The 57671-nt window shown below is 38.4% G+C and carries 35 protein-coding genes (1 of these 35 only partly in view); 1 reads left to right on the top strand and 34 read right to left on the bottom strand.

The features are described from left to right. Positions 1 to 769 precede the first annotated feature (769 nt). The 23 genes from EGN73_RS01125 to EGN73_RS01015 form a co-directional block, all read right to left on the bottom strand. Entirely contained in the window at positions 770 to 2410 is a 1641-nt protein-coding gene (locus EGN73_RS01125) for a capsule assembly Wzi family protein (protein ID WP_343207064.1), read from the bottom strand. Positions 2411 to 2460: 50 nt separating this feature from the next. After that, positions 2461 to 3672: a glycosyltransferase family 4 protein gene (locus EGN73_RS01120; protein ID WP_219286268.1), complete on the bottom strand. Its 1212-nt coding sequence runs from the start codon at positions 3670 to 3672 to the stop codon at positions 2461 to 2463. Beyond that, the gene (locus EGN73_RS01115; RefSeq protein ID WP_219286266.1) at positions 3669 to 5246 is read right to left on the bottom strand and encodes an alginate lyase family protein; all 1578 of its coding nucleotides are present in this window, start codon (positions 5244 to 5246) and stop codon (positions 3669 to 3671) included. The genes EGN73_RS01120 and EGN73_RS01115 overlap by 4 nt, the downstream gene beginning before the upstream one ends. Positions 5247 to 5462: 216 nt before the next feature. After that, the gene (locus tag EGN73_RS01110; protein ID WP_219286262.1) at positions 5463 to 7586 is read right to left on the bottom strand and encodes a bi-domain-containing oxidoreductase; all 2124 of its coding nucleotides are present in this window, start codon (positions 7584 to 7586) and stop codon (positions 5463 to 5465) included. Further along, the gene (locus EGN73_RS01105) at positions 7561 to 8700 is read right to left on the bottom strand and encodes a glycosyltransferase (RefSeq protein WP_219286260.1); all 1140 of its coding nucleotides are present in this window, start codon (positions 8698 to 8700) and stop codon (positions 7561 to 7563) included. The genes EGN73_RS01110 and EGN73_RS01105 overlap by 26 nt, the downstream gene beginning before the upstream one ends. Then, positions 8700 to 9473: a polysaccharide deacetylase family protein gene (locus EGN73_RS01100; protein ID WP_219286258.1), complete on the bottom strand. Its 774-nt coding sequence runs from the start codon at positions 9471 to 9473 to the stop codon at positions 8700 to 8702. The genes EGN73_RS01105 and EGN73_RS01100 overlap by 1 nt, the downstream gene beginning before the upstream one ends. Then, entirely contained in the window at positions 9442 to 10749 is a 1308-nt protein-coding gene (locus tag EGN73_RS01095) for a hypothetical protein (protein ID WP_219286256.1), read from the bottom strand. Before EGN73_RS01095 ends, EGN73_RS01100 begins: the two co-directional genes overlap by 32 nt. A gap of 1 nt (position 10750) precedes the next feature. Next, entirely contained in the window at positions 10751 to 11686 is a 936-nt protein-coding gene (locus EGN73_RS01090) for a GNAT family N-acetyltransferase (RefSeq protein ID WP_219286254.1), read from the bottom strand. After that, a complete protein-coding gene (locus EGN73_RS01085; protein WP_219286252.1) occupies positions 11683 to 12825 on the bottom strand; it encodes a glycosyltransferase family 4 protein in 1143 nt (380 codons plus the stop codon). The genes EGN73_RS01090 and EGN73_RS01085 overlap by 4 nt, the downstream gene beginning before the upstream one ends. Continuing rightward, positions 12818 to 13963, bottom strand: a complete 1146-nt coding sequence (locus tag EGN73_RS01080; RefSeq protein WP_219286250.1) for a glycosyltransferase — start codon at positions 13961 to 13963, stop codon at positions 12818 to 12820. The genes EGN73_RS01085 and EGN73_RS01080 overlap by 8 nt, the downstream gene beginning before the upstream one ends. Positions 13964 to 13983: 20 nt before the next feature. Next, positions 13984 to 14949, bottom strand: coding sequence for a hypothetical protein (locus EGN73_RS01075; protein ID WP_219286248.1), 966 nt, complete (start codon positions 14947 to 14949; stop codon positions 13984 to 13986). Beyond that, positions 14942 to 16231, bottom strand: a complete 1290-nt coding sequence (locus EGN73_RS01070; RefSeq protein WP_219286246.1) for an oligosaccharide flippase family protein — start codon at positions 16229 to 16231, stop codon at positions 14942 to 14944. Before EGN73_RS01070 ends, EGN73_RS01075 begins: the two co-directional genes overlap by 8 nt. A gap of 71 nt (positions 16232 to 16302) precedes the next feature. Then, positions 16303 to 17619, bottom strand: a complete 1317-nt coding sequence (locus EGN73_RS01065; RefSeq protein WP_219286244.1) for a UDP-glucose dehydrogenase family protein — start codon at positions 17617 to 17619, stop codon at positions 16303 to 16305. A gap of 177 nt (positions 17620 to 17796) precedes the next feature. Further along, positions 17797 to 18198: an ATP-binding protein gene (locus EGN73_RS01060; protein WP_219286242.1), complete on the bottom strand. Its 402-nt coding sequence runs from the start codon at positions 18196 to 18198 to the stop codon at positions 17797 to 17799. Positions 18199 to 18648: 450 nt separating this feature from the next. Next, positions 18649 to 19263: a nucleotidyl transferase AbiEii/AbiGii toxin family protein gene (locus EGN73_RS01055; RefSeq protein ID WP_219286240.1), complete on the bottom strand. Its 615-nt coding sequence runs from the start codon at positions 19261 to 19263 to the stop codon at positions 18649 to 18651. Further along, positions 19218 to 19535, bottom strand: a complete 318-nt coding sequence (locus EGN73_RS01050) for a DUF6922 domain-containing protein (protein WP_219286238.1) — start codon at positions 19533 to 19535, stop codon at positions 19218 to 19220. Before EGN73_RS01050 ends, EGN73_RS01055 begins: the two co-directional genes overlap by 46 nt. Positions 19536 to 20345: 810 nt before the next feature. Continuing rightward, entirely contained in the window at positions 20346 to 21674 is a 1329-nt protein-coding gene (locus EGN73_RS01045) for a nucleotide sugar dehydrogenase (protein WP_219286236.1), read from the bottom strand. A gap of 757 nt (positions 21675 to 22431) precedes the next feature. Next, the gene (locus tag EGN73_RS01040) at positions 22432 to 23439 is read right to left on the bottom strand and encodes a mannose-1-phosphate guanylyltransferase (protein WP_219286234.1); all 1008 of its coding nucleotides are present in this window, start codon (positions 23437 to 23439) and stop codon (positions 22432 to 22434) included. Positions 23440 to 24158: 719 nt separating this feature from the next. Beyond that, positions 24159 to 24644 carry a hypothetical protein gene (locus EGN73_RS01035; RefSeq protein WP_219286232.1) on the bottom strand — a complete coding sequence of 162 codons (486 nt, stop codon included), beginning with the start codon at positions 24642 to 24644 and terminating at the stop codon, positions 24159 to 24161. 1822 nt (positions 24645 to 26466) lie between these two features. Further along, positions 26467 to 28899: a GumC family protein gene (locus EGN73_RS01030; RefSeq protein ID WP_219286230.1), complete on the bottom strand. Its 2433-nt coding sequence runs from the start codon at positions 28897 to 28899 to the stop codon at positions 26467 to 26469. A 5-nt stretch (positions 28900 to 28904) separates the two neighbouring features. Continuing rightward, positions 28905 to 29717, bottom strand: a complete 813-nt coding sequence (locus EGN73_RS01025) for a polysaccharide biosynthesis/export family protein (protein WP_219286228.1) — start codon at positions 29715 to 29717, stop codon at positions 28905 to 28907. A gap of 282 nt (positions 29718 to 29999) precedes the next feature. After that, positions 30000 to 30965, bottom strand: a complete 966-nt coding sequence (locus EGN73_RS01020; protein WP_219286224.1) for an MraY family glycosyltransferase — start codon at positions 30963 to 30965, stop codon at positions 30000 to 30002. A gap of 57 nt (positions 30966 to 31022) precedes the next feature. Next, positions 31023 to 39716, bottom strand: a complete 8694-nt coding sequence (locus EGN73_RS01015; protein WP_219286222.1) for a PKD domain-containing protein — start codon at positions 39714 to 39716, stop codon at positions 31023 to 31025. A gap of 241 nt (positions 39717 to 39957) precedes the next feature. Here EGN73_RS01015 and EGN73_RS01010 point away from each other — a divergent pair, with 241 nt between their 5' ends. Continuing rightward, the gene (locus EGN73_RS01010) at positions 39958 to 40971 is read left to right on the top strand and encodes a glycosyltransferase family 61 protein (RefSeq protein ID WP_219286220.1); all 1014 of its coding nucleotides are present in this window, start codon (positions 39958 to 39960) and stop codon (positions 40969 to 40971) included. 78 nt (positions 40972 to 41049) lie between these two features. Here EGN73_RS01010 and EGN73_RS22740 read toward each other — a convergent pair whose 3' ends face one another. From EGN73_RS22740 to asnB, 11 genes are all read right to left on the bottom strand, one after another. Next, positions 41050 to 48306, bottom strand: a complete 7257-nt coding sequence (locus EGN73_RS22740; RefSeq protein ID WP_219286218.1) for a PKD domain-containing protein — start codon at positions 48304 to 48306, stop codon at positions 41050 to 41052. Between the two features lie 234 nt (positions 48307 to 48540). Then, entirely contained in the window at positions 48541 to 48909 is a 369-nt protein-coding gene (locus EGN73_RS01000; RefSeq protein ID WP_219286216.1) for a hypothetical protein, read from the bottom strand. Position 48910: 1 nt separating this feature from the next. Next, complete coding sequence (locus EGN73_RS00995) at positions 48911 to 49060, bottom strand: DUF5989 family protein (RefSeq protein ID WP_009033406.1); 150 nt, start codon at positions 49058 to 49060, stop codon at positions 48911 to 48913. Between the two features lie 6 nt (positions 49061 to 49066). Continuing rightward, on the bottom strand, positions 49067 to 50149 hold the full coding sequence (locus EGN73_RS00990) for an SGNH/GDSL hydrolase family protein (RefSeq protein WP_219286214.1): 1083 nt from the start codon (positions 50147 to 50149) through the stop codon (positions 49067 to 49069). 2 nt (positions 50150 to 50151) lie between these two features. Next, the gene (locus tag EGN73_RS00985) at positions 50152 to 52017 is read right to left on the bottom strand and encodes a carbamoyltransferase family protein (protein ID WP_219286212.1); all 1866 of its coding nucleotides are present in this window, start codon (positions 52015 to 52017) and stop codon (positions 50152 to 50154) included. Positions 52018 to 52254: 237 nt separating this feature from the next. Further along, positions 52255 to 53094 carry a methyltransferase domain-containing protein gene (locus EGN73_RS00980; protein ID WP_219286210.1) on the bottom strand — a complete coding sequence of 280 codons (840 nt, stop codon included), beginning with the start codon at positions 53092 to 53094 and terminating at the stop codon, positions 52255 to 52257. A gap of 51 nt (positions 53095 to 53145) precedes the next feature. Further along, the gene (locus tag EGN73_RS00975) at positions 53146 to 54099 is read right to left on the bottom strand and encodes a polysaccharide deacetylase family protein (RefSeq protein ID WP_219286208.1); all 954 of its coding nucleotides are present in this window, start codon (positions 54097 to 54099) and stop codon (positions 53146 to 53148) included. Next, positions 54096 to 55217 carry a GNAT family protein gene (locus EGN73_RS00970; protein ID WP_219286206.1) on the bottom strand — a complete coding sequence of 374 codons (1122 nt, stop codon included), beginning with the start codon at positions 55215 to 55217 and terminating at the stop codon, positions 54096 to 54098. Before EGN73_RS00970 ends, EGN73_RS00975 begins: the two co-directional genes overlap by 4 nt. Positions 55218 to 55224: 7 nt before the next feature. Then, on the bottom strand, positions 55225 to 56325 hold the full coding sequence (locus EGN73_RS00965; RefSeq protein ID WP_219286204.1) for an exostosin domain-containing protein: 1101 nt from the start codon (positions 56323 to 56325) through the stop codon (positions 55225 to 55227). Next, positions 56322 to 57254 carry a glycosyltransferase family 8 protein gene (locus EGN73_RS00960; RefSeq protein WP_281422212.1) on the bottom strand — a complete coding sequence of 311 codons (933 nt, stop codon included), beginning with the start codon at positions 57252 to 57254 and terminating at the stop codon, positions 56322 to 56324. The genes EGN73_RS00965 and EGN73_RS00960 overlap by 4 nt, the downstream gene beginning before the upstream one ends. Then, on the bottom strand, positions 57254 to 57671 hold the 3' portion of the coding sequence (gene asnB, locus EGN73_RS00955; protein WP_219286198.1) for an asparagine synthase (glutamine-hydrolyzing). It continues 1451 nt past the right edge of the window; only the last 418 of its 1869 coding nucleotides appear in the window; its start codon lies off the right edge, out of view; the stop codon is at positions 57254 to 57256. Before asnB ends, EGN73_RS00960 begins: the two co-directional genes overlap by 1 nt.

Genomic DNA, 57671 nt, shown 5'->3' with positions numbered 1-57671 from the left:
AGCAAAAATAATTAGAATAAAATTATACACTTTTTTAATTGTATTTTTTGAATAATTTCAATTATGCATTTTGAGCTTATGCAATCCACCTTTCATTCCAACTTTTTTGCATTTGTTAACAAATGTTAATGCAAAATCAGTGCCTTGATGGTTTTGGATTACTAAAAATGTTTATATTTCTTAAATGCTGTTTAACTGAGGAATTGATTAAAGATTATGAGTATCCGCTTGATTACACGTAGCCAATTATCGTTTTGAACCAGTTCTTTCTGCTAAATTCTGATCAAAAGTTGATTATGAAGCTACTTTTTCTCCCGATTTTCGGGACAGGCTTTAATGAAAAAGTAGCCAAAAAATCAAGAATTTCGAATTCCCGAAAAAAATCGGGACAGGCTCTATCCACGCTCAAGGCCTGCGCCGGCCCGGTCGAAATTCGTCCCACCCTCCAAGGTCTCATTTTACAGTTAATGGTAAAGTTGAAGCTTTGGTTCTTAAGGTTCAACGTGCAAATATCCGGATACTCATATTAAAGATTAACTGAAATCCAAACCTTAATCTTAAATCTTAAATCTACAATCTACAATCTACAATCCACAACCTGCGATTGTCAAAGGTTAACGTCCAACCCTTAACGTTTAACACTTAACGTTTAACGCTTAACGCTTAACCTTTCCCTTAACTTACTATTCACTCCTCACCCTTCCTCCTTCATCCCTCATCCATCCTCCTTCATCCTTCCTCCCTCATCCTTCCTCCTTCCTCCTTTCTTTCAGTTCCACAAATACACCAAACTCACCTGACCATGAAGGGAGTTGAGATTTTGGCCACGGGGAAACTCAGGGGTGGACGCAGGGTCAAGCTGCCACTGATAATTGCGGCCATATATAAACTGCAGCTTGGAACTGAACAAGAGTCTGTCCCACTGATGGTCAAACAATAGACCAAGAGATAGGTCCACCCAGGGGCGGTGTTCAGGATCGTCTAAAAATGCACGGTAAAAGAAGTCCTGCTGGTTCTCAAGCCGCTCGAAAAGCAAGCCAATTTTGTTGTAGTTTTCCACCATAGCCAGTTCCAGGGTCTGTACATTAGAACTTAAACCTAAGCCTACTCCCATGGGCATACCATAATTCCCAAAGCCCCTGGCACGGGTATGGGTATGCCAAGTCAACCCTCTATTATTGGTATTCCTCACATAGGTATTCACAGATTCGGTCTGCTGTACCATTTCTCCCCTAACTTGGATATACTTACCTCCCTGATCCAGAGGAAACAATTTTTTGAAGCCCATCAAATAGGCCCTGGCATGTTCAGGACTAATGGTCAGGTCCCTCCAATTGAATGGATGGTCTCTTCTTCCATATTCGGTGTACAATTCAAAATTGGCTTTGGGAAAAACCAACCTCACATAAGCAGTAGCTTGTTGATCAACACCTTCCTGATCAAAGTCAACGGTAGATCCTGTTTCATCAAAAAACTGTTCCTTTTGGAGTCCTTCAAACACCCGAAAATAATCTATAAACTCGTTCCCCATATTTTCTCTGTACACCTGAGCGGTACGGGTTACCCCTATCGTCAAGCCTGGTATCCACTTGGGAGAATAGATCAGATTGATCGCGTTCAAATATCGCCAGTCCCCTGAAAATGGTCTGGCAAAACGATCATTCAGTTCACCGTTCATCGAAGGTAAAATTCCCGAGTCTTCTACCCTTCCCATAATCAATTGGCCCTCAAAATTTCCCAGAAAAGTCTTAGCAGGTTTATGGGTATTCAGTGTAAGGTGTGGGAAACCCTGTGCATTGTTGGTGAAAATGAGGGCATTCCATTGACCTGGGCCCCACCAAAGATTCCTGGTGGAAACACCAATTTCAAAAGCACCAAAAACTGCTGTAAGGCTGCTTTGTCCCCATGAGAATCCAGCCCTTCCCAAGGCTGATAAGTCTTCGGGATAGTCTCCATTGTTCCAGAAAAAGAACTTAGCCCTATTTACAGGATCAGGAAAATCCGAAGGAAACCCTGAATAAGGCCTAAATTGACTGGCACGGAACTCCGGCTGGATTTGAAATCTCAAAAATCCCAACTTGACAAATACCCCCGCTGAAGCATATTGCTGAAAGCCCCTATTGGTCGGAAGGCCATAAGCCCCCCATCCATAGGGTCTGGCTCCATTAAATCTGGTCATGGCCAGCACCGGTAGTGCTGCAAACTCAAACCCCAGTTTGTTTAAGAAAGAATCACCAACATCTAATTTCCATAAAAGGTCATCCCCAAAAGTAAGCGTCCGGTTCGCAAAAGATTGAGGGACTGAGTCCAGTCCAAAAAGCAACTGCGACCTTCTTGCGTTTTCCTCAAGGATGGGATAACCTACAGGTAAGAATTGTGCCTGTGCCTGAAAAACAAAAAAGATAAGCACCAGGCTTATCCATTTCCAATTCAATAATTTGCACCATTCAATCATCTCAATTATATTAACTTTAATTCTTCCAAGAGGCTAGCTGCTATTTTTTTCCGCTGAAAATCCCAGGCCAATTTCCGGCATCCTTCGATATAAGGTTCTAAATCACAAGTCACCCCACAAAGCCTTTCCAAAGCTTCCATAAAGGAATCCTGATTTTCAGGTTCAAAAACCTCTCCCGCATGATATGCTTCTATCATTCCTTTTGTCTCTCCCTCCAAACCAAGTAGAATGGGCTTTTCAACAGCTGCTGCTTCAAATATCTTGGAAGGAATTACCGTCTTGAAGGTATCGGATTTTTTCAGGTTTACCAAGGCTATATCCATCAAATTTAAGTAATCCAATACTTCCTCTTTGGGCACTGAATCTACGAAGATTACATTGGTAATAGATTCCTTTCCTGCCTTTTCCATCAACTCATTTTTCTGAGCACCATCACCCACAAACATGAAAACCAGGTCGGGACGCTTGAGCTGAAGCGTGTTGGCACAGTCCAGAATAAATGACAGACCATGAGCCATGCCATGCGTACCGATGTAGGATATCACCCTTTTCCCTTCCAAATTGTATTGCTTTACCAGATCAGGATTTTTTGCGGCTGGCCTGTATTTATCCAATATCACCCCGTTTTTGTAAACCTTGATCTTTTTTGCAGGTATGCCTTTTGCTTTGATTTTTTCTTTAAAAGTGTCCGTTACCACCACCAATTTATCAGCGGACCGGTACATGCGGAGCTCTAGCCATTCCAAAACAGCAATCACCGCCTTATTGCTCATTGCCCCTACCGCAATAATGGACTCCGGCCATAGATCTCTTACTTCCATTACCCATTTCTTTCTTTTAAAAACAGACAATTGCCAAGCTGCCACAGCAGTAAAAAACTGAGGGGAAGTACCAATAATTAAATCGGTCTTTTGAAGTAAACCAGCCCAAAAGGCTGAGAAACCAAAACTGAGGTAATCCAGTATCCTTCTGATCGTGCCTGAATTTGCAGAAATATAGGACCAAACCCGGATTACCTGAATCCCATCTATTTCCTCCTTTTGGTAAAGTTTGTTTTTGTATCCTTCAAATACAGCTCCTTTAGGGAAATTTGGCGCACAGGTGATGATGGTAACTTCTGCACCCTTTTTCACCCATTCCCTACAGTGCTCATAAGTCCTGTTGGCAGGTGCATTGATTTCCGGTGGGAAATTGTCTGTCAAAAATAAAATCTTCATGGATTTTTATATATCCTGGTTATTAAAACATTACTCTCTAATCTGATCACAAGCTTTTGGGCTTTTTTCAATAAATTATACCCCAAGGCTTGTTCGTAATTGTCCAGGGTAATACTGGATGCTCCTAGTATTTCAAGCAATACACTTTTATTTAATAAAAATCTATGTTCATCCACAGGTTCCAAATCCACTTCATAGTGAAAATGTAAATGTGCCTCGGATTTTTGAAAAGGTCCCTGAAGCTCATCCCTAATAACATAACCCGACTCATCACATTGAAAGCCCCTCTGATGAAGGCATTTGCCGTAGCCATCATGAATGCCAATGACTTCATCGGGCCTGTCTTTTTCAAATGTCACTTTGGCCCGCTTGCCTACCCTAAATCCTGCCCAAACCTCAGAGGAGTTTTGGTCCTCTATACAAACCGTATTATGGGCTGCTGTCGATCGCTCCCAATCTCTTCTTGGAGAAATATTATATGTGGAAATGCCGGGGTCCACGATCAGCGGAATTCCTCCATCCTGCAATACAAATGAAAAAGTATCCGCATGGGCATGACCTGGTTGATAGCTGGGTTGAATGCCTTCTACATCAGCGATCAATACCATATTTTCCATCTCCATTCTTCTGTACCCTGAAGCTCCTAGTGATATGCCCTTGGCAGTTTCAATTCCAAGTTCATTTGATATACCTTTTAAGTGCTTCGCTGGGAGAGCAATCTTTTCCGTGCTGTCATTGAAATAGGGAAAACTTCCATCCTCAAAAGTCATCTGCTGCATCCAGGCCAACATATTTCCGGCACAGGTTTTCAAAGTCTGATTCAACACAAAACTTACAGGAGTGTAGTGATAGGCTTCCAGTACCCTAAAAAGAATGATCTGATGATACATGGGGGCCAGTTCGTAATGGGCTCCGTCGGGTAGGATTTGCTCCTCCAACTCTTGGGACAAAAGCTTTTGGGCTTTGGCAATCCAGTTTTTGTTGTCAAAATAATGGGCTGCCATCCAAAGGGCAAAGGCATTCTCCAGAAGGTGATTGGCCAAGAGGTGATATTCCAGGTTTTGGGAGAGGTAGTTGGCTTCTGCCTGCAAGTACCGCTTAATCGCAGCTGCATCTTCCTTTTGAAGTTCATGGCTTTCCAAAAAGCGGATGATATTCATGATCCTCAAAGAAGCCGGATAAGGTTCCAAAGGAAGCCTCCCATCCCAAAGCCAGGAATACAGGTCCAAAATCAGCTTGACTTTTATGGAAGTATCCAGGGATTCCAACTTCAAGTAATCCAGGTACTGAAGATTATAATTCCAGAGTTTGCCGTGGCTTTGGTCGTTCCAATCTACCTTAAATCCAAATTTATTTTTCAGGTTCAGAAAGTGAAACAAGTATCCATCTGTCTCCACTTTCAGCTGATCCCCATGGGGCATTACTTTGAAAAAAGACAGTGCATTTGTCTGCTTTTCTTCCATCTCATAGGCCTTCAAAGGCTTCTTGGGTAGTAACCTGTTCTTTACCTGATAAACCGCCTGAATGGGTTTGAGGTAAGAAAGGGTATGGAGTAAGGTTTTAATTTTCGGCAATTTGAATCTGTATAAAAAAGTGCTTTTCTTAGACCTAGAGATTTTTATTTCACGCAATAGTTTCTCGCAACGGTTCTTTATTTCTCGCAGCGGGCGCAGCGATTATTCGCAACGAGCGCAGCGTGAGTAATTTCTATTTTCCGTTGCGTTCGCTGCGTATTATTCTCTGCGTTCGCCGCGAGAAATTGCGTTGCGTGCGCTGCGTGAAACAACAAATCAATCAATCGTCACCCAAGCACCGGTCTTCAAACTCTCAATAGCTGCAAAACTAGCTTTAGTAGTATTCACCAATTCATCCATTGGGATAATGGCTTCCCCTCCCTTTTGAACAGAATTGATCAATAAATCAAACTGATTTTGATGCCCCTTATCCTGCTTGGAAGAGGCAGAACTGAAATTCTTAAACCCATAGCCCTTCAGCTTTCTCCAATTGTCCATCACCAAAGTCCTGTCCTGATGGAAAACCTCCACCCGCTCCTTGGAATAGGCTTTGGAACCATTGGCAAAATAGTTGATTACCGCATTGGTTCCGTTTTCATATTTTAAAAGTATGCTGGCATTATCGGTATTTTCCTCCGGATCGGTACCCATGGCATTCATGCAAACGGCCTTGACCTTGGAACCACAAAGAGAAGTGATCAGATCAATAAAATGGCAGGCTTCCCCTATGATCCTTCCCCCTCCTACTTCCATGTCATGCACCCATACATTGGCAGGAATAAAGCCCGCATTCATGGTAGCTGTGATGTTCATAGGGGTATTTCCTGAACCCAAGGCCTTTTTCATCTGCAAAGCCAAGGGAGCAAAGCGCCTATTGAATCCCACAGAAACTGTCTTACCTGATTCCACATAGGCCTCCAATACTTTATCCAATTCTTCTTGAGTCAGCGCCAATGGCTTTTCCACAAAAACATGTTTCCCTGCATTCAGCGCTTCCACTACCATGCTTGCATGGGCATTGTGTCTGGTGGTCACCATCACCAAATCTACTGCCGGATCAGAAAAAATCAGTTTGTTATCCGTAGTAGACTGGGCCACATCGTACTTCTTGGCCAGGGTAGTTCCGGAAAGACCTCCTGAGCTGGAGATAAATTTCAGGTTAGCAGGTGTCTTTTTCAGGCAGGGCAATATCATAGCCGAAGTGAAATTCCCGGCTCCTATGATCCCTACTACCCCTTTGCTTCCTGCAAAGGAATGGCTCTTCAGGGCAACAGAACGCTGAGGATCTGTATTTTTCTCAGGGTACACCAAGATAGAGGCTATGGACTTGCTGTTCCCCATGTCCCCGTATATCTGCTTGTATTCAGACAAAGGTACCCGCTCAGTAATCAATGGACCCACCTTTACGGACTGAGTAGATATGGCCTGAAGGATGGCTTCGAAGTTTCTTTTTTCTGTCCAACGCACATAAGGAAGCGGATAATCCTGCCCTTTCTGCTCATAAGACTCATCATAGCGACCTGGGCCGTAGGAACAGGAAACCTGGAAAGTCAGCTCCTTTTCAAAAAAGTCAGCGCGGGAGATATCAAGTCCTATCACTCCCACCAAAACAATCCTTCCTTTCTTTCTGGACATCTTAGCAGACTGGGAGATAATTTCATTACTTTTATTGGAGGCAGTGATGATCACTGCATCAGCCCCAACACCCTGTGTGGCACTGGTGACATAAGCGACTTGGTCAGTTCCTTCACCTGGATTTACCGCATCTATACCCAAAGACTGGGCAAGGGCCACCTTGGAGGGATCAAAATCAAAGCCTATCACTTGACATCCATTGGCTTTCAAAAGCTGTGCGGTGATCAAGCCTATGAGGCCTAATCCAACCACCACCACAGACTCCCCAAACGTAGGATTGGCTAAGCGTATGCCTTGCAGCCCAATGGCTCCGATGACGGTAAAGGCAGCTTCTTCATCACTGACATTATCAGGGATTTTGGCCACGAGATTCTTGGGAACAGATACATATTCCGCATGATGTCCATTGGAAGCGACACGGTCCCCCACCGAAAACTCCGCCACTCCTTTTCCTACGGCTATGACCTTGCCTACATTACAGTAACCCAAGGGAAGAGGCTGTCCCAATTTATTAAATACCGCATTGATGGTAGGCTGTAAGCCATCCGTCTTGACCTTATTGATTACCTCCTTGACCTTATCCGGCTGCTGCCTGGCCTTTTCCAAAAAGTTAGCCTTTCCAAACTCCACCAACATGCGCTCCGTACCCAAGGACACAAGGCTTCGAGAAGTCTGTATCAACACCTGCCCCGGCTTCACCAAAGGTGCCGGTACTTCTTCTAAAATGGTATCTCCGTTCTTAAGGTCTTGTATGATTTGTTTCATTGTAATTTCTAATTGTGGCTTTTAATAAATTATCCCAAATCCAGATATTTGACTTTATATCAAATTTTTCTTTCACTAATTTTTCAGCATTAACCCTCATCCGTAAATAGTCATTAGATTCCATGTGAAGAATTTTTGATACAGTCTGCATAATGGAAGAAGGCTGATTATCTATCCAAAAACCAGCATCATATTCTTTCAATAACTCCCAAGGAGTCCCAAAAGATGCAACAACTGGTGTACCTTGAGCTAATGACTCAATAACAACATTTCCAAAATTTTCAGACTTAGATACTAAAAACAAAAATTTAGCATTTGCAAGAAGTTTATTTTTCTCATCTCCATTTACGGGACCTAAAAATTTAACCTTAGCTTGAAGCCCTCTGTCTACTGTAAGTTTCCTAATTCTGTCTAAATAACCATTTTCTGCCTCAAAACCAGCTATTCTAAACTCAAATTTTGAATTTTTAAAAGTTTCAAAATCCAAAGCTTCAATAATATTATCTATTGATTTGATTGAATGTATCCTCCCAAGAAAAAGAAAATAATCTCCAACATTTGAATCTACTTTTGGAGGTAAAATCATAAAATTAGGTATTTTAGATACCTTCACGTGTTGAAAAACATTCCTAATATCTTCTACTTCCTGATTACTTGTGGCATGAAAAGTTATATTATTAGGGTACAAAAGCTTTGAGAATTTAATCCTTAATACTTTTGAAAAACTCTTATATTCTAAAGCTGAATAAGAAAATTCGCCTCTTGGAGAAATTATGACAGGCTTCTTAAATAATTTAGCCAAAATCACACAGAACATAGAGGGTAAATAAAAAAAGCTTGAAAGAATTAAGATATCTGCTCTTGGAACTTCCCTAAAAAGACTACCCAAAAGTCTAAAAGGTAATTGCCAAAACCTGTAGGAATAATAAATAACTTGAACTCCTTCCAATTCTATTTTAGTATTGCAGGGTAAATCCGAAACACCTTTCATGGTTGTAACCACAGATGGCTCGTAACCTATCTTTTTCAATTCCTTAGCTAACCAAAACAGGGTACTACTGGGACCTCCAACTTGTGCTGGGAAAAACGACCCAATGGGAATTAATATTTTCATTATTTTTTCTTACTCGACAAGAAATAATTAAAATAAGAGATTGGCCAAAAAGGCTCTAAATGCCTTCTATTAATAATTTTACCTTGCTTTGAAAAATAATACTTATAATTCGTTCCACTAAAAATATATTTATGATATTTTTTTGATATTTCAAAAGCAGCATCTGGAAAGGAGTTGAAATTACCATATGGCCAGGCAAAATAATCAACTTCAGTAGCTAATTTATTTTTAATGATTTCATTATTTCTTGCAATTTGATATTCTAATTCATCAGTATTTAGCATACTTAAATCAAAATGATCTAAAGTATGAGAACCTATTAAAAAACCAGCGTCATTTAATTTCGTAACCTGATCCCACGACATAGGTCTCTTTTTTGAGTTATGGATTCTGCGGTTAAACTCATTTTGGTATTCTTGATTAGAATCAATGTAATTAGCGTTGATGAAAAAAGTTGCCTTTAGGTCTAATCTATCAAAAACAGGTGAAATCAAAGTATAACATTCCTCAAAACCATCATCAAATGTTAATGAAAAATACTTATCATTATTACCATTTTGGCCTTGATCGTTTATCAATTGGACAGCTTTAGGAAGGGAAATAATGTCTCCATAATTAAGCAAGTGTTTCAACTTTTTTTCAAGAGCTCTTGCATTTTCAACTTTGCTAGTATCTTTTGAAAGATAATGTGAGTTAATTATATGAACTCCATTAGCAGGAGTACAAAAACTTCCAAGAGAGTTAATGAACAAACTCTTTAGTAACTTTTTCATTTAAACTGGCATTTGAATGTGTTTTTAGAAGCGATATCTTCCTTCTAAGTAGCAGTGCTATTGCTATAAATGTAAAAAAAACAACAGAAAATCTATTTTTTGTAATAACAGGTGCTCCTAAAGATGCTATAACTGTATATATCATTAATTGACAAAAAAACACCCTTCCTTTCCAATCTTTAAATTTATAAAAATAAATAAGTAATTTTAATTTCATTCCAACGAATAAAAAAAACCATAAAAGTCCACCAATAAGTAGTATTTCTAAATAAGCATTGTCAACTACACCATAATTCCCAAACCCTTTTCCAAAGGGAAGACTTTCAACTACCAATTCATATCTTGTTTGGATGGTTCCCTCACCAGTTTCAGAAAATCGAGTTCCAGAATATGTCCTTAAAACATCATCACTCTGGTCTGGAACTAAAAGCCTATTTAATCTATCAAACCCACTCCAGTTTGGAGCTATTAACATTATTGAAAAATATGTGACTGTCACTAACACCATTACTCCAAAAAATGAACTAACTAATTTCTTTGGATTCGAAAAATCGAATACAAAAATTAAAAACAAAAGTATGCCTAAGATAAAAGCTTTTGAAACAGCTAAGATTCCCCCAGCAACTATTAAAATAGTAAAGGTATTATAATAAAAATTATGTTGATTAATTCTTCTTAAATATCCATAAGCAAAAAGAGCCAGAGAATACATTAGTCCAGACTCAAAAGGTGACCCAAAAATACCTGTATATCTTCCCATCTTAAGTGACCTTAGGGAAACATTCCCCCTTAATTCATCAGCTGCTGGTTGAAACTTGCTAAAAATACTTACATTTCCAGTAAGCATACTATAAATTGTAAGTACAGAAACTATCGCACAAAGAACAATTAAGAATTTAGAAATTCCAGACAATGATTGCTCTAAAAATGAAATAGATTGATTTCTAAAGAAATAATAAACTACAAAGAAAGCAGAAAAACCTAATGTGAACCTGTCAATTTGTCCAATTACATACTTACTTAAAATATTTGAACCATTTAGTGACCCTAGTAAATATGCATAAGCCATAAAAATAATGAATACAAAGCTAACTTTAATTAAAATGGAGGATTGTTTACTTTTTTTAAGAAAAACCAATTCTAATATGCAGTAAAGCAAAAATGTATAAACCAAAATATGTTCAAATCTCAATCCAAAAGAGGTCAGATAAATCCCAAAACTAGAAATAACAAATAAATTTGGGGTATTGTATCTTGAAAAAAAAGTGCTTTTCATTTTATATAGTATCTAACCACATGGGTTGGAATCTTAACTCCGCTGGATCAATTTCTTTGTTTAGACATATTCCCACAAATTTAATCTGATTAGGGACTTTAAAAAAACCATTATTCAATATAATGTTAGAATTTTGATAAATAACACTAATAAAATCAACCCTATATTCCTTAATTAATTCTTTTTTTAAAGTATTTATATCCTTTTTGGAAATCTGATTTTTTGCGTAAACGATTTCAGCTTCTTTTAATGATCCTCGAACTTTCAATTTAAGAACAAAAAAATTATTTATAACTTTATTTGAAACATAAGTCTTGGAAGAATTGGAATTAAATCTCCAATTAAAATACTTTTCATCTATCAACAACTCACACTTTTCTGAAAAAGCTAGTGTTCCATTATTTTCAAATTGGCATGAGTTTTTGTTAGATACTTTTCCCATATTTTTTCCATTTTTCCTTGATAATAAGAATGATTTTATAATATTAAAATAATTGACAGGAAATACATACCTATTTAACTTTGGGAAATCTATCCAACCCAGTTTTAAATACCCTGGATAACTATTATTATTTGGAAAATTTAATATTACATCTACATTTTGCTTTTTTGCTTCCTCAAGAGCTAACAATGTGAGTTTTTTAAAAAAGCCCTTACCTCTATAATCAGGATGCGTTGCAGTATCACATGGTTGATATCCAATAAATGTTTTACTAGAGATAACAAAATTCATTCTCCAAAATGCTCTAAAGGCTATTAAATTGTCACCTTCCTTCGCGTAAGAAATGATTGATGGACCATGAGGATTATCTAAATGTTTTCGCTTTAGCTTCTCTTTAGAGTGATCTGAATTTGGGAAAACTAAATTTAAAAGATTTTCTATTTGAGATAATTCTAAATCATCTGAAAAAAAATCAACGTGAAATGTAGCACTCATTCTAATATACTTTGATAAAGTTTTATATACTCTTTTGCAACTTTTTCTATATTAAATACAGAGTTTACTCTGTCAAAAAGATATTTACCATACTCCAACCTCAGGCTTGAATTTTTTACCAACTCAATCAAAATATTAACAAACTCATCTATATTATCAGGATTGAATAAAAACCTTTCACCAAACTCACCAACTTGCATAATATTTCCTGGAATTTTAGAAGCTGCTATAGGCAAACTAAAAGACATAGCCTCTAATAAAGCATTTGAATTACCTTCAAAATAAGATGGCAATACAAATAATTGAGCTCTAGACAAGCTAGGGCCAATTGGAGTTACATGTCCATGAAATGTAATATATTCGTTTAATTTATTTCTTTGAACTAATTCCAATAATTCATCTTTTAAAGGTCCATCACCGTAAATGTCTAGATGAACTGAAAAATCAGGAATTAACTTTATAACTTCTTTCCAAGCATTAATCAAGTTTTTAATTCCTTTTTGAGGCTTTAATCGTCCAACAAAACAAACATTAACTTGCCCATTTAGTACATTATTCTTTTCAAAAGAAACTGGATTTATTTCGATGCCATTTGGTATTAAATTTATTTTATTTGAAGGAATTCCGACCTTTAACAGTTCAGATTGGCTCTCTTTTGTAAGACAAACAATCCTTGTACTTAATGCTAAGATCTTAAGTCTAAGCATTCCTAAAACACTTTTCTTCATTCCCAAGACCCCTCTATCTCCTGAATTTGGAATTTTTGAAACGACTGGAATATTTTTCTTATAAAAATATAAATGAATTAACCCCGTTAAAAAACTATTTGAATGAAAATGAACAACATCAAAATCTCCTAAAGCTTTTAAGGTTGGAAGTAAGTTAAAAAAAGAAAAAAAGATTGAACTTGCATTTATCTTTCCACCTTGGATTGAATTGTACTTAAGCCAATTGGGTCGAACTATTTTAACACCTTGATAAAATTCCAATTCTTTTTGTTTTGAATCAAAATTTGATGACAAAACAGTGACATTTAATCCTTGCCTTGTAAGCTCCTTTGATAAAATAAGAGATTGCTTTTCTAGCCCACCTTTAATGGGGAAAGGAAATTTGGGGACAACAAATAGAATTTTAAGCATCAGTAATTATTGTTCTAAATTTTTCTTCAAATTGAATAACATTAACTTTTGAAGAATAATTTTCCCTAAAATATTCTAAAGCCTTACTTGATACAATCTTAAGTTGGTCAGAATGAAGAAAAACATATTCTAACTTCTTTGCCCATAGGTCAAGCTCATTTTTAACCAAAAAGCCATTTTCTTCATCCTTTATCAAAGAGTTTAATGGTGTTACATCTGACGCTAAAACAGGAACTCCTATTGACATTGCCTCAATTATTACTTTTCCTAACCCTTCGTAATCACAACAGTGTACTAGTAAGTCTTGACTACTTAAAAATTCCCAAAGTTTATTTTGTTCAAGAAAAGGAATAAAATTTATCTTATCTTGAATTTTTAGTTTTTGGGTTAATTCTATTAATTTATCTTTATTCGAACCTTCACCAACTAAGGTTAAATGTATAGGATTATCCTTAATAATTTTAGCTACACTATAAATCAATAAATCTTGTCTTTTTTGATATTTTGAGAATCTTGAAACCATTGTAATATTAAAATCCTTACCAGTTGGAGAATATTTATATGGATTCTCTTCAACTCCAATATCTCCAAATAAAATATCATTCAAAGCTACTTTAGTTTCTAGAGAATTAAGACTTTCATTAAATAATTTAAACAATTCTTCATGAATAAAATTTACGCAATCAACAGAGTTAAAAATCTTTAAATATAATTTTTTCTTTTTTGAGGATTTTAAAGATTCTTCATACCATTTTAATCCAGCCATCCTTAAAACTATTTTAAAATTTAGAAATTTGGAAAGCATTAAAAAACTTAAATTTGACTGAATATCGTATGAATTATAAACAATATTCACTTTGTACTTGGTTATTATAATTCCCGCAAAAAAAGAAAATATAAAGTCCGAAATCCACCTAAATAGGAAATTACGTTCTCTTCCTTTAATATATGGGATTTTACAGTAATTAAAATATTCATTGTGATCAAAATTATTATTACTTAACTTTTCATTTGTCACATATAAAACATTGATCCTCCTTTTAGATAACTCTTGGGCAAGAAGATAAATTGAAGATTCAGCTCCACCAAATGTTTTTCTTGAGAAAATAGATTTTCTTGAGAAGAATAATACTGTCATTTTATAAGCAAGATTAAAAATTAGTTTGAAATTAACTGCATTCTTGAAAATTGATCTTTTATAAAATTATCTGAGCCTTCTAAAACCAAATTAAAAATTGGGTCAGATTTTATTTGATAATTAAAAGCTTCAAAATAAAATTGGTATGCAGGTGAATTTAAAATTACGGAAAATTTTTCCTTATTAAAGTTATTTTCTCTAAAAATAGCTAAATGTATTCCATGATGTGGCCTAAAGTCTAAAGATTTGTAGTTTTCAAAATCCAAAGAATTAGGTTCAGAATATTGACCAAAAAGATCTACATTATAACCAGATTCTTTAATTATCCAATATAACATTGGCTCATCTGAAAATCCTTGAAATTCATTCAAATAAGAATTATCTAACAACATTTCTTTAAGGAGATCTTGAGCCTTTTTTACCCTTAAAAAGTATTCATTTGGAACAACAAAATGTAAACCTGTAAATCTATTTTCAACTACTCTTCCATTGAAATATTGTCTTAAAGTATTAATTAAACCAAAACTATCAAATCTTTTTTTAATAGTTTTTAGCTCTCTGTTATCTGTAATTTTTTCCCTTTTTACATTGCTGAAAGGTAATTCAAACTTTTCTATATGATTCTTATGCTGAGAGTGTAGCGGTATTGGTTCTCTAAGGTAAAAAATGTCGATATCTACGTAATACAAAAAATCAAAATCTAAAAAATAATCTTCATAAATTACCCACCTTAAAGCAGAGCCTTGCTTTCTCTCTAAATTATCAAATTCACTAAAGTAGTTTTCAACTAATTTAAATTCTCCTAAATCTTTAATTATTTTTAAAAGACTTTGAACTTTATTGCTCAATTCTCCATGTATGAAAATTATTGGAACATAGTCAGGATAGGCTTTTTTTAAAGAATATAACAATAAAGGAATATAACTTTTGTACTTATCTCCAAATACGAAAGTAGTTACGCAAACTTTTTCTTTTGTTTTAATCATGATATTTTGTTTTTATTTCTCCAAACTTTCTCACTATTAAAAATAATATGACATAAAAAAATATATGAGAAAGACTAAATGCCGCAATAGCTATTAGATCATCTTTAGTTAAAACAAATGCAACAACAAAAATTGTAACTCTTAATAAGGATGTCATAATTTCATAATACAAGAAAACTTTTTGCATCCTATAAACTGGAATAGCAGTCATAGTTGGTTTCATACAAAATCCCGAATAGAGCCAAAGACTAATCCATCTTGAATATTCTCCAGCTCTCAACCATTCATCCCCATATACAAAAGAGAAAAGTTCAACCCCAAAAAAAAACAAAAAACCATATGGTACTGAACCAACTAAAAATAAATAAAGTGTTGCTTTGGTAAGACCATCTTTAAGGTTCCCTCCTTTATGTTTAATTTCCGCGAACTTTGGATATAAAACATCTCCTATTGACTTACTTATTAAAATAGCTGGGAGCTTTATTATTTTTTTTGATAATGAATAATATCCTGCCGATATAGGTCCAAAAAAATAACCTAAAAGGAGAATCGGTATATTTTGCGACAAATTAAAAAAAAGTGTTTGTGGAGCACGATATTTAGGAAAGTCAATATAATCCTTTATAGAATTATATAAGTTAGATCTAGATCTAAATTTTAAGATACTATTAAAATTAATTGAATATCCAATATTTTTCAAAGAATTAAAAAACTGGAGTGATTCAACTATTTTTGCGGAAATAGTAATAGCTATTAAAACAATACCAGATGGAGAAATTAATCCAGAAAAAGATTTTACTGAATTTTGAAAAATAGATTGAACTATTGTTATTCTTGCATTTGCTTTGAACATTTTCTCAGAAATCTGAATTTGATTGAAAACCAATACAAGTCCGCTAAAGAAAAAAAAGAACGGAATTAAAACTAGAAATTTTTTTATATCTGAAAGATTAAATTTATCTGCGATTTGATTTGAAAAAATCCCAAAGATCACTAATAGAATAAAACTTGTAAATGAAATTATAAATAATAAACTATGTAGAAGTCTTACCTTAATTATTTTATTTTGAATTAATACTAATGCTTGTTCCAAAGTAAAAGTTGAAAATACACTAACTAAACCATAAACAGATAAAAAAATTCCAAGTTTACCAAGAGCATCAGGACCATATAATCTCGCAATTATAGGTGAAAATATTAGACCTAAAATTTGGGCAGAAGCAGCTCCAGAAGCAACTATTAAAACGTTTTTAAAAGTTTTACTTTTAAAAATTTTAAACATTTACTAAATTTATCTAGGATTTAAGCTAAAAAAACAGGATTATTCACACCATCAAGTATCACTATTTATAGCTAATACCCAATCCCATAATGGTCGAAACCTTGAGACTTCAGGTATTTTTTATCATAGATATTTCTTCCGTCAAATACCACCTTGCTCTTTAATAGTTTCCCAATAGCTTCCCAGCTTGGGATTCTGAACTCTGACCATTCGGTCACCAATAACAATGCATCTGCATCTACGCAGGCATCATAAGCATCACTGCTGTAGGTCACTTTATCAAAAATATAATGTTCTTTGGCCTCTTCCATTGCCTTGGGATCATAGGCTTTGACTTTTGCTCCAGCGGCTCTTAATTCATCTATAATTACCGCAGCAGGAGATTCTCTCATATCGTCTGTATTGGGTTTAAAACTCAAGCCCCACATAGCAAAAGTCTTACCCGAAAGGTCTTCTCCAAAATGGGATTTCACCTTGGCAGCCAAGACATATTTTTGATCCTCATTTACTTCTTCGACTGCCTTTAGCACCCTCAGCTCATGTCCATATTCCGCAGCTGTTTTTACTATGGCCTTGACATCCTTAGGAAAACAGGAACCTCCGTATCCTACACCCGGAAATATAAATTTGTTGCCAATTCTAGGGTCTGTGCCTATGCCCTTTCTTACCATATTGGCATTGGCCCCTACCCTTTCACATAGGTTGGCAATATCATTCATAAAGGAAATCTTCGTAGCCAACATGGCATTGGCGGCATATTTGGTCATCTCTGCTGAAGGAATATCCATATAAATAATCCTTTCTCCGCTTAATTGAAATGGCTTATACAACCTCTGCATGATTTTTTCTGCCCTTTCATCATCCACACCTATTACAATCCGGTCTGGCTTCAAGAAATCCTCAACTGCTGCTCCTTCTTTTAAAAATTCAGGATTTGAGGCTACGGCAAAAGGTAAATCAGAACCTCTCTTTTTTAGGGCATTGCTGATTGCATCCCTTACTTTCTCCCCTGTGGTTACCGGTACCGTACTCTTTGTAGCAACCACAATATAATCACTCATATGAGTACCTATCTCATCTGCCACAGCCAATACATATTGCAAATCCGCCGATCCATCTTCACCTGGAGGTGTACCGACCGCAATAAATGCTACTTCTGAACCTTGGATGGCCTCTCCCAAGTTAGTGCTGAAATGAAGTCTGCCACTCTTGAAGTTTCGGACCACAATCTCTTCTAAGCCTGGTTCGTAGATGGGCATTATCCCATTTTTCAGCTTATCAATTTTCTTTTGGTCAATATCCACACAGGTAACATCAATCCCCACATCAGCAAAACATGCTCCTGATACCAAACCTACATAACCAGTTCCTACTACTGTAATTTTCATTGTTAAAAATTTATGATTTAATGTTTAAAATGGATTTTAATTTTTAGACACAAGACATAAGACGCTAGGCATAAGATTAGAAGGGATAGTTTAACGCTTAACGCTTAACATTTAACTCTTAACTCCTCACTATTCACTCCTTCATCCTTCATCCCTCATCCTTCCCTACTCCCCTCCTCAATACATCAATCCAAAATGCCAGAGCGGAATGGTATTCAAGTAGCCGCTTTCTATATCGTCTTTGACCAGGTATCCCTTTTGGGCTGATTTGATCTGTTTGATGCCTTTGTCTTTTCCTCCAAGCTCAAATTCCATGTCATTCACCTTAAAATCACCAAGAGATGAAGTCCAGACTTGGTGGCTTACTTTCAGTTGATTGAGAAAAAAGGTCTCCCGGATATTCCCCTTATTTTGGTTTTCTCCCGCCAGACTGTACACCAGATTGGTATTGTCCAGGTACACTTTATCAACTTTGCCCAATGCACGAATACCTGCTGTTTGACCTCTCAATTGTGCCACCATTCCTGCTTCTTCCATATAAAGCAGGTAGTCGGCTAACTTGAAAACACTATTTTGCACTATGACAGTGCATTTTTTGATGGATTTTGCACTATGGGAGTGCGTTTTTTTTAAGATGTGAGATATGAGACACAAGACGCTAGACATAAGATTAGAAGAGAGAGACGAGAAGCGAGAAAGGAGAGAAAATATTTTTCGAGGAAGCAGCATCAGCTTAACTCTGCCCCTCGTAAATCGTAAGTCGTATTTCGTAAATGAGATGTGAGACATAAGACGCTAGACATAGGATTAGAAGGGATAGTTTAACGCTTAACATTTAACTCTTAACTCCTCACTATTCACTCCTTCATCCTTCATCCTTCCCCACTCCCTTCCTGAATACATCAATCCAAAATACCAGAGCGGAATAGTATTCAGGTAACCCATCTTTATATTGTATTTGATTAGGTATCATTTTGTTATAATAAACGAGCCTCGATAATAATTGAAACCCCCTAACTATCATATAGCTTAGTTTAAATACTGTTTGACTTCACTAACAATTGTTGACTTAACCTCTTCCCATGAAGTATTTATTATCATTCTAGGCGACTCTTCCAAATCTGCATCTTCAAAATAAGTGAGGCTCTTGAGAACCAGAAAAGTCGATCCATCACCATATTTTTTATTATAAAATTCCATGAGATCCGAAAACTGAAACTCCTTCAATAAAAAAAACAAGTCTATGAAATCTTTTTTACTCCCACGACCGGATATTGCATTAAGTTTCATCGCTCCTATATCACTCATATGAGCCAATCGCAAATTTTCGTAAATTTTTGGAGCTCTTAACCAGGGGTATCTGTAATTGACAAAATCAACTTTTATTCCATCTACACTATATACAAGGATATTTTTGCTTTTTTTTAAAATCTGTACCTTCCCCAAACTCGATAAAACTTCAGAAATTTCCGTTTCCTCCAATTCCTTTTTCCCAAAAAGATCAATATCAATTGATTCTCTATGGCCAATTTGCAGGGCTAGACTTGTACCTTCTACCAAATTAAACTCTTTGAAATATGAGTAAGACATCAACTCTTTCAGGAGTTCCAGAAGTCTGGAGTTGACTGTTTTTTTGAATAACATCTAAAATCCTCTTTTTCCAATGAAAAATAAACAGAAAGAAAAGACAATGTAACAGCATCCAAGGATCGAATATTTACTACTTCCTTTTTAATTTCTTCTCTCCCGAAAAGCACAAGTAACTTCTTCCAATCATTCAAGTTCCCATATTCCAAAACCCTTCCTATCAACCATTTTTTACTTCTCTGAAAATCCAGCTTATCGACATCTATATCCCAAAATAAATACTCCGAAAAGTCTTGAATTTTTAAATTTTGTTGAGTGCTTTTTTCCATTTACTAAAAATAAGGAATTTTTTGTTTTTCGGGAATACGCTCTTTGGGATTATATTTCTACTCTTAGTAAATCATCTCCGCCCGGATGACTTGGTCGGACAAGAATCGTAAATTGAAATGAGGTGTGAGCCCCAATAACTATCTAAGGAGAAGCAATAAATTAACTCTGCCCCTCGTAAATCGTAAGTCGTATTTCGTAAATGAGATGTGCGACATAAGATGCTAGACATAAGATTAGAAGCGAGAGACGAGAAGCTAGAAACGAGATAGTTTAACATTTAACTCTTAACTATTCACTAATTCCGCTTCCCTGTTTTTGGCGAAAACCTGAATTCACCATTGATCTTCCCTCTGCCAAAAACAATTCCACCTTCCCGCTTTTGATCCTCGGGTTGAAACCCGAGGCTATTATATCTGCGTCCTTACAGGGCTAAAGGCCACTCCTCTATTTTAAATTTTTCAATTTAATTTCCTTAATGCCCAATATTAACCCTTAACAATTAACTTCTCCCTTTTCTTTCATTTCCGCCCGGATGACTAGGTCGGACAAGAATCGTAAATTGAAATGAGGTGTGAGCCCCAATAACTATCTAAGGAGAAGCATTAAATTAACTCTGCCCCTCGTAAATCGTAAGTCGTATTTCGTAAATGAGATGTGAGACATAAGACACAAGACATAAGATCAGAAGCGAGAGACGAGAAACGAGATAGCTTAACATTTAACTCTTAACTAATCACTATTCACTCCTCACTATTCACTCTCCCTCATCCTTCCTCCCTCATCCCTCATCCTTCATCCTTCCTCCTTCATCAAAGTCTCCCATCCACCTTGTTCTTCTCCAACACCGACTTCACATCAAATACGACCTGATTGTCGGAGGCGGCTACAGGCCAGTCTTTGAATTCTTTGTGGGCCACGGCAAGGATAATCGCAGAATACTGATCCAGGTTTTCTTTGGTATTTCCATTGATCACCTCAATTCCGTATTCATGCATGACTTCCTGAGGATCTGCCCAAGGATCATATACATCCACATCCATATCAAAGGTCTTCAGCTCCTGAAAAATGTCAATCACCCGGGTATTCCTTACATCGGGACAGTCTTCTTTGAAAGTGAAACCCAAAATCAGGACTTTGGCATCTATCACCTTAAGGTCCTTGCGCATCATCAGCTTGATCACTTCTGTGGCCACATGCTTGCCCATGGAATCGTTTAGCCTTCTACCGGAAAGGATGATTTCGGGATGGTAACCTACTTCCTGTGCTTTCTGTGCCAGGTAATAAGGATCCACACCAATGCAGTGCCCACCGACCAATCCCGGACGGAAAGGAAGGAAGTTCCACTTGGTTCCCGCTGCTTCCAATACTTCCTGGGTATCAATGCCCAAAAGGTTGAAAATCTTGCTCAACTCATTCACAAAGGCAATGTTGATGTCCCTTTGGGAGTTTTCTATCACTTTGGCCGCTTCAGCCACCTTGATGCAGGAAGCTTTGTGGGTACCTGCAGTGATTACAGACCTGTACATTTCATCTACATAGTCTGCTACCTCAGGGGTGGAACCGGAAGTCACTTTCAGGATTTTGGTTACCGTATGTTCCTTATCTCCCGGGTTGATACGCTCTGGAGAATAACCGGCAAAAAAGTCTTCGTTGAAAGTCATGCCAGAAACGGATTCCAGTACAGGCACGCACTCTTCTTCTGTTACTCCAGGGTAAACGGTGGATTCATAGATCACCACATCACCTTTTTTCAAAAGTCTGCCTATCATCTCCGATGCCTTGAGCATAGGGGTAAGCACAGGTCTATGGTGCTTGTCTGTTGGGGTAGGAACGGTGACGATAAAGATATTGCAGGAGGAAATGGCGGAGACGTCGTCGGAAACGAGTAGTCCTTTTCCTTCCTCTTCCAAAGCTACAGGATTTTGAATCAACACTTGCTGCAGTTCAGCATCAGCTACTTCCAGGGTCCTGTCCTTTCCTTTTTGGAGTTCATCCACCCGCTTGCCATCTATGTCATAGCCTACGGTTTTATATTTTTCTGCAAAAGCCACTGCCAATGGCAATCCTACGTAACCTAGGCCTATGATGGCGATTTTTGATTCTTCAAGAGGCAGGAGATTTAAAGACTGATTTTTCAAAGCTTAAATAGTTTAATAATGTTTAACTAAGTAATTGTTTAATGAAATGTTTAACTGAGTAATTGTTTAATTGATTAACTGAGTAGTGGTTGAATTGTGGAATTGTTTGTTGAAAGTTTAATTGGTTAATTGCTTTAATTGATTAACTGAATGCCTCAATTCGTCGATTCCTCAGGTCATCAGTTCATCAATTATTTAATTTCAAGTTTTGTTTTTAGATTATCAGATTTTAAAATATGTGTATCCTACATATTTCATGCAGCCATTGATTGTTTTGAACAAGTTCTTTCTGCCAAATTCTAATCAAAATTTGATTATAAAGCTACTTTTTCTCCCGATTTTCGGGACAGGCTTTGATAAAAAAGTAGCCAAAAAATCAAGAATTTCGAATTCCCGAAAAAATCGGGACAGGCACTATCCACCCTCAAGGCCTGCGCTGGCCTCCCGTACGTACGGGAAAATTCATCCCACCCTCCAAAATCCCAATTTACTGCTAAAAGTGAATTTGACGGTTTGACCCTTACGGTTTAATGTGCGAGGGTCCGGGATACTAATGCTTTAGAATTTTATATTTTTTTAAGGCATTTTGTTTATTTATAATTTCAACAGCCTTATTTCTTAGCTCAATATATTGACGTCTTCAATATATTTCATATCAATCGCATATTGATGAAAATTTTTAGTCATACAATCAAATTAAAGGCCTACTACTCATAACAATTAAACAATTAATCGATTACACAATTAAACATTTAACTCAATCCACCAAGCCCGGCTTTTCCTTCTCCAATCGCTCATAAACCTTCTTTACATCTTGGGCCTTTTCTTTATTCAGGACCAGAATAGCATCTGAAGTTTGGATGAGTATCGTTTGACTCAAACCAATAAATTCGCTGTGAATATCTGTTCCTATCACCATGTTACCCTGTGTATCTACCTTATGTCCAGTTTCTTTCAGGTAATCGTAAATGGATTCAAAGGAGCCCATATCAGACCATTGGAAATCTGAAGGGACCACCTTGATCTTATCCGTCTTTTCCATTACCGCGTAATCTACGGAAATTGAAGGAATCTGCAAACTTAAACCTTCATTCAAAAACCCATTTTCGGCATTTTCAAATGCAGTTTTGGAGGTATCAAAAACTTCAGGCTCTGATTTTTTCAACTCTTCAAGAAATACTCCTGCCTGATAGCAGAACATACCTGAATTCCAAAAGAAATTACCTTTTGCTATAAAAGATTCGGCAGTTTGTTGATCGGGCTTTTCTCTGAAGCTTATCACTTCCTCCCCATCAGATTCTATATATCCAAAGCCTGTTTCAGGCCTGGTGGGCTTCAGACCAAAAGTAACGATAAAGCCATCCCTTGCCAGTTCAATGGCCCTATTGACTTTCGATGCGTAGGCTTCTCCTGATTGAATCAGGTGATCTGATGGTGTCACAAAAAGCACATCCGAAGGAGAAACAGCAAAGGCCGCAAAGGCAATGGCAGCGGCTGTATTTCTAGGGCAGGCTTCGATGATTTCTGTAAAGTCATTTTCACCTAGGGCTTCTAAATCTTTTCTTGACAAATGATAATTGTCTTTACTTCCTACTACCAAAATATGCTCACTTATACCAAGGTTACGGGATACCGTTTTTTGAAAGAGGGTTTGCCCTTCAAAAATAGGCAAGTATTGCTTAGGTCTGCTTTTTCTGGACAAAGGCCAAAGCCTGGATCCCACACCACCTGATAAAATTACGTTGATGACTTTGCTGTGTGACATAAGAAAATCTAAAATTTACTGGAAAAGGCGAATTAATTTTTAATGCTTTTGCATCACTAAACTCTCTTTAATCCCTAAATGTACTTGTTGCCGAACAAAAATTAAAATCAAAGGGGGAAATATGATGTACAATGGACAAAGGAAGATGTACCAAGTACAAAGAACCGTGATGCCAGGGTATGGGTCAGTTTTGGTGGTGTATGGACACATGACATTGTCAATTACCCTATCACTGATCACTTTTCACTGCGCACTATTCACTAATTACTTGTTTTAGAAATCCAACCCTTAAAAGCCTCCCCTTCATCAGTTAATCAATTCAACAATTAAACTCTTCATCCTTCCCACAGCTTCGCCCTTTCAGTCCCATTAAGGACTTAGCCAAGCGAATTTTAAAATGGATACAGGTGACTTAAGCAAATAAAGATGGCGGACCAGCGAGCGCCAAAAAGATCACTTGTATAATGATAAGGTCAAATTACATGCACAGTGCAAACACAATGCAGGCTAAATGCAGGCACAAATATAGGGCTTCCCCTTCTATTACTGCCCGTGATTTTTACAATTTATTAGCGGAAAAAGCATAATTAAATCTTTATTGATATGAAATGCTTTTTCATTATTTCGACAAGTCTGGATTGTCTTATAAAATGCATTTTTTTTACTGGGATTTTTTTATGCTTGTTTCTCACTCTTTTTTTAAATGACGGATGATTTTTTCAAGGAAGAATTTTCAAATCTTTAATTTGGCGAATGAGTTGGTTAAACTTCTCCTGATCTCTAATATAAAACAGGTGGGTATGCACAAATTTTTCAACATAAAGTATTTGATTTTCAGGACCTTTAACTAGAATTGGCTCTTCTTCATTTTTAAGTATAGGTTCTATAAACATACCTGCAGGGAAAATGTCTTCTTCAATAACCGAAAGTCGATCTCTCCCATAATCATACTTTTTGTGCCAGAAAGCAAAGACCTCTTTATCCAACATAAAAAGGTAAAAAGAGGTAGTTCGATGCTGCTCCTTTACTACGTGTCTTTCTACTTCAAACAAGCCTAAAGGAAAGAACATTTTGCAATAGACTTTAGCCTTTTTTTCAGCTACCCAAGAAAAGTACTTTTCTGTATCAAATTTCCAGTTTTCTATCTCCAGTACATAGGGTTTTTGAGTATGAGAAATTTTATAATAATGGTCAGCCAAGATCATAAAAGGATCAAACAGTTCCGCATCATGACGGTACTTGTAGTGTAATTTGTATCCGGAAATTCTTTTTGTTCTGCGAAGATTTCCGGAAAAAATAAATCTAAAATAATTTAAAAGACTGGGCATAGATTGTGGTTTTTTTAGTTGTAAAACTAATCAGCAGGTTGCTTAGACCGGCTATATGTTCACCATGCCGAAGTTAACAATAACTATACCCAAAAACATTTATTTCTATTATTAAATAATTAATTAAACTATTTAAATATTTCATATTATTTAAAAATGATAGGTCTTTATTGAATTAAGCCTATATGAATTGGATTTCGAATACCTTATTTTGAAACTCAGAAAATGATTTTTTTTGTAAAATTTCATTCTATATTTTTCAGATTTCATTCAAAATCAGATAAGCCAAAGCAATTTTCAAAGTGATTTAGTAGGGGACCTTGGCTATGGAGATCATTCCTTCTTCGACTTGAGTCGAAAATCTGCGGGGGAAAAAGGTTTAATTGAGTAATTGTTTAATTGATGAGGGGTAGGTTGTTAAAAGTTAATTGTTAAAGGTTAAGCCAATTTGATAGGCAAGAGAGAGCTGTTAGTGGAGACACTAACAGGGGCCGGAAATATTTTGAAATATGGGTTTGATTAAGTTGAAGGCTTGGATTTCTAAATTAAGTGATTGGGATACTAGGTGATATTAATGGATATTGGTAGATATTTTTGGATATTATTTCTAAATCATATCGTCTTCCAAAAGCGAAGCTTTATCTGTGTAGATCTGTATTATCTGTGGTTGTTTTTTAATGGATATTAAATGTATCCGCTAGAGCGGACTAGTTATTGATGGATACTTATGGATATTGGACCAATTCAATCCTTTTTATCAGAGGGAAGATGGGCCGTCCCTACAGGACGGAATAGATCCTCAACCGTTAATTTTTTCTACCAATGGGTTGTGCCTCTGGCATAAGAGGATTTTAGATTGTTGATTTAAGATTCTAGATTGAAAAACACATAGCAACCAATTCCCCATCATGAACAAATTGGTGCGGTATCAACTGATCCAATTCATCAAACCCATTCCTTGCTTCTACGTGCCTCCGTGGCAAAAATTGGCCTCCTTTTTAAGATTACTAATCCACATCCCTCCTGCGGGAAGAGGTTTAACTGTGTAATTGATTAACTGTTTAACTGAGGAATGTTAAAAGTTAATTGTTAAAGGTTTAAAGGACTAATTTTCAAACTTGCTTATTCATTTCTTACGAACAGAAAACTATGATTGGAGCTTCTGATCACGGAGTGATCGAACTATGAATAGCCCTGGGTGAAACCCAGGGTTTGATGTGTGATGGCGATTTTGTTTTTGGCCGAGGGATGGTCAATGGTGGATTTAGGTTTTCGCCAAAAACAGGGATGGGAGAAGGGTTTAATTGTGTAATTGTTTAACTGATGAGTTGATGAATTGTGTAAATATTGAATTGATGAGATTAAAATAGTTAAGGGTTGAATGATATTGAAAATATTGTTGAAATAAATAGATATATGATTGAATTAAAACTCAATCCTAAGCTTTATCTGTGTAGATCTGTATTATCTGTGGTTATTTTTAATTGATAATGATGGGTACCAATTTCCGCCGCGCTTTAGCCGGCCGTCTGGTCCATAGGGATCAATCCCCCTTCGACTTTAGTCGAAATCTGCGTCATCTGCGATATCTGCGGGAGAAAAAATAAAACCCTCGAGGTTTCAAAAACCTCAAGGGTTAACAAAGCTTCAACCTAGGGAAAAGTCAATCAATTCACCAGTTCATCAATTAAACAATTGATCAGCTTCTCCTCAAAGCCCGCTTCCACCAAGGCAGGGAAACCTCCTCGTGATAGCCATAGCTGTTGCCACCATAACCATAGCCGTAACCATAGCCATAGCCGTAACCGGTATCGATATGAACATCATTTAGAACCGCGTACATTTTCTTCACTCCGGCCTTTTCTACCAAATTATTTATAATCTGTACATTTCCCTTTTGTGAATAATCCTGTCTGAAAACATAAAAATTAACATCTGCAAACTGAAACAATTCTTTGGTCTCAGACACCAATCCTACAGGCGGACAATCCAAAATCACCACATCATAAGATTCTTTGATTTCTTCCATAATCCTCGAAAACTTATCCTGAAGCATCAATTCCGCAGGATTAGGCGGTATAGGGCCGGAAAGTATTACATCCAAATTGTCATAGCCTGAAGATTTCACAACCGATTGCCAAGGCATATCTGTGCTTAGACAGGTACTCATCCCTTTATCATTGATCATTCCAAAATCCTCAGCAATTTTCGGCTTCCTCAAATCCAAACCTACTAATATGGTCTTTTTCCCCATCAGAGAAAACACAGAAGCCATGTTGATGGAAATAAAGGTTTTCCCCTCACCTGATATACTGGAGGTGAACAAAATACAGGTCTTTTGCTTGTTGACAGCCAAATAGGAAAGATCTGCCCTCAAACCCCTAAATGCTTCTGTTACAGTTGACCTCGGATTATTCAATACCGGCATAGCATCATCCGTATTGTTTCTCCCTATCATTCCAATCAAAGGGACTTTCAGTTGGTTTTCCAGCCATTTCGGGTCTTCTACTTTGGTATTTAGGAAATCTTTCACCGTAATCACACCTATCGGCATTATCAGTCCCAAAATAAGTCCTATCAATAAATTGAGGGTTTTCTTTGGCGCTATGGGGTTCTGTAGGGCTCTGGCATTATCCAAAATGCTGTTTTTAGGCATATTGGATGCCCTGGTGATTTCAGCCTCTGCCCTTTTCTGCAAAAGGTAGATATATATATTCTCATTGATGGTAAACTGCCTCTGTATGCCCAAAAGCCTTCTTTCGGTCTCGGGCAATGTATTGATTTCCCTTTCTATTGTCCTGATCCTATTGTTCAGCTCAGTCAAAACCGTATTGGTATTCCGGATTGCGGAATTCACATTTTCCTGAAGTGCCTTTTTAGTATTCTGAATCTTACTCCTCACCTCTCTGACAGCAGGAGTCTGCTCTGAAAAATTGGCTGTGAGGCGAATCCTTTCTGCCTGCAATTCTGCAAGGTTCATTACCAAAGCATTGAGAAGCGGGTCTGTCACACCAATGATGGAAGGGGCCACCAAATCATCCAGCTGATCATTGGTCAGGTAGGTCTGAAGGGTTTGGTAATACTTCAGGTTGATTTCACTTTGGGACTTCTCTTTTTCCAGTTCCTGCAAACGCTGAAATATCTGCGAACCTTCCTGTGAGAGGTTAAAAATCCTGTTTTCAGACCTATAATTTTCCAGTCTGTTTTCAAAATAGGTCAGGGAGTCTGTAATCCCGCTCAATTGCTCTTCTATAAACAATATGGTATTTTCAGCAGCCCTATTTTTCTCCTTCAGTTCCCTGGCCAAATACATCTCCATCATCTTGTTGAGGTAATCCTCTCCCAATCGTCTGACAGGTGTTTCCAAACCCAAAGTCAAAATAGAGGCCTGTTTATTAATAGGGTTTATAGTGATGTTATTTTTAAATTGAAGGGCCAGACTTGGGGAATCCTTTAATTGAAAAAGTAATTTTTCCCCTGTCAAAGCAGAGATATTCTGCACCTTAAAGTTGAAGTAATCCCCTTTGATCACTTCCCCAAAATAATGAATGGTTTTCACAAAAGGATCTTGGGTCAGCTTAGTCTTATAAAATGGATCTGCTGGATTATAAACCTGAAAACCGTCATTTTCAATGGTCAAAGAAAATTTTTCACTGTCCAACACCTCAATTCTAAACATCCCTCCTACCAATTGGGGATGCTTCCAATCTACCTCTACCAAAACCGGCACATTACCATATAGCTGCTTTTGATTGATAAACCCATCAGAAAAATACAGCACATTCAGGTTAAGTTCACTGAGGGTTTCCTCTGCTAAAGTATAGGACTTAAGGATACCCATTTCATTTTCCACATTGCTTTTTCCCTGAAGCATTCCTCCTGCATCAAACAAATCGGCTCCAAGTGTAGGCTTGTCATCCACCACAATAACAGAAGACTCCACTTTAAATATTGGAGTACTGTAACGGTTGACCAAAAAAGCAATCAAAATACCGGCAAACATGCAGATCGCCAGAATTGGCCAGTATTTGAGGTAATTAAAAAGTAGGGCCTTCAGATCTATCTCATCTTCCTGTACAGGCTGAAAAGAAGGTCCTTGGTTTGGGTAATTCGGATGGTTTGGGGTATTCATATTTTTTATCGCGTCACTAAATTCAAAACTAAGGCAATGGCAGTCACTGATGAAATTACCAATGCTATGGACTGCGCAGCATTCTCTCCCGCACCTAGCTCTCTGACCTTCAGTGGTTCAACATAGATTTGGTCATTGGGCTGAATAAAATAAAATGGAGAGCGTACCAATTGCCTGTCGTTCAGGTTGACCCTGTGCAATTTGGATCCTTCCGGGTATTGGCGGATAATCAACACTTCATCTCTTTTGGCAACAGGAGTAAGGTCTCCTGCTTGGGCAATGGCTTCAAAAATGGTCATCCTATCTTGTAAGACCACATGCTTACCAGGCCTCCTGAACTCACCAAGTGTAGAAAACCGGATACCTCCTAATTTGACTCTTACATAAAGTTCAGTCGTCACATATTCTCTCAGTTTTTCTTCAATCACTTCCCTTGTTTCCTCCAAGGTTTTGTTCATCACATTTAGTTCACCTATTATCGGTAACCTGATATTCCCTTTTTTATCGACCGAGTACCCAGTCATGTAATAAATATCACCACCAGTTTGGGCTATTTGTCCGACCATTCTATTTGCGCCATCCTGAAATTTAGCATTAAAACCACTTTGAATCATATCCTCGGCTGTCTTGACATCCACATCAATGATATCATTAAATTGAAGCTTGTATTCGGGGAGTTCATAATTAATCATGACATCTTCCGCAATTGCTTCGTTTCCTTCTAGATTTTGCAGGTAAATAATCCTTTTGTTCGAAACGCAGGAGGCTGCAGACATTCCCATCAAAAAAAGCCCCAATAAGTAAGAAAATCTATTCATAAATGTATATATGTTCGCTTCGCCATTTCGCAATAACCGTGCAAACTTAATTATTTTATTCTATTCATTCTGAAATAAAACCCATGATTTGAGATAATCTCTAAATACTATACAAAAGATACAAAGATTAAAATCTAATCTAAATATCTTTAATCTCAATTATTTGGATTTAAAATGCCATTTACTTATTTTAAAATTCTTGTAATAGTCAAAAGTCCATAATAGAATCTTACTTGAGAAACCTTTTGATATTTCCTTTCTCCTAAACATAAAAACCATTACTTAATCTATCATAAACTTTTTTTGTAACTTGATCTTTCCAAATAGATATATAGCTGCCACAAAAAAAATCAAACCCAGCATTAACAAAGTTTGCGGAAAACTCTTCTCCTTTAAAACAAACAAGTAATTGATCAAACATTGCGTCCCCGCAAAAATAAAAGCTACCACAATATGAGGCAAAGCCATTTGATTAGCCATGATTTGGTAAAGATGTTTTCTATGTGGCTCAAAAATATTTTCTTTCTTTTTGATACGCTGTACCAATGTACCTATACTATCAGCGCCATATACAAACAGTAAAATCACTACTGTCCAATTGCCTGTCTGGAGAAACATCTTAAGCATGAAATAAACCATCATATAGGCCAATGAAACACTTCCGATATCACCTGCAAACATCAAAGCCTTGCCATTTCGAAGATTGTAATACAAAAAAACAAAAACAGCTATCCCCAAATATAAAACCATACTCTCTTTGATGCTGGGAAAAACCCTGTCTAAAAGAAATACAGTGCCCAAAAAAACCAAAGCATAAAGTCCGGTAATTCCATTGATACCATCCATGAAGTTTACCGCATTTAAAATTCCAATTGTCAGTACCAACAATATTGGGAAAGCCCATATAGGCAATTCTACAAAAACTCCTGAATCGGCAAAAAGGAGCAAAATGGCAATCAATTGAGCCAGTATCCTAAGTCTCCTTGACATTCCTCTTATATCATCCCAAAAACTTACTGCTGAAATCAGTACCAAACCCAATACCATCAAACTGTTTTGAAAATCCATCAAAAACCACCACAATACAATCGAGATCGGGAAAAGTATCCCTCCTCCACGTATTGTCGGCACTTGATGAGAAGAGCGGGCATTGGGATTATCTACAATATTGAAGCTTTTGGCAAGTCTGTAATAAATTAAAGAGAGGATGGCAAGTATTGAAAAAACTAGTAAGTATCTAACAGGCATATGACAGCTATAAGTGATTTGCAAAGAAAATTATTTCTTTCTTTAATTCTAAATTAATCAACGAATAAGCATAAAGACTCCGGTCCTACTTACCTTCTCTCCGCTTCTTGTCAAAAATTCTGCTTTGTATACATAGTTTCCATTAGGGACATCCACACCATTCAAGGTTCCGTCCCAACCCCTGTTTTCAAGCCCTTCTCCTTCAAAAATCAAATCTCCCCAAGTATTGAAAACATACAGATTCATATCAGCCAAACCTCTGAATTTAGGAACAAAGAAATTGTTTTTCCCATCAAGTCTTGATGGAGTAAATGCATTGGGAATTTCTATCAAATAGTCATCGTATACCTGAACTAATCTGATAAACTCTGACTGACATCCAAAGGAGTCAATGGTCACCAACTTCATCACATAGTCACCTTTTTCTGAATACTGGTGAACAGGATTTTGCAAACTACTGGTATTCCCATCACCGAAATCCCAATTCCAAATAACAATATCTCCCTTTGATTGATCAATAAACTCCACGTCTTCCAAAATATTGATATCCTGATTGACCAAAACCTGGCCCGGTAAAATCTCAAGTTGATAATCAAATGAAGCTTCATTCAACTCTTCTGCGATCAAAACAAGAATCCTTTCAGTACTGGTTCTACAGGCACTTCCTATGAAGCCCATTTCAACCAGGTAAGTACCTGATTGATTGATTGTCCTCAAATCAGCCAAACGTAGGGATGCACCAGTTGGAGAGGTGATAAAGTAATCAAAAACATCAGGGTTGAATCCTTCTATAAACTGGGTTAAATCAACAGTTTCATTAGGATCACAAACAATGGATGGGTTCGAAGTCCTCAACACGGGCAGTGGATCTACCTTAACCAAAACTTCCACCATCTCAGCGTCACAAATCCCAGGCCCTTCCACTGTCACATAGTATTTATAAGGCTGATTATTGGCCAGAAGACCTTCTATCACCACCCTACCAATGCTGGAGATGGTGAATATGGCTCCTTCCGCCGTAGTATAACCTGAATTGATCTGATTGTTGCCATCTGGGTCAAGGTACCATTTGTAAGTAGGACTGAGACTGGAGTTTGGAATAGACGGAATCAAATTCGCAATTTCTCCTTCACAGATGAATACATCATCGGCTCTTAAAGGGGTTGGGCTATCACCAACTATCAAGTCTTCCGAGATAACCTGGCATCCAGCAGCATCAGTGATCTGAACTTTGTAGCTGCCTATACCAATTGCGCTTATTTCCAACAAATCATTACTCCATAAATAAGACGGAGTTACCCAGTTTCCATTTGACATTTGTAGGCTAACCGTGTAAGGAGCTGTTCCCCCATTCACATTCATACTCAACATACCATTCTCTTCAGCGCAGGAAGCGTCCACTGCCTTGACATCAGACAGAGAAAGGGCTGCATCAGGACCCGATACTACCACAGGTTCAGCCAAAGTAAATGTACAGCCTGAAGCATGTTCTGCAGTAAGGGTATAGCTGCCAGGTCGCAAGTTCTCTATGATATTATTGGAATATGTAGTAAATGGACTTCCATTCAAACTGAAGCGTATATTTGCTGCAGATACTACGGGATTAATGATGATACTCCCTCCCTCACCAAAACAATTCTCGTCTACTGCTGTGGCTGTAAACTGGGGATCTGGATAAACTCTTACTTCTACCCTTTCCTGATCACCCTCGCAGATCTCGGGACCTTCTACAGTAACAAAATATACTGCCGGAGAGTCTTCAGAACTCAAACCCGATATTCTCAATCTACCTTGGGCATTGATCTGGTAATTGACACCTGCTATAGTTTGACCATTACTGATCTCATTGCCAGCAGACACCGTGTTCCTGTACCACCTGAAAGTCTTATTGGAAGAAGCTGGATTTACATCAGGAAGTAAATCAATTACCTCTCCCTCACAAACTTCAAACAGGTCGTCGATAAGGATTTCAGTAGGCCCGTCTTCAATATTGATACCGTTTGCTAAGGTAAAGCTACAGCCTTCTGCATCAGTCACAGAAACCTCATAGTTGCCCAAAGGCAGCTGATTGAATGTATAGGTCGAATCAGAAGTCTGTACTTCTCTCACTTGCCCGGAATTCAATTCTGTCAGTTTCAATGTATAGGCTGACCATCCTCCTTTGATCCTTATAGCGATCAAACCATCTGATGTGCCACAAGCCGCATCTTTACTATCCAGCAATTCGAGTGATAATGCCTGGGCTGCTATAATCTCTACTTCTTCAACTTCACTGATACAATCAAAGGAATTCTTTGCCTGCAGGGCATAAATACCAGGCCCAAAATTCCTGCCTTCCAAAGCAGTCCTGCTCTCCCAAGGCCCGTTATTTACTGCATACACCCAATCAGCAGGAGCATTTCCAACTATTTTTATACTACCATCCTGACTTCCTGCACAACTCTCCCGTTCTACTTCAAAAATAGGGACAGGTGTAGGATGGACAGTAACTTGGATTGGCATTTCTGTATCCGTACAGGATACATAGAAATAAAACGTATAATCCCCTGGAGACAGTCCACTTACTTTCAATACCGGATTGATCCAATTGCTATCATCAATGGCGTAGGACACTTCAGCATTATCGGGATCCAATCCTTCGCTGATCAATCCATTTTGGTTGGGAAGCTTATACCAGAACACATCTGTAGGAGACGCAGGCGCTCCAGATGCCAAATGTACAGGAGCCAATATCACATCTTGTCCCACACAAACATCCACCGGAGGAATCAATTCATATTCGGGATCAGGTGCGTTACCAATTTCAAAATCAAAAACAGCTTCACAGCCAAACTCATCCTTCACAAGAAGGAAGTATGTACCCGGTGCAAGGTTTTCAATCCCTGCTAAAGTTCCGCCTGATAGACTTTGCCCGCTGATAGGATCATCCTTCTTCCATTCAAAAGTGAATTCTCCCCATCCACCTGCGACCTGCAAATTGAAAATCCTGCCATTATCCAAACCGCAGGAAGCTCTGAAAACATCAGGAGTATTGGCAGTAATTGGTTGCTCAGGAGCATCCACCAAAACATCAGGAATAAGCAGTTGGCAGCCATCCTGATAAACAGCATCTCGGATATAAATGGTATAAGTACCTGAAGCTAGCTGGTCAAAACTATTTTCACTTTGCCAATTATTTCCATCAAGACTAAATTCATAGCCACCGCTTCCCCCCGAAACTGACCCTACACTGATCAATCCATTCTCATCCCCAAAACAGGTAATGGGCTCCACCTCAACAGAGGCTGCCAAGCCTTCCAAAATTTCAAGATTGGCTTCTGTAAGCTGCGTACAGATTCCCGGGCCTGATATTCTCAAATAATAAGTATAAACACCAGGACCAATACCCTCCAGATAAAGAACTCCGTCTACAATGTTATAGGTAATGCCATCTTCAGCCGGATCTGAGTTTGAGAGTACCGGCTGTGAAGTATTGGAAGTCTTATACCATCGCAGCTCCGGCAATACCCCGGCAGGCACATTGATATCAGGTACCAATGCAGCTGTGTTGGCCTCACAATAAACTGCTGAAATCGGCTGTGAGTCCACGGACACCCCTTCATTATTTACAAGGTTAAAAAGACCGTTAAGCTCCAGCTCACAACCACTCTCATCTCTTACTTTCACACTGTAAGAACCCGGTGAAAGTCCTGTAAGGGTATAATTATTGCTGTTCTCTTCAAATTCAAAATCACTGATTGCCTGTCCGTTGACTGTAATTATATAAGGAGATGTTCCTCCATTCACAGAAAAAGTCAACTCCCCATTACTGTCACCACAACTTGGATCTGTGCTATCAACAGCTTGCACTTGCAATGGGGAAGGTTCTTGAACACTCAACTCAAAAATGGAAAAGCACCCATTTGTATCCTCTACCCGAACACTGTAATCCCCAGCTGCAAGGTTGCTAAAACTACCGGTCTGATTACTCTCGCCTGTATTGAGCGAGTAAGTATAGCTGCTCTTACCTCCTGCAGTCAGATTGATTTGACCATCATTAATTTCAAAACAAGTCAAATCTACTACTTCAAATATAGGAGCAGGCAATGGGTTGACCAATATTGTCGCAGGAATCATAGGAGCAGGACAAACGCCATCTCCTGAAACATCCATAAGGAATTCATAGGCATTTTCCGATGCTGTCAAACCCGTGAGATTCAGGTCACCGGCATTGATACTAACCTGAGCACCGTAGATTTCAGCTCCGGAATTAATCTGCAAGGTATCTCCTTGGGCATCAATATAATACCAAGTAAATACAGGTATTGACCCTGCTAAATCAATGATCTCAGGACTTAAAACAGCAGTATTTGATTCTCCACTGACTGGATCTTGCTCGCAGATTTCAGCATTGCTAACTCCAAAAACAGGTATTGGAGAGGCTTCTATGGTAATCGTTTCACTCAGTTCGCAGCCATTGGCATCCAACACCTGAATGCTGTATGTACCAGGAGCCAAACCTGAAATGCTGGCAATACTGCCCTCAACATCAAGATCCAAAGCAGTTTGTTCTTCACCATCCAACAACAAGGAATAACCGGGAGTACCGCCCGAAATCAAAATTTCTATGAGCCCGTTGTCTTCATTACAAGAAGTATCCAGCAGATTTTCTATAGAAATCAGCAATGGATCGGGTTCTGAAATAATTACTTCAATCAAGTCAAAACATGAAGTCACCGTATTGGTAGCTCTGACCTGATAAGTTCCAGCTGAAAGACCTGTAAATTGGCCACTGTTGTTAATTTCACCAGTTGATACCAGTTCATAGCTGAATTCAGGCTCTCCACTAGCAGTCAATATAATCTCTCCGTCAGAAGCACCATGACAAGTCGGTGCTACAAAATCGAATTCAGGGGCAGGTAAAGGATTTACCAACACTTCTACTTCAATTTTGGGTTCCACGCAGACCCTGTCTCCGCTTACATCCAAGAAAAACTTATAAGGAGTAGCACTTGCTGGTAAGCCTGTCAAAGATAAGATTCCATTTCCATCAATACTCGTATTGGCTCCAAGCACATTGTCTCCTGTATTGATCTGTACTTCATTTCCTGAACCATCCAAATAATACCAATTAAATATGGGACTGGCTGAAGCCAATTCAATGATCACCGGACTCAAGACGGCTGTATTCGCTGATCCTGAATTCCCATCCAATACACAAATTATATCTCCTAAAGCATCAAATTCGGCAAAAGGATCTGCTTCCACTGTAAAATTTAACCCAGTCTCACAAAGATTGCTGTCTCTTAAAATCAATTCATGATCACCAGGGCTAAGGTCAGTTAGGGTGATATCCAGACCATCTACCGAAAAATCAAAGCCGCTTACTGGAGTCCCATCCAAGAGCAGTTCATAAATGGGGCTTCCTCCACTAATTCTGATATTTATTGTGCCATTTTCCTGGCCGCAGAAAGAATTTTCCTGAGCGATAAGATCTAAAACCAAAGCTTCAGGTTGTTCAACCACAATGGAAGTACTTTCCTCGCAACCAGTGATTTTATTTCTTACAAAAATCTGGTAGGTGCCTTGGATAATTCCTGTATTGAATACCGGAGCATCCTGATAACCTGCGGATATTGGCCCATCAATTCTAAATTCAAAATCAGTGATTGGACCATTGAGTACATTGATTTCTATTTCACCATCATTTCCACCAAAGCAGGAGACATCATTTTTATAGGCTATTTCTATTTCAGGAAGGGCGAAAATTTCAAATGTGACCGCTTCTCTAGGCAGGTCACAGGCATCAGGCCCTGACATTTCCAGGTATAGCGTATAGACACCTGCCTGCAAACCGCTTAAATTCAATTGTCCATTGGCATTGTTGATATCATAAACCATCCCAAAAGGCCCATTCCCATTTCCGATTGGGCTTCCACCGTTAGGCTCAGTATACCAATTAAACAAAGGTACCGCTGTTGATTGTATTTCGAAGAAGTCGTAAATTACATCAATAAAAAGTCCACTTTGGTCTTCACATACCGGAGCAGGTTCAATGATATCAAAAACAGGCTTGCTAATGGCATTTAATGTAAAATCCAAGGAGACAGGGCAACCTTGGGCATCCGTGAAGGCAATGGTATAAGATGTATTGGGAGCCAAGCCCTCATAAGTATAAACTCCTCCTGAACCAGCAATCAAATTGCTGGAAGGTCCTCCTGAAATACTGATATTACTACTGGAATAAGGTGTATTTCCGCCTGAAATTTCAAAGCTAAAGCGTCCATTGTCCAATTCACAGGATGCCTCTTGCCTTGCCTCTTCAATAATCAATAAATCTTCTTCAGGACCTTGAACAATGACATCAATCAGTTCTATACAATCCGGTCCAGAAGAAGTGACTTCAACTTCATATTCTCCAGGTAACAATCCTGTAAACTCACCTGTACTGTTTGGCCCTTGAAGTTGCTGTCCTGCCAAATCCAATAGACGGAATGTCTTATCACCATTTCCCCCTGTTGCACTCACACTAACAGTACCTATTCCCGCTCTGCACCAATCCGGATCGCTGCTCCAGTTCGCATTTATGGGTGGGTGAACTGTAACTCTGGCCATGGTCTGGATATCTCCGATAAACGGACAGAAATTGGGTGCGTTGGGAAGGTTGGAATTGTTTTGGGAAGCAACCTCAACGAAAAATTCATAGGACTGAATATTTGCTCCATCGGCAGGAAGGCCGATCAAAGTCAATATCCCCTCTGGACTTACTTCCACTTGTACTGCACTACCGTTGATAGTAACCGTAGTACCGTCAACCAGAGCTCCTGTTCTGTTTGCTGTCCGATACCACCTGAAATCGGCCTGAACACCGGTAGGATTAAACTGCCCGTCAATAAAAGGCGTAAAACTTACAGGTTGGAAAGCACAAATAACCTCTTCCTCTGAAGTCAATTCTACTGGGGTCCCCAGCTCCTGATCCACTAAAATGGAAATTTCTAAAGGACAGCCATCCTCGTCTGAAGGATTCCAAACTTTTAAGGTATAAGTACCTAAATTAACATTACCAAGTTCAAAAAGCCCAATACCTGTGGCTGAATCAAAAACCTCAGAAGCTCCACTTTTCCCAAGATTGACTTCTGTACCTGAAACAGGTTGCCATATCCACTCATAATCAAAACCATTGACCAGAGAGGAAACTTCTACGTCAAAAATCCTACCATTGCCCTGGCCGTCACAGGTCGGGAAATCGATATCTCCTTTATCTTCTTCTTCAGGGAATGGATTGGAAACAACAGTAACTGTTTTGGCAAAAGACGTCAGCCCATAGTTATCAATGACCTGATAGTAGATTTCAGCTTCCCCCAGGAAACCTGGTTCTGGCACAAATTTAATGGCAGCCTTCACCCTGTCTTCGTCATCACTTAAATCCACGTTCTCATCAAGTTCCACTACAAAAGTGCCCTTACCAGGTAAATAAACTGAGTTATTTTGAGGATTACATTTTTCAATACACACATCAGATGCACCACAATTATTATCACTTGGATCTCCTCCTGTTGGAGGAGTATTGTTTGGAGCTAGAGGGTCGTTTTCATAAAGTTGTACGCACCTTACAAAGGAGTTGTCTGATGTAAGTGTAACATCAAATTCGAATAAATTCTCCTCATTTTCACAGATCTCTGCTCTCAGATTATCCACCTCAGGGATGGGAATAGCCAAATAATCAGATACCTCCACCGTTACATTCCTGATTTCATGAAAGTTGGTTTGACCTCCAGTAGAGGCTGCAAATCCAATTTTAAGGTTTTCTGGTGCAGGGAAATTATAAGGAATATCAGTCACTATAGGTTCAACCCTTCTAAACCCATTTGAGGTGACCAAAAGATCAATCGAAAGCAAATAATTTCCACCACCAACAGGTTTTAGATTCACAAAAACCTTCCTATAGCCATCAACTGCGCAATTAACCGCCTTTACAGCTGAAGCCAATGAAAAACGCCTATTGATGTCTGCGACATTGGGATACAGATAAGAAGTAGGTGGCAGTAAAACAGCTGGATTAGGTTCATCGTCAGGCCCATGCAACACCCTTTTGCCTGCGATAAATCTATAATCTTCTACCTCTGGCCCTCTAATCGCAATGGACTGAAAAAACTCCTTGTTTGGAGGAATAAAAGAAAGGTTAACTGGCGGTGCATTCGGATTATCAAAACCTCCCAATCTTCCCTCCATATTGTTCCCCCAATTTTTGAAGGCATCCAAACCGAGGCCTAAATAGCCTCCTTTCAAACCTGGTAAATCAACTGCATTCGGAACAATATCAGTGGCATTGATCGGTGCATATCCCAATGAACCTCCCCATCCACCAATTTGAAAATCACCTGAAGAAATGGTTCCGTCGAAAAGAAAAACAGATATACCATCGGCTCCGGATCCTCCATACATGAAATATTCAAAGGAAAACTTCAGGCCGTATGCAGAAGAAAAGGGTAAATCCACGAATACATAGCCTCTTTGGTCGTTACTGTTGTTGGTTAATCTCAAAAAACCATCACCTTCTGCATGTTCGCCTGAAGCTGCAGTAAGTGTCGGAACATTGGGGCTTCCACCTAAAATGGTATTCTGCCTAAAAGTGGAATTGGTAAACGGCTCACAATAAGGAAATCCGTCACGCGGAATGATTACTTGAGCTAAAAGATTTGGTGAATATAAACCCAGCAGTGCCCAAAAAAACACAAATCGAATTAGCCCTATAGTATATTTCCTATCCATTAGCCTTGCTTTCGCAAAACAGATTAAATGCATTAATTCTAATTAATTACTATGGGCTCTGGGGGTGAAGGGAACCAATAGAATTGTTCCGCTTCAGTACAATAACAAAGCCAAATATAGACAAAGAATACTTCTCCTCAATTAACAATTCAAAATTTTATTTGCATCATTTTTTCATGTTTTTGGTTACTTTTGGTACACATTAAGTAAAAACCATTTCAGTCCCAGAAAAACACCCTTGATGCGCAGTCAGCCCCAGCTTTTAAGGATACTTCCTACTTATATATCTGAAAGAAAAAAACCTATTAATTACCAAAATTCCGATTTCGAAATTTTCAAAGATTATTTTGTAAAAGAAATAAAAAGCTTTGATGTTCAGACTTTTAAGAATTGTATTTTGGTTCAGGATAGCCTTTTGACAAAGCATCCGCTCAAAATTCAGGACCAGTTATCCCATGCGATCCCCTTTAAATGCACAGCCAAACTCAAAAGGCTTGCACTCAATTACAGCAGAAAAGTGAAGTACCTTGAAAAAGCAGCTTGGGGGATAGACAATTGGAGTGATAATTATTTTCACTGGATGGGTGAAGCTCTTCCCCGGATGTACATGATGAAAGACCTACTTCAGGAACACCCTTTTCTTTTACCCCATAGCTACAGGAAACTTAGATTTGTCCAGGAGTCCATGGAGCTACTTGATTTACCTTTTATTTTTTACGACCCTAAAATCAACTACAAAATCGGTGAACTTAAAGCTGGGAGCAGAATGGGGAATGTAGGTGAGTTCCAACAAACTGCACTCCAACAACTTAGTAAAGCATTTATCGGTGAATTCCAGGAAAAACCTTTTAGAAAAATTTATATCAGCAGGAAAGATGCTCAGTATAGAAAAGTATTGAACGAGCCTGAGGTGGAAAGTGTTTTTTCAGACTTTGGCTATGAAATCCAAGTTATGGAAAAATTCAGTTTAAAAGATCAGGTCACCATGATCAGACAATGCAGTCATCTGGCAGGGCTTCACGGGGCAGGTTTATCCAATATGATGTTTATGCCTGAAGGAGGAAAGGTTCTTGAATTCAGGAATATGGGAGACTCCTGGTCTTTAAGTCAAAGTTTTTTCGCAATGGCTTCAGACTTAGGCCATGAATATTATTATACCCTAAATCCTGCCACAAGTCAGCAAACAGGTTTTGCTGATTTTAAAATTGATTTAGAAAAATTGAAACAGGTTCTGAAATTAATGGCAGACAATTGATATTTAAAAAATAATGGTTAAAAGTTCATTTACCCCAACGTTTTCGCATTAGCATTTTTTTTAGTTAATCAATAAAAATCATCGAAGAAGCATAAAGACCCCTGTTCTTACTATGGTTTCTCCCCCTCTGGTTTCAAACTCCGCCTTATACACATAATTTCCATTAGGAGCCATAGTGCCATTCAGTGTTCCATCCCAGCCTCTATCCTCTAGGCTGTCTGTCTCATAGATCAAATCTCCCCAGGTATTGAAGACATAAAGTTTCATACTCGCAATACCTCTAAAAACAGGTTTGAAGTAGTTGTTTTTGCCATCGGTACGGGATGGTGTAAAGGCAGTTGGTATTTCTATCAGGTAATCATCGTAAACCTGAACCACCCTAGTAAACTCTGACTGGCATCCATTGACATCAATGGTGGTCAGTCTAATGGTATATGTTCCTTTTTCTTGATACTGGTGAATTGGGTTCTGCTGAGAACTGACTGCCCCATCACCAAAGTCCCAGTTCCATATGACTACATCCCCGGTGGACAAGTCTGTAAATTCCACATCTTCCAGAATATTGATATCCTGATTCACAATAATGTTTCCCCCTCCAATATCCAATTGGTAATCAAAATTGGCGATAACCTCTTCTTCCGCTATGATCACCAATATACGCTCAGCTGGGGTGTAGCAATCACTTCCCTTGGTACTCACCTGCACACTGTAGTTTCCTGAGCTACTTACCTCTTCCAATTCATCTAAACGAAGACTGTTACCTGAAGGACTTACCACAATATAATCGTACAAATCTGCATCAAAACCTTCAATATAACGGGTCAAATCAACCGTCTCAGTAGGATCACATACGATTGAAGGATTAGACACCCTAAGCTGAGGAAGTGCATTGACAATCACTTCAACTTGTTCCAAGTCATCCCCGCAGACACCCTCTCCCTGAACTCCTACATAGAAGAAATAAGGCGAAGCTCCCACGGGCAAATTCCTTACCCTTAAAGTTCCTGCTGCATCGATTTCATAACTTTCCCCATTTGGACCTGCCTGATTTGAGATTACAGGGGTTTGCCTATCTGGATCACTGAACCATAAAAACTCAGGATTGGCACCTGAGACATTGATAGAAGGCATCAATACAGCTGTCTCGCCTTCACAAATGCTGATCAGATCATCCACATCAATCAGAGTCGGTATGTCTGAAACAATGATCTGATCCTCCCGAACAATGCACCCAAGGGCATCTTCCAAGACCAGTATATAATCCCCAGAAGGCAGGTTCGCAAAAACAAAATCATCTCCAGTGTTTTCAGGACTTAAATTCAATGCATTGCCTGAAGTATCTGTCAACTGTATTTCATATGGAGCTATGCCTCCTCTCATGTTACCGGATATCCTACCGGCATTTTCCTCACATTCTGTATCCAGAGTTTGAATATCGAGCAATTCCAAGGCTGAGTCCGGGCCTTCTATAAGGAGCTCATCCTCCAAAATATATGTACAACCTGATGCATGTCTCGCTTCAAGAAAATATGATCCAGGGTTTAAGTTATCTATCCTGTTATCAGGGTAACTCTGGAAACCTCCTCCATTGATACTGATTTCCAAATCAGAAACATTGACCTCGGGATTGATAAGTATAGAACCACCTTCACCAAAACAAACCTCATCAATCACATCAGCGGTGAAGACCGGCTCTTGATAAACAAACACCTCCAATTCCTTACTGTCACCCTCACATACCTCAGGCCCCTCTACGGTCACCCAAAAAACATAGGCCTGACTTCTTGATTCAAGCCCACTTATACTCAAAAAACCGTTTGCATCAATGCTATAACTGACTCCACCCTCATTCTGACCATCACTCAGTTCATTGGCCGGGTTGATGTTTTCCCTGTACCATCTGAAATTTCTTTCTGTTGCATCGGGGTTGATTTCCGGGCTGAGGGTTAATGTTTCATCTTCACAAATGTCAAAACGCTCATCAATAACAATTTCAGTCGGTAAATCTTCAATAACAATAGGATCAGACAAATTGGCCAAACAGCCTTCTGCATCAGTAAGTGTTACCTCATAGGTTCCGCTACCCAAATTTTCAAACACAAAAGTTCCAGTTTCACCCAGACTTAACTCTAAGCTATTGCCATTGTCCAAATTGGTCAGGATTAAAGCATAAGAAGGCCATCCTCCGGAAAAAGCAACTTCTATACTTCCATCTTCTTGGAGACAAGAGGCATCCTCCAAGGCTATAAACTCCAGATTTAATGGTTCTGGACCTTCTATTTCAATGGTTTGAATTTCAGGAGAACATCCAAAAACAGACCTGGTCTCAATGCTATAGGTGTTTGGAGAAAAAAGCAATTCCTCTAGTTCTTCCTGACTGATCCAGTCTCCACCGTTGACTGAAAACTCAACATCGAAATCACCCCCAAGTCCGGTTAGCAAAATCCTCCCATTATTAGCTCCATGACAGGTCACCCTTTGGCTTTCGAATATGGGTTCGGGAATTGGGTGAACAGTGACTTCAACAGGCATTTCCACATCGGTACAAGCTACATAAAAGTAAAAGGTGTAATCACCTGGAGCCAAACCTGAAATCCTAAGCTCTGGGTTTATCCAACTGCTGTCATCAATGGCATATACAATCTCGGGGTTTTCAGAATCCACCCCATCCTCAATAAGACCTTGCCTGTTAGCTTCCTTATACCAAAGCACCTCTGTCGCTGCTGCAGGTGGCAGACTGGGATCCGGAGCTAAGTGCACTGGCCGGATCAATACATCATCCCCAAAACATACATCCATCGGTGGAACCAAGGCATATTCAGGATCAGATAAGGCTCCAACCTCAAAATCAAAAATAGAAACACAGCCATTTTCGTCCTGAACTATAAGGTAATATGTGCCAGGAAAAATGCCATCCAACTCCTCTATACTTCCCTGAGTCAGTAATTCTCCTGAATCAGGATCATCACTTCTCCACTCAAAGGAATAATTTCCCCATCCACCCTGAACATCTACATTAAAAATCCGTCCATTGGCTTCACCACATGAGGCTCTAAAAAGCTCAAATCCTTCCAATGAAATGGGAGCTTCTGGACTTTCAATCGATAAATCCGAAATTTCAAGGAAACAGCCCTCAGCTGAATTAACATCACGTATATTCAAGGTATAGTTACCTGGGGCAAGGTTTTCAAAAATAGGCTCTGTTTGAAAATCTACCCCATTTAGGCTAAACTCAAAATCTCCTGAGCCTCCTGTAACATTCTCAATATTGATAACACCGTCAGTATCACCAAAACAGCTGATGTTTTCGATGTTCACACTAGCATCTATAGCTTGTAAGACATTGACCTCAGCGGTACTGATCAAAGTACAGATATTTTCACCAGAAATCTCCAAATAATAGGTGTAACTCCCCGGGTCCAAACCGGAAACAGTCAGAACTCCATCATCGCTGATAGCGTAGGTGACTCCAAGTGTATTCCCAGAACTTAACTCCTGTGTAGCAGCAGCATCAAAATACCATTTCAATTCAGGTGATGCACCCGTGGGAACATCTAAGTCAGGAGTAAATTCTACATTGGCTCCTTTACAGATTTCATCTTCCAGAGGATTGGAAATTATCTCAAAGCCTTCATTATTGACCAAATCAAAATCCTGGTCAATTTGTGCCAAACAAGAGAAACTATCCTCAACCTCTACTATATAGCTGATTGGCTCAAGGTTAGTTACCCTGTAATTTCCATCTGATTCGGTAAAATCAAAATTACTGATCAAACTTCCATTGATAAAAACATTGTAAGGCGCTGTTCCACCGGATACTGAAAATTCGATTACTCCATTGAAATCTCCACAGGTAGGATCCTGGAAGCCCAGGGAAATGACCTCGAGCAATTCCGGTTCATCAATAGTGATATTAATTTCAGCCACACAACCTGTACTTTTGTTCCTTACCAGCCCAATATAGCTTCCTGCAGCTATGTTATTTGAAAAAACAGGGCTATCCTGAAAATCCGTCAAGCCTTGCAAAGCAAATTCAAAGTCAGCAATGTCTCCTTCAGCCAAGCTGAGTTCTATTATACCATCCATAGATCCAAAACACAATGCCGCTTCCTCTCTCAGCACAATTGGTTCAGGCAGTGGGTTAACACTAAAATCCAGTCTTTCGAAGACCCCCTCACAGGTAAAAGGGCCGGTCATTTCCAGAAAAAGGCTATATTCCCCTACACTGAGATTACTGATTTCCAATGACCCTGTATTGCTATCAATGCTATAATCAAAGCCAAAAGGTCCCGTCCCTCCGGCAATGGGATTTTGCCTTTCTTCATCTTCGTACCAAATAAAAACCGGATTGGCTTCGTCCTGAAGTTCAAAGAAATCAAAATCAACAGTAAAGGAAACAGCATCTTCGTTCTCACATATTACCCTGTCACCAATAATATCAAAAACAGGTTCAGGGGTGTCCGGCACATTAAAAGAATAACTGATTATACAGCCATTTCCTTCATCAATCGTTACGGTAAATTCAACCCCTCCTTGCAACCCAAAGAAATTGTATGCCTGATTGTCCGGATCCAATTCCCAATTTTCAAAAGTACCTCCGCTTATTTGTGGATTATGTGAACCATAACTCAGATTACCTCCATTGATCCTAAATGAAAATTCTCCGTTTTCCTCTCCACAACTTGCAGGAAGAATGGAAAGCTCCTCAATTTCCAAAGCGAATTCAGGCCCCTCCACCTCTACTGGCCCTAAATTAACCAGACAAGATGGATTTTGGGTGAATACTTCTACTTCATACACACCTGGTAATAAATTCTCAAAAGTAAACTGATTAGCATCTGTCACTTCAGAACGAATGGGATCATTTTCACCCTCCATGTATAGATTGTAGGTCTTTGCTCCCTGGCCTCCGTCCACATCCACTGCAATTGACCCAATCTCCTCCCTGCACAAATCAGCTATCGCCGAAATCACACCTGTAAGTTCGGGTACCACTGTCACGTCTATACGGGTCATTTCTCCTCTTGACATACAGAAATTACCATCATCCGGAAAACCTGTATCCATTATATCCACAAAAAATGAATAATTCCCTTGGGGCAGGCTGGCAAAAGAAATCAAACCATCAGCAGAAATGGAAATGGCGCCAGTATTGATAAGATTGCCATTAATATTCAACTGATTCCCCTCCTGAATAGGAAATTGTCTGTTTTCATCTGTGTACCATAAAAATTCTGGATCTCCAGGAACATTATCCCTATACACCTGATCTACATCCGCCTGGATAAACAAGGGAGTCAGTTCGCAGATTACATCAACAGGATCCACCAAAAGCACAGGGGTGCCACGTTCTTGAGTTATCTCTGGGAAATCATGAGTTACAAAACAGGTATTCACATCCACATCGTCAAATTCATCAGAACAGAGTAGATCTGAATCATCACCAGTAGGGTTAAAAATCTCAATAGAGTATGATCCCAAGTTTACACCGGTCAGACCTAAGATTGCCCTGATATACCCCCCAACATTTGTTTCATCAGCTGTATATAATCCAGGATTTACTTGATTTCCTTGTTCATCATACCACCTTACCTCATATCCCTCAACAAGATTTTCAACTACAACACCTTCTATCGCACCGTCATTTTGTCCGTCACAAGTGGGTTCTTGTATATTTCCAAAATCAACGATTTCGGGAAGGGGATTAATTGTAATAGTTATCGGAATTCCATCGGACTCGAGACCAAAATTATCAACCACTTTATAGTAAGCGGTGATAGTACCAAAAAAACCTGGAACTGGTTCAAATCGTATCCTTGCCTGAGTTCTTTTTTCTTCAAAATTATTGGTATCCAGATCTTCAAGGTCAGCAAAGAAGGTCCCTACAAGAACCCCATTTTGAAAAAACGGCAATTCGGGAATATCCTGGCATCTTGTACCACAAACATCATCCAAGCCACAACCAAACTGAGTAGTATTTGTAAAGTCATTGTCTGCGGCTCCCGGGTCATCCTGAAAAAGGTTGATACATTGTATAAAGGCATTTGCAGAAGAGGGCAACTCCACACAAAAAGGAAAATCCACATCATCTGAATCCTCAATACAGATTGTCCTCTCCAAACTGGGTGGATTAGGCTGCTGGGCATTTTCAAGGCTAGAAACTTGCACAGCAACGTTTCTGATTTCCTGACGGCTGAAATAAGGGTTACCAGATGAAGCTGCAAAACCTACCTTCAGGGTCTGCGGAGCTTCACCCTGAAACCTGAAATCATTGAAAACATTTACTGGAACGGGATTATTACCTACGAGTACATCAACTGTAACATCGTAAGGCTCACTCGGTATACCTGTAGGTTTTAAATCAATATAAACCTTTCTATAGCCATCGGGTAAGGTTTGACCACAGTTTACTTCATTTGGTGAAAGATAATTCCCTATTTGAAATTGATTATTTTGAAGAAAAAAAGGAGAGTCCGGAGGTATAGATCCCACTCCATTATCTACCCTATCTTGTACCAGAGGATAATTCTCATCAGGATCATAATATACAATTCTTCCTGCCCTAAACTGATAACTGTTATACTGCGGGTTTTGTGTGTTGGCCGGAGGAGGTGGATTTCCATTCTGTCTCAGCAAATCTCCATTTGCCAGAGGTCCCCTGATTACAACAGAGTTGGGATAAAGTGTTCTGTCAGGATTTGGTGTTTGAAAATTAAATTGATTAGGGTCAATAAAACCTCCATATCTTTTCTCTTGAAAATTACCGTAATTCCCAAGCACATCAAATCCTATACCCATGTAACCTCCGGTAATTCCACCAGAAGTATAACTCCCATTGAAGTCACTGCCGTGAGGTGCATATCCCAAAGAACCTCCTACTCCTCCAATTTGAAAATCCCCTTCAGTTATGGCTCCATCTATCAAAAAAAAACTTATTCCATCTCCCAAATCAGTAGGGCCAGGGGTATTGATAAAATATTCAAATGAGGCTTTTATACCGTATTCTGAGGAAAAAGGAAGATCAATCAGTACATACCCTCTTTCATTTTGACTGCTCGGTGTCAATTCAATTGACTGCCCAGTAAGTGTCAAAGGCCTATCAGGAGATAAGACCAGAGGATTGAAATTAATAATTGTATTTCCACGAGCTATAGTAAATTCCAAATCATTCGGATTCCCAGTATCTGTAAACGGCTGACAATAAGGAAACCCTGCCCGAGGAATCGCTAATTGAGCATAGGTTTGATTTTCAAGAAAAAAATACAAGAGTATCCCCAAAAAAAAGAAGACTTTTTTCCAATTCAAATGATAGCTTAAGAGAAAATACTTTTTCACTATCAAGGATTTGAGGTTTGTATCTATTGCTAAACTCAATTATCGGGGCTTATACAAATGGCTGATCAACTGCTTTCCTAGCCTCCAAATATAGATAATTTAAAGTTTTATGAACCCAAAAACAAAAACAATGCCTACACCTCTACCAACAATGGCAATCCAATTGGTATAAATCAATAGTTTCAGATTAGGAAATCAATTAAATAGGTAATAAAAAAATCAATGGCCTTAAACCTACCATGGTTTTTCGAAACTGCTTGCCGGAAAATTCTTATTGACCGACTTGAAGAGACTCTTTTCTGTATTTTTGAGGTTCAAAGGATTTTTCTTGCCAAACAGCCTGGATGCTAGGGCTATTGGAGTAAGCAACAAAAAGAAAACCAAGCTTAAAAGGACATTAGGGACAATCAAGCTTAATACAAATGTAAGCTTTCCCCAAAACCAATCTATCTTCTTCGCCAGATAAGCTGACAACATCCCCAATACACCCACAGTTAATGAAACATAAATTGCCCATTCCCATGAAAAAATAACATACAGCAATATCATGCCTACGGTAATGACCAAGACTGTTTTGGTGGGATCGGATTTAACCTTCTTCATATTAAAACATGGTATAAATAAAAGGTGCTAAGGCAGAGCTACCACCAAAAACGATAATAAAACCAAGAAGTAGCAAAACGACTATAATAGGCGCAAGCCAAAACTTCTTTCTTTCCTTCATAAAAAGCCATAAATCCTTCAGAAATTCCATACCGGGTCAGTTATTAATTTGATTGATCAATGCGTCTGCAAGCTTTTGATGAACTGTTGCAGAAGGGTGAGTATCAGAATAGTTAACGATACGCTTTCTCAAAGGAAGATCAGCCACCATTTCGCCTACATCCAATACGGATACACCTTTTTCCTCAAAAAAAGCAGTTATTTTATCAGTATACAAGTGTTTACTTTCATTAATTTCCTGAAGGAAGGGAAATACCAATACAGTCAATTCAATCTCTTTACTTTCTGCATAATCCACAAAACCCTGCAGATCTTCCATATGCTTTTCCAATACAGCTTCATTTTGATAGGCCTCTTTTAAAAATTCCTCGTAGGTTTCACCTCCATTTTTGGGGAACATCCAATAAACAAAATTTCCGAAAAAAGTACCTCTTGCCAAGTATTCCACAATAAAATTATCACCAGCATAAGGTTTGGTCTTAGTAATGTTTAATCCCAATTCATAGGCAGTATCTTCTATATCGTTTCCAAAGTACTGTAATACAATCTTTCTCACAGGAACTTTAGTCTCTTCAACAAAATCCAGCATCATCTCAAACTCTCTCTCTGTATCAGCACCATTCAACCCTAAATTAATGGATTGAAGTCCTCTTGTGTTTCCTTCTTCAACAAGATCGGAATATCGGTCCGAGATACTTTTTATCCCATATCCTGCAGTAAAAGAATCTCCCACAAACAAAATGCTCTCTTTGCCCAAATCAGGTTCCTTATCCCTAAACCCGAAGGAATTGATAGGTCTCCAATAATACTGAAACCAAATGGAATTGGCATAAGTAGAACCTATACCATGGGTTCGGGGAATAAACATAAATAGAATGTCAATCACGAGGAAAATTACCAGAAAGCTTGCCAGAGACAGAATCGTATTTTTCAGACCATCTGGAAATGAACCATAAAACACTTTTTTGCAAATAGCCGCCGTCTCCACTAAAATCATCAGGATCACCAATATCCTCAAAGGATAAAAAAGATAGGGAAATTCATCTTTAGATCCGATTGAAATATAAAGCAGAACAAAAAACCATAAAAACAAACGTATTAACGCTGCGTACTTAGCCATTCTTAATCAGGTTTGAATTCAACCATCCACTTTTCTCTATTTCCCCAATCCGGTTGTTGGTTTTTGATGTATACAAAATCTCCAATAACCAAATAATCCATCTCTGTACTCATAAAACACCTATAGGCATCAAAAGGAGTACAGACTACTGGTTCACCTCTCACATTGAATGAGGTGTTGACAACCAAACCAAAGCCTGTCTGCCGCTCAAATTCTGCTATTAGCCTCCAATATCGGGAATTGGTTTCCTTGTGAACTGTCTGAATTCTGGCTGAAAAATCCAGATGAGTCACAGACTGTATATCACTTCTTTCTCTGTAAAGCTTCTCCCAAAGATCCATTTGATGGTAATTTTCAGGAAGCAGTTTTCTTCTCTTCTCCAAAACAGGAGCTACAATAAGCATGTATGGGGAGTCTTCATTGAGATCAAAATATTCCCCGCATTTTTCTGCCAAAACAGAAGGGGCAAAAGGTCTAAACCCTTCTCTATATTTTATCTTTAGATTTAGCTTTTTCTGCATTTCAGGATTCCGGGCGTCCCCTATAATGCTTCTGTTTCCTAAAGCCCGGGGACCAAATTCCATTCTACCTTGAAACCAACCTATCACCTTTCCTTCTGCAATCTTTGAAGCAACGAATTGTGTCAGTGAATGAAAATCACTATAATTTTCACATACTGCTTTCACTTTTCTATTCATCAATTGGATTTCCTTTTCAGAATATTCCGGCCCTAAATAAGAACCCTTCATTTGGTCTGAATCCTTTTTATAAACCCTCTCTTCACCAAAGTACATGTGACTGACCGCCAAGGCTGCACCCAATGCCCCTCCAGCATCTCCGGCGGCAGGCTGGATATAAATATCCTTGAAAATTCCTTTTTGCAACAGCTTTCCATTGGCCACACAATTCAAAGCAACTCCACCTGCAAGGCACAAATAATCCGTATCGCATATTTTCTTTGCAGTTAATGCCATTTTGATCACGATTTCTTCTGTCACTCTTTGAATTGCCAAAGCCAGGTTGCAATGATACTGTTCAAGCTGTTCCTCAGGCTCTCTTCTTTTAAACCCAAAAATATTTTTCCAAGACTCATCTTTGACCATTCTCAAGCCTGTGGCATAGTTGAAAAATTTCTGATCAAGCCAAATAGAACCATCCTCTTTGATATCGACTAGATTCTCCTTTATTTTTTTTTCAAACTCGGAAGTCTGAGGATCGTCCGGATTACCATAAGGTGCTAGCCCCATCAGCTTATATTCCCCCGAATTGACGGTAAAACCCAAAAAATAGGTAAATGCGCTGTAAAGAAGACCTACAGAATGCGGAAATTCCAATTCCTTCAGCATCTGAAAGTTATTACCTTCTCCCAACCCTATAGAAGCAGTGGACCACTCGCCTACTCCATCTATGGTCAAAACTGCGGCCTTTTGGAATTTAGAAGGGAAATAGGCACTTGCTGCATGTGAGAGATGGTGCTCTGAAAAAAGTAGGTTAAGCTTTTTTTTATCATAAACCCCTACCTCTTGAAGACCATCTTTAATCAGCTTTTTAAGAAACATCTTTTCATCTAACCAAACAGGTATAGCTTTGAGAAAAGACACTAATCCTTTGGGTGCAAAGGCATAATAGGTTTCCAGCAACCGTTCAAATTTCAGCAGTGGTTTGTCATAAAATACAACGGCGTCCAACTCATCTATACTCAAACCTGCTTCCTCCAAACAGTAGCGAATAGAATGAATCGGGAAATCAGGTGTATGTTTTTGCCGGGTAAACCGTTCCTCCTGAGCTGCTGCAATTATCTCACCACCAATAAGTATTGCTGCTGCAGAATCATGATAAAAAGCAGATAATCCTAAAATTTTTTTCACACTTCCAAATTCAATTCAAATAATAATTCTCCTAAAATAATCAGGCAAATTGAGAAAGTTCAAATAAAAACATTCCATTTTATATTTTATCAATTCATGTACAATAATGAAAGGTTTAGCCCTGATTGAAATCAAAAATATAGGATGCATAAATAACTAAAAAATTAAAGCCCAAAAAAATCTTTGAAGATTTCTTCGGGCTTGCTTATTCTTTTAGAAAGGAGTTGTTTTAAATAGCTATTGTAAATGTTTATTTAATTTATTATACTCATGAGTTCTCATAAATAGCCACCTCATGTTTTCAGGCCTATTTTCGTTGAACAAGAATTTTTTCTCCTCTTCATCTAAATGATCTAATTGATAGTCCATCTTCCTCCAAGGATAATCGCATATCAAATCGATCTGATGAGTTTTTGAAAACCTATGAATCAATAATTCAGTCAGTCCTTTTACAAAACAGTCATGCGCTTCTACCAAAATGTCACAGGATTTTAGCATCGGCACTTTTATTGGATCAAGGATTCGAACTTCTTCACCTTCAATATCACAAAAAATAAGAGTTTTAACCTCACAAATACTTCCCAGATCTTCAGGGGATAATGCCCCGACAAACCGAATGTTATTTACTTCATTTAGTTCAGCCAATTGCTGGGCCAGCTTCAAAGCTTCAGGATTGATGTCCGAACCGGTGACATTGGCATAGGGCATCTTCTTTGCAAATCCAACTGCATAATACCCCTCAGCACAGCCTATGTCAATTATCTTTTTATAATTACTATTTCCAATTATTTCATAGACCCAGTCATGAATCGGTTCTTCATAAGAGCCGATCAATTTGGGGAAAAACATACTACCTGTTGCTTTATGAATATAATTCAACCCTTTAAATGGTCCATTAACTACTTTAAGTTCTTGGTGCAAATTCAGTTTCTGAAGGATATTATCCTGGATTTGAAGATTACTTTCCCTGAATTTTTCCATCAAGGCCATTTGTCTTTTGAAAGCAGGCGTATTTCTAAGCATCCTTCTATAGAGCGGATACAACATTTTTTTAAGGTGGAATTGCTCAAATGCCATTAGTCATGATTTAGATTTTTAAAGAAATATAATATGAGATATTTCAAAAAACTATTTATTTAATGATTTTGGCAAATCATTGGTATCAAGTCGAGGCAAGGCGAGAAAATTGTCGTTTTTTGTATTGGCTACTTTGACTTTTACAGAAAAACCAAGCTTACATCCTAAATCCTTCAATATATTTAGTGTATCCTTATTATGTCCACCATGGGGAAAACACATGGTCCAATTTTTCATGTCAACTCCTACATCTTCCAAAAGCTTATTGCAAGACAGAATTTCCATCTTCTGTTCAGATGTGGATAAGGTGTTTAACCAAGGATGAGAATAGGTATGATTCCCTAAATGCATGCCTCCGGCGACCATATGGCGCATTTGTTCTTTATTGATATATAGTTCCTTACTGAAAGCTACCTCATCCATACCTATGGCTTCTTCAAACATTCTATTGACAAGTTCGGAACGATAGGGCTGCGGGAGAACTTTCTGAAGCATTCTTTTGACAAACATCACCTCATCGGTGTCTTTCCCGTTGGTAATGGCATACGTTTTATAAAGAACTTCATTATCAGGTAATTCGCATTCCCTTCGGATTATGTCAATTTCTTTAAAAAGCTGCTTGATAAGCAAATTTACATCCTGCATGGTAGCCAGAACAAAATGGATTTTATTTACATCCAATACTTTGTTTTCGATAATCATTTTTGCAGGGACATAGAATGAGCCCTGAATTCCCAAGTTATGTAAAATAGGAAATGCATACATGTAATGATCTATATAGGCATCATCGAATGTAAGTAAAGCTGCTTTGGGGGGCAGTTTCTCTCCTTCGTGTATGGCTGCGATCAAATGTTCAACACTGATAATATTGTAATTATGGCGAAGGAATTCAACCTGCCCTTTGAAGTCTTTGATTTCCAGCCCTTTTATACCAGGAAACCTTGAGGATTTAATCTCTCTGACATAATGGTACATCACTATCGTCACTTCAGTATCCATCTTCATTTTATCTGATTAATTTTTGCAACCCTGTCTCTGTCGGAGTCCATTCTGGTAAAATATATATCATTGATTTCTAAAGCCATGATTGGTTCAGCATATTCCAAACTTTTGAGTGCTAAATATTCATGATTCGGTCTCTTTGCAACAGGTGCTGAAACTTGGGGAAACAGAGCCACATCATCGTCTTCGAGCATTGAAAAGCCTGATTCCATTAATATATGGTCATATAATTCACCTATTTTTGAAAAATCCAGATACAGAAAACCCTCATTATTTCCCCATTGAATTGCAAAAGAAATCACTCCGGATAAATCCCTAGCATCGCCATACATATCAACAATCCTTCCCACCATCCGCCCAGAAGGCTGAAGCAATTCAGGCCTAAGTGCCAAGTAAGCAGTAATCCCATTTTCTCCAACAAAAGCAAAGACTTTATAGGCTATAAAAGGATGATCCAAAAATCTCCACTTCAGAAACTCCTCATCTCTAAGTGTAGTGCAGACTACCTGTCGGCCTAATTGCAAGCCATGGTTTTCAAGCATTTGGGAATTGAGTTCTACAATATGTCCGGGGTCATTCCAATGGCTGACAGTGATTGGAGAACCTACCAGCTGCTTTGCCTTTCCAATATCTGCTCCTATTTCATTTACCAACTCAAATGCTTCCTCCCTAAATAAGAACAAATACCTTTTTAACCTCTGGTGGTCAAAGACATTGTAGCCCAATTTTTTATAAAACTTATGCGTATCCAAAGCCATTCCTAGGGTTGCATTGATTGGGTTGGCATCAAATAATTTTTGCACCAGTGTACTATTAAAGCCCAAGCCTCTCCAATCAGGCAATGTGTAAGCATTCACTCCCCAGATGGTATCAATGATATTTTCCCCCAGAATCAACTTGTAATGAAGGCCTCCATAATGTGATACTATTTCGTCCTTCGAATTAAGCCCAATCCAATTCGACTCTAGGATAGACCCCTTGTTCCAGGGACTTTGGAAATAATATTTCAAAAAAGCTTCCACCTGAAAGACTGTATGCTCTCCATAGATCCGGATGAAAAACTCTATAAGGTTGGAAATATCACTGGCCCTTGCCTTTCTTATTTTAAATTGCTCTGACATTTACCAGTTAATTTTGATAGAAAGTCATATTTTTCAGTTCTTGTGATAATCCGTAAATCAAGCCCTTTTTTCTAAAATGATCTAGCCATGTCTGTCTACACCTTTTTTGAATAACTTTCAGTTCCGATTCTGAATAGCTGTTGATAAAGTTAATTATATATTGATCAGCTTTGAAACGATCCTTGTATGGCACCATAACGCAAATTTCTCTGTAATCAATCTGAGACTCAAACGGCAATATTGAATCTGTTTCAATCACCACCGGTATTCTTCCCATGGCCAAGGTTTGAAAAAACCTGACAGAATAGTTTCCAAACCCTCTCATACAAATCGTGAAAAGATTGTCATAAATATTTTTAAAAAATTCATATTCCAGTCTCTTTTGGTCTTGGTCACTTTTGGCTCCTCCTTTATACCTTTCTCTTTTCAGAAAATCTGTTTGAACTAAGTTGGAATTCTCCAAACTGGAAAGCAGTGCAGCCCGCTCACTGGCAGCCATGAAATAAGGGACATAGAGGTATCTGGACCGACCGATCACCTTCATTGCATTCAGTCCAAGGTATTGCAGATGGTCTTTGACCGTTTTAAGAAAATTCGATGTAGCCTGTCCACAAAATCCCACTGACACTCTATCAAACTTTTCAATGATTTTAAACTCCCCATGAAACCATTTTTCAAGCGGATCGTTTGGCAACAGCGCCGGCAAAGAAACTTGGTTTCCCATACTTTTATAAGCACCTGGAGTCAATAAGATAACATCTCTAAATCCAGGATCAAAAAGTAAATCTGCATCAGAAACCAACAACAAGGGCTTATGCAATGAAATTGATATATCTCTATGGAAAGCGATGATATCCATCCCCTCCTGCGTTCCGTTTAGCTCCGATAATGGTACAGGAATAAAGATAAAATCAGCGTTCTTAGGATCGGATACTTTTTCAAAACAACTTTCAGACTCTTTGTTTAAAATTATGGTTCCGTTATCCTTCCTTTCAAACAAATCAAAGACATAGCCTAAAGGCAGTTTCAGGCTGTCAAAGTAAATTTTCACTCTGGAAAAGTTGACGATTTTGTCCAGCTCATTTCTTAAGGTAATATCGTCCATCATTTCCATTTGAATTTACCTCTGGGGAAATACCTGTACTGGATTTTTCTAAAAAGGCTTCTTACAGATTTTGGAGTAAGGTATTTGATCACTCCTGCAACACAAAAGTCTTGCGGTAGAAGCCTAGAGTAAGGCGTTTTCCAAAGGTATTTCCAAAACCTCCATTTGTATGGATGCTGATTGCTGGTATGCCAAGGTTTACTGGTCCCTGAAAAATGAACTATAACAGGATCCACAATTGCCTTTCGGACTTCAGCCATATCAACTCCTGGGTCTGACTCATGATAGATTCCTTCATACACATCGACAGTAAGGTTATACTTTAGGGGAATCTTCACCCATTTACTTTTGGTTAGGGCATTGAGCCCACATTGGTCTACAAACCAAATCAGTCTGGGATTATCCTTTACAAATTGTATTGTTTTTTGCCCTAGGTTTTCTGCTCTCCATTTATCCAGGTTGATCAACATGACACCTGAATTGAAATACCCATCCTCCTTGCTCACTCCTAACTCAGGATGCCATTCTACTCCCGGAGTCCAGACTGCCGCCAAATAATTATCTTCAAGGTTTACCTCCCAAATTGGCATTAAAGAACCCAAAACTAAAATGTCAGCATCCAAGTATAAAACTTTATCTTCTCCTATTAGATCAGGGATTAAGAGCCGATAGTAATTGGCTCTATTAAAATGAAGCGTAGTGACAAGTTTCTCCAATTGAGCGTCATCTACTTCAATACATTGCATTTCCACTTGGAAATCTGATATGATTTTTTGAAGTTTCAGCTTCTCATCTTCTGAGAGAAAATCACAAAAAATATAGATTTTTTCGATATCCCCTTTATTGTTTTCCAAAAGGGATAGTAATGCCACAGAAAAGGGCATTAAAAAAGTATGATTTATTGTAAAAGCTATTTTCAACTTATCCTTCATCAACGGTTCAAAGGTTGGACTTTTTGATTTTCAAAGATTTCCCTGTACCAAAGGGATGTGAAAAACAATTGTTTCATCCAACCTAAATTTTCTCTAGGGTTTGCTTTAAAACTATCAATTGCTTTTTTAATATCCAAGTGGGCTAAAAACCCCATTTCAAAGAGAGGGGATTGATGCATATTCTCAAGATGGTCTCTTAATTCAGGATTATCAACAATATACTGATCCCAAGGCATAGATAGCCCAATCTTTCTATGCTCTCTGATATAGTCCGGCATTTTCTTCCCAAAAGAATTCATGGCCAAAAGCTTGCCTTTACCCTTACTTTCAAAATATTGATCTGGAAGGGAAGCTGCACCGGTCACAAGTCTATAATCTAAATAAGGCTCCCTGCATTCAATGGATGCCCCCATTGTC

The sequence above is a fragment of the Arthrospiribacter ruber genome, assembly GCF_019343195.1.
GTDB classification, from domain to species: domain Bacteria; phylum Bacteroidota; class Bacteroidia; order Cytophagales; family Cyclobacteriaceae; genus Arthrospiribacter; species Arthrospiribacter ruber.
Note: the sequence above shows the minus strand (reverse complement) of the source record. Positions and strands in the feature narration are given on the sequence as shown.

Coding starts and splice junctions, on each gene's coding strand:
- EGN73_RS01120 (WP_219286268.1), bottom strand. CDS start 3,672: ATGAAGATTTTATTTTTGACAGACAATTTCCCACCGGAAATCAATGCA.
- EGN73_RS01110 (WP_219286262.1), bottom strand. CDS start 7,586: ATGAAACAAATCATACAAGACCTTAAGAACGGAGATACCATTTTAGAA.
- EGN73_RS01105 (WP_219286260.1), bottom strand. CDS start 8,700: ATGAAAATATTAATTCCCATTGGGTCGTTTTTCCCAGCACAAGTTGGA.
- EGN73_RS01100 (WP_219286258.1), bottom strand. CDS start 9,473: ATGAAAAAGTTACTAAAGAGTTTGTTCATTAACTCTCTTGGAAGTTTT.
- EGN73_RS01095 (WP_219286256.1), bottom strand. CDS start 10,749: ATGAAAAGCACTTTTTTTTCAAGATACAATACCCCAAATTTATTTGTT.
- EGN73_RS01090 (WP_219286254.1), bottom strand. CDS start 11,686: ATGAGTGCTACATTTCACGTTGATTTTTTTTCAGATGATTTAGAATTA.
- EGN73_RS01085 (WP_219286252.1), bottom strand. CDS start 12,825: ATGCTTAAAATTCTATTTGTTGTCCCCAAATTTCCTTTCCCCATTAAA.
- EGN73_RS01080 (WP_219286250.1), bottom strand. CDS start 13,963: ATGACAGTATTATTCTTCTCAAGAAAATCTATTTTCTCAAGAAAAACA.
- EGN73_RS01075 (WP_219286248.1), bottom strand. CDS start 14,949: ATGATTAAAACAAAAGAAAAAGTTTGCGTAACTACTTTCGTATTTGGA.
- EGN73_RS01070 (WP_219286246.1), bottom strand. CDS start 16,231: ATGTTTAAAATTTTTAAAAGTAAAACTTTTAAAAACGTTTTAATAGTT.
- EGN73_RS01065 (WP_219286244.1), bottom strand. CDS start 17,619: ATGAAAATTACAGTAGTAGGAACTGGTTATGTAGGTTTGGTATCAGGA.
- EGN73_RS01055 (WP_219286240.1), bottom strand. CDS start 19,263: ATGTTATTCAAAAAAACAGTCAACTCCAGACTTCTGGAACTCCTGAAA.
- EGN73_RS01050 (WP_219286238.1), bottom strand. CDS start 19,535: ATGGAAAAAAGCACTCAACAAAATTTAAAAATTCAAGACTTTTCGGAG.
- EGN73_RS01040 (WP_219286234.1), bottom strand. CDS start 23,439: ATGTCACACAGCAAAGTCATCAACGTAATTTTATCAGGTGGTGTGGGA.
- EGN73_RS01035 (WP_219286232.1), bottom strand. CDS start 24,644: ATGATCTTGGCTGACCATTATTATAAAATTTCTCATACTCAAAAACCC.
- EGN73_RS01030 (WP_219286230.1), bottom strand. CDS start 28,899: ATGAATACCCCAAACCATCCGAATTACCCAAACCAAGGACCTTCTTTT.
- EGN73_RS01025 (WP_219286228.1), bottom strand. CDS start 29,717: ATGAATAGATTTTCTTACTTATTGGGGCTTTTTTTGATGGGAATGTCT.
- EGN73_RS01020 (WP_219286224.1), bottom strand. CDS start 30,965: ATGCCTGTTAGATACTTACTAGTTTTTTCAATACTTGCCATCCTCTCT.
- EGN73_RS01015 (WP_219286222.1), bottom strand. CDS start 39,716: ATGGATAGGAAATATACTATAGGGCTAATTCGATTTGTGTTTTTTTGG.
- EGN73_RS01010 (WP_219286220.1), top strand. CDS start 39,958: ATGCGCAGTCAGCCCCAGCTTTTAAGGATACTTCCTACTTATATATCT.
- EGN73_RS01000 (WP_219286216.1), bottom strand. CDS start 48,909: ATGAAGAAGGTTAAATCCGATCCCACCAAAACAGTCTTGGTCATTACC.
- EGN73_RS00995 (WP_009033406.1), bottom strand. CDS start 49,060: ATGGAATTTCTGAAGGATTTATGGCTTTTTATGAAGGAAAGAAAGAAG.
- EGN73_RS00990 (WP_219286214.1), bottom strand. CDS start 50,149: ATGGCTAAGTACGCAGCGTTAATACGTTTGTTTTTATGGTTTTTTGTT.
- EGN73_RS00980 (WP_219286210.1), bottom strand. CDS start 53,094: ATGGCATTTGAGCAATTCCACCTTAAAAAAATGTTGTATCCGCTCTAT.
- EGN73_RS00975 (WP_219286208.1), bottom strand. CDS start 54,099: ATGAAGATGGATACTGAAGTGACGATAGTGATGTACCATTATGTCAGA.
- EGN73_RS00970 (WP_219286206.1), bottom strand. CDS start 55,217: ATGTCAGAGCAATTTAAAATAAGAAAGGCAAGGGCCAGTGATATTTCC.
- EGN73_RS00965 (WP_219286204.1), bottom strand. CDS start 56,325: ATGATGGACGATATTACCTTAAGAAATGAGCTGGACAAAATCGTCAAC.
- EGN73_RS00960 (WP_281422212.1), bottom strand. CDS start 57,254: ATGAAGGATAAGTTGAAAATAGCTTTTACAATAAATCATACTTTTTTA.